This window comes from Enterobacter sp. SES19 (assembly GCF_011765665.1).
Classification (GTDB): Bacteria; Pseudomonadota; Gammaproteobacteria; order Enterobacterales; family Enterobacteriaceae; genus Enterobacter; species Enterobacter pseudoroggenkampii.
In genome coordinates this window covers 4241137-4298589 of the sequence record NZ_CP050320.1, presented here as the reverse complement: position 1 = coordinate 4298589, position 57453 = coordinate 4241137, and the positions used below count along the sequence as shown (strand labels likewise).

Annotated in this window: 52 protein-coding genes (2 of these 52 cut by a window edge); 25 read left to right on the top strand and 27 right to left on the bottom strand. The window is 55.9% G+C overall.

Annotated features, from left to right (window positions below):
• The 6 genes from mreC to tldD form a co-directional block, all read left to right on the top strand.
• Window positions 1-329, top strand: the 3' end of a protein-coding gene (gene mreC / locus GXP72_RS20505; RefSeq protein ID WP_032650442.1) for a rod shape-determining protein MreC. It extends 688 nt beyond the left edge of the window; the window shows 329 of its 1017 coding nt (coding positions 689-1017); its start codon lies off the left edge, out of view; it ends in the stop codon at window positions 327-329.
• Window positions 329-817 (top strand): rod shape-determining protein MreD, encoded by a 489-nt coding sequence (gene mreD / locus GXP72_RS20500; protein ID WP_023309399.1) that lies wholly within the window; start codon window positions 329-331, stop codon window positions 815-817. The genes mreC and mreD overlap by 1 nt, the downstream gene beginning before the upstream one ends.
• Window positions 818-826: 9 nt before the next feature.
• Complete coding sequence (locus tag GXP72_RS20495) at window positions 827-1420, top strand: nucleoside triphosphate pyrophosphatase (RefSeq protein ID WP_024906325.1); 594 nt, start codon at window positions 827-829, stop codon at window positions 1418-1420.
• The gene (gene rng, locus GXP72_RS20490) at window positions 1410-2879 is read left to right on the top strand and encodes a ribonuclease G (RefSeq protein WP_208763303.1); all 1470 of its coding nucleotides are present in this window, start codon (window positions 1410-1412) and stop codon (window positions 2877-2879) included. Before GXP72_RS20495 ends, rng begins: the two co-directional genes overlap by 11 nt.
• A 41-nt stretch (window positions 2880-2920) precedes the next feature.
• On the top strand, window positions 2921-6724 hold the full coding sequence (yhdP, locus tag GXP72_RS20485) for an AsmA2 domain-containing protein YhdP (RefSeq protein ID WP_090418902.1): 3804 nt from the start codon (window positions 2921-2923) through the stop codon (window positions 6722-6724).
• An 84-nt stretch (window positions 6725-6808) separates the two neighbouring features.
• Window positions 6809-8254 (top strand): metalloprotease TldD, encoded by a 1446-nt coding sequence (gene tldD, locus GXP72_RS20480; RefSeq protein ID WP_024906327.1) that lies wholly within the window; start codon window positions 6809-6811, stop codon window positions 8252-8254.
• A 46-nt stretch (window positions 8255-8300) separates the two neighbouring features.
• On the opposite strand, the gene GXP72_RS20475 is transcribed toward tldD, so the two are convergent.
• Both GXP72_RS20475 and aaeR read right to left on the bottom strand, forming a co-directional pair.
• Window positions 8301-8915, bottom strand: coding sequence for a YagU family protein (locus GXP72_RS20475; RefSeq protein WP_024906328.1), 615 nt, complete (start codon window positions 8913-8915; stop codon window positions 8301-8303).
• A 219-nt stretch (window positions 8916-9134) separates the two neighbouring features.
• Window positions 9135-10061: an HTH-type transcriptional activator AaeR gene (aaeR, locus tag GXP72_RS20470; protein WP_023309395.1), complete on the bottom strand. Its 927-nt coding sequence runs from the start codon at window positions 10059-10061 to the stop codon at window positions 9135-9137.
• Between the two features lie 179 nt (window positions 10062-10240).
• Between aaeR and aaeX the strand changes: the two genes are divergently transcribed.
• The 5 genes from aaeX (at window position 10241) to GXP72_RS20445 (ending at window position 15220) form a co-directional block, all read left to right on the top strand.
• Entirely contained in the window at window positions 10241-10444 is a 204-nt protein-coding gene (gene aaeX / locus GXP72_RS20465; protein WP_003860416.1) for a p-hydroxybenzoic acid efflux pump operon protein AaeX, read from the top strand.
• A gap of 7 nt (window positions 10445-10451) precedes the next feature.
• A complete protein-coding gene (gene aaeA / locus GXP72_RS20460; protein WP_032650427.1) occupies window positions 10452-11384 on the top strand; it encodes a p-hydroxybenzoic acid efflux pump subunit AaeA in 933 nt (310 codons plus the stop codon).
• Between the two features lie 5 nt (window positions 11385-11389).
• Window positions 11390-13357, top strand: coding sequence for a p-hydroxybenzoic acid efflux pump subunit AaeB (aaeB, locus tag GXP72_RS20455; RefSeq protein ID WP_090418899.1), 1968 nt, complete (start codon window positions 11390-11392; stop codon window positions 13355-13357).
• A 90-nt stretch (window positions 13358-13447) separates the two neighbouring features.
• Window positions 13448-14902 carry an NAD-dependent succinate-semialdehyde dehydrogenase gene (locus tag GXP72_RS20450; RefSeq protein ID WP_208763302.1) on the top strand — a complete coding sequence of 485 codons (1455 nt, stop codon included), beginning with the start codon at window positions 13448-13450 and terminating at the stop codon, window positions 14900-14902.
• Window positions 14903-14947: 45 nt separating this feature from the next.
• Window positions 14948-15220 carry a barstar family protein gene (locus GXP72_RS20445; protein WP_090418892.1) on the top strand — a complete coding sequence of 91 codons (273 nt, stop codon included), beginning with the start codon at window positions 14948-14950 and terminating at the stop codon, window positions 15218-15220.
• Window positions 15221-15282: 62 nt separating this feature from the next.
• Here GXP72_RS20445 and yhcN (GXP72_RS20440) read toward each other — a convergent pair whose 3' ends face one another.
• The 3 genes from yhcN (GXP72_RS20440) to argR all read right to left on the bottom strand — a co-directional run bounded on the left by yhcN (GXP72_RS20440) (window position 15283) and on the right by argR (window position 16770).
• Entirely contained in the window at window positions 15283-15549 is a 267-nt protein-coding gene (gene yhcN, locus GXP72_RS20440) for a peroxide/acid stress response protein YhcN (protein ID WP_014885424.1), read from the bottom strand.
• A gap of 111 nt (window positions 15550-15660) precedes the next feature.
• Complete coding sequence (yhcN, locus tag GXP72_RS20435; protein ID WP_024906333.1) at window positions 15661-15924, bottom strand: peroxide/acid stress response protein YhcN; 264 nt, start codon at window positions 15922-15924, stop codon at window positions 15661-15663.
• A 375-nt stretch (window positions 15925-16299) separates the two neighbouring features.
• Window positions 16300-16770, bottom strand: coding sequence for a transcriptional regulator ArgR (gene argR / locus GXP72_RS20430; protein WP_023309388.1), 471 nt, complete (start codon window positions 16768-16770; stop codon window positions 16300-16302).
• Between the two features lie 397 nt (window positions 16771-17167).
• On the opposite strand from argR, the gene mdh reads away from it, so the two are divergent.
• Complete coding sequence (gene mdh, locus GXP72_RS20425) at window positions 17168-18106, top strand: malate dehydrogenase (RefSeq protein ID WP_208763301.1); 939 nt, start codon at window positions 17168-17170, stop codon at window positions 18104-18106.
• A 57-nt stretch (window positions 18107-18163) separates the two neighbouring features.
• On the opposite strand, the gene degS is transcribed toward mdh, so the two are convergent.
• From degS to zapG, 3 genes are all read right to left on the bottom strand, one after another.
• A complete protein-coding gene (degS, locus tag GXP72_RS20420; protein ID WP_024906334.1) occupies window positions 18164-19231 on the bottom strand; it encodes an outer membrane-stress sensor serine endopeptidase DegS in 1068 nt (355 codons plus the stop codon).
• 91 nt (window positions 19232-19322) lie between these two features.
• Window positions 19323-20690 carry a serine endoprotease DegQ gene (gene degQ / locus GXP72_RS20415; RefSeq protein WP_208763300.1) on the bottom strand — a complete coding sequence of 456 codons (1368 nt, stop codon included), beginning with the start codon at window positions 20688-20690 and terminating at the stop codon, window positions 19323-19325.
• A gap of 171 nt (window positions 20691-20861) precedes the next feature.
• Window positions 20862-21260, bottom strand: a complete 399-nt coding sequence (gene zapG / locus GXP72_RS20410; protein ID WP_008502832.1) for a Z-ring associated protein ZapG — start codon at window positions 21258-21260, stop codon at window positions 20862-20864.
• Window positions 21261-21449: 189 nt separating this feature from the next.
• On the opposite strand from zapG, the gene zapE reads away from it, so the two are divergent.
• The 5 genes from zapE to sspB all read left to right on the top strand — a co-directional run bounded on the left by zapE (window position 21450) and on the right by sspB (window position 25209).
• Window positions 21450-22574, top strand: coding sequence for a cell division protein ZapE (gene zapE, locus GXP72_RS20405; RefSeq protein ID WP_208763299.1), 1125 nt, complete (start codon window positions 21450-21452; stop codon window positions 22572-22574).
• Between the two features lie 348 nt (window positions 22575-22922).
• Window positions 22923-23351, top strand: coding sequence for a 50S ribosomal protein L13 (gene rplM, locus GXP72_RS20400; RefSeq protein WP_006178824.1), 429 nt, complete (start codon window positions 22923-22925; stop codon window positions 23349-23351).
• Between the two features lie 15 nt (window positions 23352-23366).
• A complete protein-coding gene (gene rpsI, locus GXP72_RS20395; RefSeq protein WP_003860436.1) occupies window positions 23367-23759 on the top strand; it encodes a 30S ribosomal protein S9 in 393 nt (130 codons plus the stop codon).
• Window positions 23760-24067: 308 nt separating this feature from the next.
• Window positions 24068-24706 (top strand): stringent starvation protein SspA, encoded by a 639-nt coding sequence (sspA, locus tag GXP72_RS20390; RefSeq protein ID WP_023333624.1) that lies wholly within the window; start codon window positions 24068-24070, stop codon window positions 24704-24706.
• 5 nt (window positions 24707-24711) lie between these two features.
• Complete coding sequence (sspB, locus tag GXP72_RS20385; RefSeq protein WP_024906337.1) at window positions 24712-25209, top strand: ClpXP protease specificity-enhancing factor; 498 nt, start codon at window positions 24712-24714, stop codon at window positions 25207-25209.
• A gap of 29 nt (window positions 25210-25238) precedes the next feature.
• Here sspB and gltD read toward each other — a convergent pair whose 3' ends face one another.
• Together gltD and gltB are read right to left on the bottom strand one after the other, a co-directional pair.
• Complete coding sequence (gltD, locus tag GXP72_RS20380; protein ID WP_023309377.1) at window positions 25239-26657, bottom strand: glutamate synthase subunit GltD; 1419 nt, start codon at window positions 26655-26657, stop codon at window positions 25239-25241.
• A gap of 9 nt (window positions 26658-26666) precedes the next feature.
• Entirely contained in the window at window positions 26667-31127 is a 4461-nt protein-coding gene (gene gltB / locus GXP72_RS20375) for a glutamate synthase large subunit (RefSeq protein WP_032650412.1), read from the bottom strand.
• A 687-nt stretch (window positions 31128-31814) separates the two neighbouring features.
• Between gltB and GXP72_RS20370 the strand changes: the two genes are divergently transcribed.
• A complete protein-coding gene (locus GXP72_RS20370; RefSeq protein ID WP_139210906.1) occupies window positions 31815-32756 on the top strand; it encodes a TIGR01212 family radical SAM protein in 942 nt (313 codons plus the stop codon).
• On the opposite strand, the gene GXP72_RS20365 is transcribed toward GXP72_RS20370, so the two are convergent.
• Window positions 32736-34238: a helicase HerA-like C-terminal domain-containing protein gene (locus GXP72_RS20365; protein ID WP_023309371.1), complete on the bottom strand. Its 1503-nt coding sequence runs from the start codon at window positions 34236-34238 to the stop codon at window positions 32736-32738. The two genes, GXP72_RS20370 and GXP72_RS20365, sit on opposite strands and share 21 nt — an antisense overlap.
• Before the next feature lie 137 nt (window positions 34239-34375).
• On the opposite strand from GXP72_RS20365, the gene GXP72_RS20360 reads away from it, so the two are divergent.
• Window positions 34376-36010 (top strand): dihydroxyacetone kinase subunit DhaK, encoded by a 1635-nt coding sequence (locus GXP72_RS20360; RefSeq protein WP_090418881.1) that lies wholly within the window; start codon window positions 34376-34378, stop codon window positions 36008-36010.
• Window positions 36011-36059: 49 nt separating this feature from the next.
• Here GXP72_RS20360 and GXP72_RS20355 read toward each other — a convergent pair whose 3' ends face one another.
• The 5 genes from GXP72_RS20355 to pepA form a co-directional block, all read right to left on the bottom strand.
• Complete coding sequence (locus GXP72_RS20355; protein ID WP_032650403.1) at window positions 36060-37079, bottom strand: NAD(P)-dependent alcohol dehydrogenase; 1020 nt, start codon at window positions 37077-37079, stop codon at window positions 36060-36062.
• A gap of 83 nt (window positions 37080-37162) precedes the next feature.
• Window positions 37163-37666 (bottom strand): GNAT family N-acetyltransferase, encoded by a 504-nt coding sequence (locus GXP72_RS20350; RefSeq protein WP_024906342.1) that lies wholly within the window; start codon window positions 37664-37666, stop codon window positions 37163-37165.
• A gap of 123 nt (window positions 37667-37789) precedes the next feature.
• The gene (locus GXP72_RS20345; protein WP_032650401.1) at window positions 37790-40645 is read right to left on the bottom strand and encodes a valine--tRNA ligase; all 2856 of its coding nucleotides are present in this window, start codon (window positions 40643-40645) and stop codon (window positions 37790-37792) included.
• Complete coding sequence (gene holC, locus GXP72_RS20340; RefSeq protein WP_008502815.1) at window positions 40645-41088, bottom strand: DNA polymerase III subunit chi; 444 nt, start codon at window positions 41086-41088, stop codon at window positions 40645-40647. Before holC ends, GXP72_RS20345 begins: the two co-directional genes overlap by 1 nt.
• A 118-nt stretch (window positions 41089-41206) precedes the next feature.
• On the bottom strand, window positions 41207-42718 hold the full coding sequence (gene pepA / locus GXP72_RS20335) for a leucyl aminopeptidase (protein ID WP_024906344.1): 1512 nt from the start codon (window positions 42716-42718) through the stop codon (window positions 41207-41209).
• Between the two features lie 266 nt (window positions 42719-42984).
• Between pepA and lptF the strand changes: the two genes are divergently transcribed.
• The 5 genes from lptF to mtgA all read left to right on the top strand — a co-directional run bounded on the left by lptF (window position 42985) and on the right by mtgA (window position 49244).
• Complete coding sequence (gene lptF, locus GXP72_RS20330; RefSeq protein ID WP_024906345.1) at window positions 42985-44085, top strand: LPS export ABC transporter permease LptF; 1101 nt, start codon at window positions 42985-42987, stop codon at window positions 44083-44085.
• On the top strand, window positions 44085-45167 hold the full coding sequence (gene lptG, locus GXP72_RS20325; RefSeq protein WP_208763298.1) for an LPS export ABC transporter permease LptG: 1083 nt from the start codon (window positions 44085-44087) through the stop codon (window positions 45165-45167). Before lptF ends, lptG begins: the two co-directional genes overlap by 1 nt.
• A 135-nt stretch (window positions 45168-45302) precedes the next feature.
• Window positions 45303-47636, top strand: coding sequence for an aerobic respiration two-component sensor histidine kinase ArcB (gene arcB, locus GXP72_RS20320; RefSeq protein ID WP_024906347.1), 2334 nt, complete (start codon window positions 45303-45305; stop codon window positions 47634-47636).
• Window positions 47637-47868: 232 nt separating this feature from the next.
• Window positions 47869-48522, top strand: coding sequence for an isoprenoid biosynthesis glyoxalase ElbB (gene elbB, locus GXP72_RS20315; protein WP_090418875.1), 654 nt, complete (start codon window positions 47869-47871; stop codon window positions 48520-48522).
• Window positions 48519-49244, top strand: coding sequence for a monofunctional biosynthetic peptidoglycan transglycosylase (mtgA, locus tag GXP72_RS20310; protein ID WP_024906349.1), 726 nt, complete (start codon window positions 48519-48521; stop codon window positions 49242-49244). Before elbB ends, mtgA begins: the two co-directional genes overlap by 4 nt.
• A gap of 39 nt (window positions 49245-49283) precedes the next feature.
• Here mtgA and npr read toward each other — a convergent pair whose 3' ends face one another.
• The 11 genes from npr to GXP72_RS20255 all read right to left on the bottom strand — a co-directional run bounded on the left by npr (window position 49284) and on the right by GXP72_RS20255 (window position 57202).
• On the bottom strand, window positions 49284-49556 hold the full coding sequence (gene npr, locus GXP72_RS20305; protein WP_003861872.1) for a PTS phosphocarrier protein NPr: 273 nt from the start codon (window positions 49554-49556) through the stop codon (window positions 49284-49286).
• Window positions 49553-50407, bottom strand: coding sequence for an RNase adapter RapZ (gene rapZ / locus GXP72_RS20300; RefSeq protein WP_014885397.1), 855 nt, complete (start codon window positions 50405-50407; stop codon window positions 49553-49555). The genes npr and rapZ overlap by 4 nt, the downstream gene beginning before the upstream one ends.
• Before the next feature lie 45 nt (window positions 50408-50452).
• Window positions 50453-50944: a PTS IIA-like nitrogen regulatory protein PtsN gene (gene ptsN, locus GXP72_RS20295; RefSeq protein ID WP_008501443.1), complete on the bottom strand. Its 492-nt coding sequence runs from the start codon at window positions 50942-50944 to the stop codon at window positions 50453-50455.
• Between the two features lie 82 nt (window positions 50945-51026).
• Window positions 51027-51314, bottom strand: a complete 288-nt coding sequence (gene hpf, locus GXP72_RS20290) for a ribosome hibernation promoting factor (RefSeq protein WP_008501444.1) — start codon at window positions 51312-51314, stop codon at window positions 51027-51029.
• Between the two features lie 22 nt (window positions 51315-51336).
• A complete protein-coding gene (rpoN, locus tag GXP72_RS20285) occupies window positions 51337-52770 on the bottom strand; it encodes an RNA polymerase factor sigma-54 (protein WP_090418872.1) in 1434 nt (477 codons plus the stop codon).
• Between the two features lie 47 nt (window positions 52771-52817).
• A complete protein-coding gene (lptB, locus tag GXP72_RS20280) occupies window positions 52818-53543 on the bottom strand; it encodes an LPS export ABC transporter ATP-binding protein (RefSeq protein WP_025756692.1) in 726 nt (241 codons plus the stop codon).
• 6 nt (window positions 53544-53549) lie between these two features.
• Complete coding sequence (gene lptA, locus GXP72_RS20275) at window positions 53550-54104, bottom strand: lipopolysaccharide ABC transporter substrate-binding protein LptA (RefSeq protein WP_024906352.1); 555 nt, start codon at window positions 54102-54104, stop codon at window positions 53550-53552.
• Window positions 54073-54648, bottom strand: a complete 576-nt coding sequence (gene lptC / locus GXP72_RS20270; protein ID WP_024906353.1) for an LPS export ABC transporter periplasmic protein LptC — start codon at window positions 54646-54648, stop codon at window positions 54073-54075. Before lptC ends, lptA begins: the two co-directional genes overlap by 32 nt.
• Entirely contained in the window at window positions 54645-55211 is a 567-nt protein-coding gene (kdsC, locus tag GXP72_RS20265; protein WP_023309356.1) for a 3-deoxy-manno-octulosonate-8-phosphatase KdsC, read from the bottom strand. Before kdsC ends, lptC begins: the two co-directional genes overlap by 4 nt.
• A gap of 14 nt (window positions 55212-55225) precedes the next feature.
• The gene (gene kdsD, locus GXP72_RS20260) at window positions 55226-56212 is read right to left on the bottom strand and encodes an arabinose-5-phosphate isomerase KdsD (protein WP_008501450.1); all 987 of its coding nucleotides are present in this window, start codon (window positions 56210-56212) and stop codon (window positions 55226-55228) included.
• A gap of 12 nt (window positions 56213-56224) precedes the next feature.
• Window positions 56225-57202 carry a calcium/sodium antiporter gene (locus GXP72_RS20255; RefSeq protein WP_023309354.1) on the bottom strand — a complete coding sequence of 326 codons (978 nt, stop codon included), beginning with the start codon at window positions 57200-57202 and terminating at the stop codon, window positions 56225-56227.
• A gap of 227 nt (window positions 57203-57429) precedes the next feature.
• Between GXP72_RS20255 and mlaF the strand changes: the two genes are divergently transcribed.
• A protein-coding gene (gene mlaF / locus GXP72_RS20250; protein WP_024906354.1) for a phospholipid ABC transporter ATP-binding protein MlaF crosses the window boundary here: on the top strand, window positions 57430-57453 show its start. Its footprint extends 789 nt past the window's final position; the window shows 24 of its 813 coding nt (coding positions 1-24); the start codon lies at window positions 57430-57432; the stop codon falls past the right edge of the window.

Here is a 57453-nt window from a genome sequence, read left to right as displayed (position 1 = left end):
CTGAGGGCTATCCGGTTGCGGTGGTTTCTTCAGTGAAGCTGGATACGCAGCGTGCCTATACCGTAATTCAGGCGCGTCCAACCGCCGGTTTGCAGCGTCTGCGCTATCTGCTGCTGCTGTGGGGCGCCGATCGTAACGGTGCTAACCCGATGACGCCTGAAGAGGTGCATCGCGTGGCAAATGAGCGCCTAATGCAGATGATGCCGCAGGTTCTCCCGCCTGCGGATTCCATGGGGCCACCTGCGCCAGTCCCGGCGCCGGCAACCGGGTTAACGCAGCCGCTGCCGGATGCGCCGCCACCGCCTAAACTCTCTTCGGGAGGGCAGTAGTGGCAAGCTATCGTAGCCAGGGACGCTGGGTCATCTGGCTCTCGTTTCTCATTGCACTGTTGCTGCAAGTGATGCCCTGGCCGGATGACATTCTCGTTTTCCGGCCAAACTGGGTATTGCTCATTTTGCTCTACTGGATCCTTGCCCTGCCGCATCGCGTAAATGTCGGCACAGGTTTCGTGATGGGTGCCATACTGGATCTCATTAGCGGCTCTACGCTTGGCGTGCGCGCCTTGTCCATGAGCATTATTGCGTACCTCGTCGCACTCAAATTCCAGCTCTTCCGTAACCTTGCGCTCTGGCAACAGGCCCTGGTGGTGATGCTATTGTCGCTCGCTGCGGATATCGTTGTTTTCTGGGCAGAGTTTTTAGTGATCAACGTCTCTTTCCGACCGGAAGTGTTCTGGAGTAGTGTAGTAAACGGTGTGCTCTGGCCATGGTTATTCCTGCTGATGCGTAAGGTTCGCCAGCAGTTTGCTGTGCAATAAAAGGTTTCTATGACGTCTTTGTATCTCGCTTCCGGCTCCCCGCGCCGTCAGGAACTCCTGACGCAGCTAGGGGTCTCTTTTGAACGCATCGTGACCGGCATTGAAGAAAGACGTGCTGAGGGCGAAAGCGCCCAGCAGTACGTGTCTCGCCTGGCGCGTGAGAAAGCGCAGGCGGGCGTGGCCAGTGTGCCATGCGATCTCCCCGTGCTGGGAGCAGATACCATCGTTATTCTGAACGGTGAAGTGCTTGAGAAACCGCGCGACGCCGATCATGCGGCGCGCATGCTGCGCAAACTGTCCGGACATACGCATCAGGTGATGACGGCCGTCGCGTTGGCTGACAGCCAGCACGTGCTGGATTGCCTGGTGGTGACAGAAGTGACGTTCAGAGTGCTTACCGACGACGACATCGCCGCTTATATTGCCAGCGGTGAACCAATGGATAAGGCAGGTGCATACGGTATTCAGGGGCTGGGTGGCTGTTTTGTCAGGAAGATTCATGGCAGCTATCACGCCGTAGTCGGCTTACCGCTGGTGGAAACGTATGAGTTGCTGAGCAATTTTAACTCACTGCGTGAGGGAAGGGATAATTATGACGGCTGAATTGTTGGTAAACGTAACGCCATCGGAAACCCGTGTGGCCTATATTGATGGTGGCATTCTTCAGGAAATTCATATTGAGCGTGAAGCGCGGCGCGGAATAGTAGGCAATATCTACAAAGGTCGTGTCAGTCGTGTACTACCGGGTATGCAGGCGGCTTTTGTAGATATTGGACTGGATAAGGCGGCATTTTTACATGCCTCCGATATCATGCCGCACACCGAGTGCGTCGCGGGCGAAGAGCAAAAGCAGTTTGCCGTGCGCGACATTTCCGAACTGGTGCGTCAGGGACAGGATCTGATGGTGCAGGTGGTGAAAGATCCCCTCGGTACCAAAGGCGCCCGTCTGACCACCGACATCACCTTACCTTCCCGCTATCTGGTCTTTATGCCCGGCGCGTCGCACGTGGGCGTTTCGCAGCGTATTGAGAGCGAAACCGAGCGCGAGCGTCTGAAGAAAGTGGTGAGTACCTACTGCGATGAGCAGGGCGGGTTTATCATCCGTACCGCCGCAGAGGGGATCAGCGAGGAAGACCTGGCGTCGGATGCGGCTTACCTGAAGCGCGTCTGGACCAAAGTGATGGAGCGTAAAAAACGCAACCAGACCCGCTACCAGCTCTACGGTGAACTGGCGCTTGCACAACGCGTTCTGCGTGACTTTGCTGATGCGCAGCTCGACCGCATTCGCGTGGACTCGCGCCTGACCTATGAAGCGTTGCTGGAATTTACCGCCGAATATATCCCCGAGATGCCTGGCCTGCTGGAGCATTATTCAGGGCGTCAGCCGATCTTCGATCTCTATGATGTTGAAAACGAGATCCAGCGTGCGCTGGAGCGTAAGGTTGAACTGAAGTCAGGCGGCTATCTGATCATCGATCAGACCGAAGCGATGACCACCGTCGATATTAACACCGGCGCGTTTGTCGGCCATCGCAACCTGGATGACACCATCTTCAACACCAACATCGAAGCCACACAGGCGATTGCGCGCCAGCTTCGTCTGCGCAATCTGGGCGGCATTATCATCATCGACTTCATCGATATGAGTAATGAAGACCATCGTCGCCGCGTGCTGCACTCGCTTGAGCAGGCGTTGAGTAAAGATCGCGTGAAAACCAGCATCAACGGCTTCTCACAGCTGGGACTGGTGGAAATGACGCGTAAGCGTACCCGCGAGAGCGTGGAGCATGTGCTGTGTAATGAATGCCCGACCTGCCATGGACGCGGAACGGTAAAGACGGTTGAGACCGTCTGCTACGAAATTATGCGTGAAATTGTGCGTGTGCATCATGCCTACGACTCCGACCGTTTTCTGGTCTATGCTTCCCCTGCGGTGGCTGAAGCGCTGAAAGGCGAAGAGTCACACGCGCTGGCGGAAGTGGAAATCTTTGTCGGCAAACAGGTAAAAGTACAAATTGAACCGCTCTATAACCAGGAGCAGTTTGACGTCGTAATGATGTAAACGCAGTACGCTGCGTGACGAATGCTGACAAGGAGAGATGCGTGAGGCGATTGCCGGGGATTTTATTGCTTACAGGGGCAACGCTGGTCGTGATTGTCGCGTTGCTCGTGAGCGGGCTACGCCTCGTATTGCCGCATCTGGACAGCTGGCGTCCGCAGCTGCTGGCGAAAATCGAATCCACCACCGGCGTGCCGGTGAACGTCAGTCAGGTCAGCGCTAACTGGCAAAATTTTGGCCCGACGCTCGATGTCCGGGATATCAACGCCCGCCTGAAAGATGGCGGCTACCTGAAAATCAAACGCGTGACCCTGGCGCTGGACGTCTGGCAAAGCCTGCTGCATCTGCGCTGGCAGTTTCGCGATCTCACCTTTTATCAGCTCCAGTTCCTTACCAATACGCCGCTGTCCGGTAGCGATAGCGGTCAGGGGCTTGAAGCCAACCGCTTCAGCGATCTTTTCCTCCGCCAGTTCGATCATTTCGATCTGCGCGACAGCGAAGTGAGCTTTATTACTCTTTCCGGCCAGCGCGCCGAGCTGGCGATCCCGCAGCTGACCTGGCTCAACGGTAAGGATCGGCATCGCGCCGAGGGACAGGTCAATCTCTCAAGCCTGAACGGCCAGCACGGCGTGATGCAGGTGCGCATGGATCTGCGCGACGATGACGGCCTGTTAAATAACGGCAAAGTCTGGCTGCAGGCCGATGATGTGGACGTCAAGCCGTGGCTGGGCGACTGGCTCCAGCAAAATATGCAGCTGGAAACGGCCCGCTTCAGTCTTGAAGGCTGGCTGACCCTGACGAAAGGCGAATTTGCCAGCGGTGATATCTGGCTCAAGCAGGGAGGCGCAAGCTGGAAAGGCGAAAAACAACAGCATCAGCTTTCCGTCGATAACCTCACCGCACACGTAACGCAGGAGAAAGAGGGCTGGCAGTTTGCCATTCCCGATACGCGCATCACCATGGACGGCAAGCCGTGGCCGCGCGGTGCGCTGACGCTGGCCTGGATGCCGGAGCAGGACGTTGGTGGTGCGGCCAGTAAACGCAGCGACGAGCTGCGCATCCGTGCCAGCAACCTGGATTTGGCTGCCATTGAAGGGCTGCGCTCGATGGCGGCAAAGCTCTCTCCCGATCTCGGCGAGATCTGGCTGGCAACGCAGCCGAGCGGGAAGATAGACGCTCTGGCGCTGGATATCCCGCTCCAGGCGACGGAAAAAACCCGCTTCCAGGCAACGTGGAAAGATCTTGCCTGGAAGCAGTGGAAGCTGCTGCCGGGTGCAGAGCACTTTAGCGGCAAGCTGGAAGGCAGCGTGGAAAACGGCAGGCTGACGGTTGATATGCACGACGCCAAAATGCCTTACGAGACGGTCTTCCGCGCGCCGCTGGAAATCAAACAGGGCAGTGCGGTGCTTAACTGGCTCCGTAACGACAAGGGTTTCCAGCTTGATGGCCGCCATATCGATGTGAAAGCCAAAGCGGTGCATGCGCGCGGCGATTTCCGCTATCTGCAGCCTGAAGGGGATGAGCCGTGGCTGGGTATTCTCGCCGGGATCAGCACCGATGACGGCTCTCAGGCCTGGCGCTACTTCCCGGAAAACCTGATGGGAAAAGCGCTGGTAGACTATCTCAGCGGGGCGATTCAGGGCGGTCAGGCGGACAATGCCACGCTGGTCTACGGCGGAAATCCGCATCTTTTCCCGTACAAACATAATGAAGGCCAGTTCCAGGTGCTGGTGCCGCTGCATAACGCCACCTTCGCGTTCCAGCCGGACTGGCCCGCGCTGAAAAACCTGGATATCGAACTTAATTTCCTCAATGACGGCCTGTGGATGAAGTCCGACAGCGTGGCGCTGGGCGGCGTGACGGCCAGTAACCTGACGGCCAACATTCCGGACTACTCAAAAGAGAAGCTGCTGATTGATGCCGACATCAACGGTCCCGGCAAGGCGGTCGGACCGTACTTTGAGGAGACGCCTCTGAAAGAGTCGCTGGCCGCGACGCTTCAACAGCTGCAGCTTGATGGCGATGTGAATGCTCGCTTACATCTTGATATCCCGCTGGACGGCAAGATGACCACCGCCAAAGGCGACGTCCGTCTGAAGAACAACAGCCTGTTCATCAAACCCCTTGAGAGCACGCTGAAAAATCTCAGCGGGCAGTTCAGCTTTGAGAACGGTAACCTGAAGAGCGAGCCGCTTACGGCCAGCTGGTTTAATCAGCCCGTTAATATTGACTTCACGACGACCGAGGGTGAAAAGGCCTATCAGGTAGCCGTCAATCTTGACGGTAACTGGCAACCATCACGTATGGACGTCCTGCCGAAGCCCATTGAGGCGTCAGTGGAGGGGGCGGTTGCCTGGCAGGGTAAAGTGGCAATCGACCTGCCTTATCACGCGGGTGCCCAGTATAAGGTCGACATCACGGGCGATCTGAAAAACCTTCAGAGCCAGCTGCCTGCGCCGCTGGATAAACAGGCCGGACAGCCGCTGCCGGTAAAGCTGAACGTCGATGGCAACCTGAACAGCTTCGCGCTGACCGGCAGCGCGGGTGGGACAAACCACTTCAACAGCCGCTGGCTGCTTAACCGCAAGCTCACCCTCGACAAAGCCATCTGGACAACGGATAGCCGCTCCACGCCGCCGCTGCCGGAGCAGACGGGCATTGAGTTGAATCTCCCGTCGATGGACGGTGCTGAGTGGCTGGCGTTGTTCCAGAAAGGCGTTGGGCAAAACGTTGATGAAACCGCCCAGTTCCCGCAAACCATTACCGTACGTACGCCGTCGCTGATGCTGGGCGGGCAGCAGTGGAACAACCTGAGCATTGTCTCGCAGCCTGGCGCTAACGGCACGAAGGTGGAGGCCCAGGGCAGAGAGATCAACGGTACGCTGACCATGCGCAATCACGCGCCGTGGCAGGCGGCGATCCGCTACCTCTACTACAACCCGGCAAGCGCCGCGAGCGGGAAAGACAAACCGGCAGAGACGTCGCCGCTGAGTCATACCTCCCGCGTCGATTTTAGCGGCTGGCCCGATCTCCAGCTGCGCTGTGCGGAGTGCTGGCTGTGGGGGCAGAAATATGGCCGCATCGACGGTGATTTTGCCATCCAGGGAAACACGCTTACGCTCTCCGGCGGCCTGGTTGATACCGGATTTGGCCGCATGACGGCCGCAGGGGAATGGGTGAATAACCCGGGCGAGCAGCGGACGTCCCTGAAGGGCGATATTAAAGGCAACAAACTGGATGCGGCAGCCAGTTTCTTTGGTATCAGCACGCCGCTGCGCGGCTCGTCATTTGACGTCGATTACGATCTTCACTGGCGCGACGCACCGTGGAAGCCGGATGAGGCCTCGCTTAACGGCATTCTGAAAACCCACTTCGGCAAAGGTGAGATCGCCGACGTGAGTACGGGGCGTGCCGGACAGATCCTGCGCCTGCTGAGTTTTGACGCGCTGCTGCGCAAGCTGCGCTTCGATTTCAGTGATACCTTCAACGAAGGTTTCTACTACGATTCCATCCGCAGTACGGCGTGGATCAAGGACGGCGTTCTGCACACGGACGACACGCTGGTGGATGGCCTTGAAGCGGATATCGCCATGAAAGGCTCCGTTAACCTCGTGCGTCGCGAACTGGATATGGAAGCCGTCGTGGCACCGGAAATTTCCGCGAGCGTGGGTGTGGCGGCAGCTTTCGTGGTGAACCCGATTGTTGGTGCGGCGGTGTTTGCCGCCAGTAAAGTGCTGGGGCCACTCTGGAGCAAGGTCTCCATTCTGCGCTACCGCATTACCGGTCCGGTAGATAAACCGCAGATTAACGAGGTGCTGCGCCAGCCGCGCAAAGATGCACAGCAATGATTTGACGTGGGCAGGTAATTGCCTCACTCTCAATAAATACGATCTTTATACCGCCACGGGCGGCAACGAACGAGTAGCAATACGATGAGTCTGAACCTGGTAAGTGAACATTTGCTCGCAGCGAACGGCCTGAGCCATCAGGACCTGTTCTCCATTCTTGGTCAACTGACCGAACGCCGTCTCGACTACGGCGACCTTTATTTCCAGTCGAGCTATCACGAATCCTGGGTTTTAGAAGACAGCATCATCAAAGATGGCTCCTACAACATCGACCAGGGCGTCGGCGTCCGTGCCGTCAGCGGCGAGAAAACCGGTTTTGCCTATGCCGATCAGATTAGCCTCACCGCACTTGAGCAGAGCGCGCAGGCCGCGCGTACCATTGTGCGTGATACCGGCGATGGTCGCGTGAAAACCCTCGGAGAAGTGCAGCACTCTGCGCTCTATACCAGCATCGATCCGCTGCAGAGCATGAGCCGTGAAGAGAAGCTGGATATCCTGCGTCGCGTGGACAAAGTCGCCCGCGCGGCGGACAAACGCGTGCAGGAAGTTTCAGCCAGCCTGAGCGGTGTGTATGAACTGATTCTGGTGGCGGCAACGGACGGCACCCTGGCGGCAGATGTTCGCCCGCTGGTGCGTCTCTCCATCAGCGTGCAGGTTGATGAGGACGGCAAACGCGAGCGCGGCTCAAGCGGCGGCGGCGGTCGTTTCGGCTATGACTGGTTCCTGGGCGACGTTGACGGTGAAGCGCGCGCTGACGCGTGGGCAAAAGAAGCCGTCCGTATGGCGCTGGTGAATCTGAATGCCGTCGCGGCGCCGGCGGGCTCATTCCCGGTGGTGCTGGGTGCCGGCTGGCCGGGCGTATTGTTGCATGAGGCGGTAGGCCATGGCCTGGAAGGCGACTTTAACCGTCGCGGGACGTCCGTGTTCAGCGGTCAGATCGGGCAGCTTGTCTCCTCTGAGCTGTGCACCGTGGTGGATGACGGCACCATGCGCGATCGCCGTGGCTCGGTGGCTATCGACGATGAAGGTACGCCAGGCCAGTACAATGTGCTGATCGAAAACGGCGTGCTGAAAGGCTACATGCAGGACAAACTCAACGCGCGCCTGATGGGTGTTGCGCCGACGGGCAACGGACGCCGTGAATCTTACGCGCATCTGCCGATGCCGCGCATGACCAACACTTACATGCTGCCGGGCAAATCCACGCCGCAGGAGATTATCGAATCCGTTGATTACGGTATCTTTGCGCCAAACTTTGGCGGCGGCCAGGTGGACATCACCTCCGGTAAGTTTGTCTTCTCTACTTCAGAAGCGTACCTGATCGAGAAGGGCAAAGTGACCAAAGCGGTGAAAGGTGCAACGCTGATTGGCTCCGGTATTGAAGCCATGCAGCAGATCTCGATGGTTGGTAACGATCTGAAGCTGGATAACGGCGTGGGCGTCTGCGGTAAAGAGGGCCAGAGCCTGCCGGTTGGCGTGGGCCAGCCAACGCTGAAAGTGGACAACCTGACGGTGGGCGGCACAGCCTGACCTGACTCCTTCATAAAAAAGGCGCTACATCAGTAGCGCCTTTCTTTTAGCGTAAGTGACCCAGCGGTATCTCCGGATCCGGCTCGTGCGTGATGCGGTTACGTAAATCACGACGAATGATTTCTATCGACCAGAACCAGACCAGATGGCCCACGATCTCTGACACGTGTTCATACCACGGCAGCTCAAACAGCGGTGGCGTCAGCCCCATCAGCGGGAAGGAGATCATATGCACAAAGAGCTGAGCTAACGCACCCGCCAGCAAACCCTGCCAGAGTTTAATTTTCGGGAAGACTTCAGCAACGACACAATACCCGACAGCGAAGACGATTGAGAAAATAATATGCGTCACGCCGACCCAGTTAAATATATGTCCGGCAAATGTATAAACCGCTGCGTTAGGATCAACAACACCCAGCCAGTCACGTAAAAATACATAGGGAGGGTTTAAAAAATTACGTGAACAGTCAATCTGGCTTGCGGCTCTTATTAATTGCTCAGGCCCGCATGCGCCGGTAAATAAATCGGTGGGACTGCGTGGCGGAAGCGGCACTTCGGCTCCCCATTTGACAAACGCGGAGACAATCCCTGCAATTAAACCGACGAATGCGGCGAGCCCATAGCGCCTGCGTGAAGGCGGTGTTTGTTCAAATAGATTCATTTCTTTTCCTTGTTTAATGTCATCCTGCGGAATACATTTTATTATTCATATCAGCAACAAATTAATAACAGTCTGAACAGCAGAGTGTTTATAAAGTAAAGGGCGGGCGGCGGCAGTGTCAATTAGCTATTCCTGATAGTGGCGAAGGAATATTCCAGAATGCAGAGGGGTTTTATCCTGGAAATATTCATCGCTCATATACTTTCAGGGATAAATCGATTATTCTTTCCTTCTTCCCCGCATCCCCTGAAACAGCTCCGCCACGTCCACAAAATACTCGGTCAGATAGTTAATACACACCTGTACCTTGAGCGGGAGTTTGTCTTTTTCGGTATACAGGGCGTACACCGGGCGCGGATCGGACTGGTAGCGTGGGAAGAGGATCTCCAGCACGCCGCTGTTGATCTCGTTGATCACCCACATCAGCGGCACGTAGGCGATCCCGGCGCCGGCCACCAGCCAGCGCGAAATGGTCATCGGATCGTTAGTGACAAAACGCCCTTCCGGCAGCAGTCGGGTGGAGATCCCTTCCGGGGCGATCAGCTCAAATTCATTGTCGGGCCGCACACTGTACTCCAGCCATGAGTGGTTAGTGAGGTCGGCGGGTTTCTCCGGCACACCGTACTGCGCCAGATAGCTTTTCGATGCACAGACCACCATCGGCATGCTGCCCAGCCGACGCGAGAACAGGCTGGAATCCTGCAGCGCGCCGACGCGGATCACCACGTCCAGCCCGTCGGCAATCAGATCCGGCGCCGGGATACCCGTCACCAGATTGACGGTAAGCCCGGGGTACTCTTTCAGCATATCCGCGGTCATGGCAGCGAGAACATTTTGTGCCATAGTTGAAGAACACCCGATGCGCAGCGTGCCGATGGGGGTGTTGTTGAAGGCATAAAGCTGTTCGTGAACATCCTGCACTTCAAGCAGCATGCGGCGACAGCCCTGATAGTAAATTTTACCCGCTTCCGTCAGCCCAATGCTGCGGGTGCTGCGGTTGAGCAGCTTGACCTGAAGCTCATCTTCCAGTTTGGACACCGTCTGGCTGATGGATGAGACGCTCATCTGAAGCTGGCGTGCAGCGGCGGTAAAGGAGCCCAGTTCAACCACTTTGGCGAAGACCGACATGCGTTTTAAACGTTCCATTGTTCACTCTGGCTTAAAAGTGATTTAGATCACATATTATAGATAACAGCATAACAGTTACGTTAATATATTATTTATTACATAACGGCTGCGCCATTCTCGCCCGGCGTTCCTTGCTCTCCTGCGATGGCGTGCGCTAAAAAATTCTGAAGCCTGCACTCTCTCTAATCAAGGTCAACATGAGTCTGTTTCCCGTTATCGTGGTGTTCGGTCTGTCGTTCCCACCGATATTTTTCGAGCTTCTTTTATCACTGGCGATCTTCTGGCTGGTGCGCAAGGTGCTGGTCCCTACCGGGATCTACGATTTCGTCTGGCACCCTGCATTGTTCAATACCGCGCTGTATTGCTGCCTGTTCTACCTGATATCGCGCATGTTTGTCTGAGGTTGATGTGAAAACGCTAACAAGAAAAATCTCCCGCACTGCCATCACTACGGCGCTGGTTATCCTCGCCTTCATCGCTATTTTCCGCGCCTGGGTCTATTACACCGAATCACCGTGGACGCGTGATGCACGCTTCAGCGCCGATGTGGTGGCCATCGCCCCTGACGTGGCCGGTCTTATCACGGCGGTCAACGTCCACGACAACCAGCTGGTGAAAAAAGATCAGGTTCTGTTCACCATCGACCAGCCTCGTTACCAGAAAGCGCTGGAAGAGGCGGAAGCGGACGTGGCCTATTACCAGGCGCTGGCTGCGGAGAAACGTCGCGAAGCTGGCCGCCGTAACCAGCTTGGCGTTCAGGCAATGTCCCGTGAAGAGATTGACCAGTCCAACAACGTGCTGCAGACCGTGCTCCACCAGCTGGCGAAAGCGCAGGCAACGCGCGATCTGGCGAAGCTCGATCTGGAGCGCACCGTGATCCGTGCGCCGTCTGATGGCTGGGTGACCAACCTGAACGTCTACGCCGGGGAATTCATTACCCGCGGCTCAACCGCCGTGGCGCTGGTTAAACAGAACTCCTTCTACGTGCTCGCCTATATGGAAGAGACCAAGCTGGAGGGCGTACGTCCAGGGTATCGCGCGGAGATCACGCCGCTGGGCAGCAATCGCGTCTTTAAAGGCACCGTCGACAGCGTTGCCGCAGGGGTGACTAACTCCAGCAGCTCTAACGATGCTAAAGGGATGGCGACGGTAGATTCCAACCTCGAGTGGGTGCGTCTGGCCCAGCGCGTGCCGGTGCGCATCCACCTGGATGAGCAGCAGGGAAATCTGTGGCCTGCGGGTACCACGGCGACGGTGGTGATTACCGGTGAAAAAGACCGGGATGCCAGCCAGGATTCATTCTTCCGTAAAATTGCCCACCGCCTGCGCGAGTTTGGTTAATCGACATGGGTATCTTTTCCATCGCCAGCCAGCACATTCGCTTCGCCGTGAAGCTGGCGTGCGCCATCGTGCTGGCGCTGTTTGTCGGCTTCCACTTCCAGCTTGAAACCCCTCGCTGGGCGGTGCTGACGGCTGCGATTGTCGCGGCGGGTCCGGCCTTCGCCGCGGGCGGGGAGCCCTATTCTGGCGCGATCCGCTATCGCGGGATGCTGCGTATCATCGGGACGTTTATCGGCTGCTTCGCGGCGCTGACCATTATTATTCTGATGATCCGCACCCCGCTGCTGATGCTGATGGTCTGCTGTATCTGGGCAGGTTTCTGCACCTGGATCTCGTCTCTGGTGAAAGTGGAGAACTCCTACGCCTGGGGGCTGGCGGGCTATACCGCGCTGATTATTGTCATCACCATTCAGTCTGAACCGCTGCTTGCTCCACAGTTTGCGGTTGAGCGCTGCAGCGAGATTGTCATTGGTATTGTCAGTGCAATCGTCGCTGACCTGCTGTTCTCCCCGCGCTCCATCAAGCAGGAAGTCGACCTTGAGCTTGACGCGCTGATGGTTGCCCAGTACCAACTGATGCAGCTCTGCATTAAGCACGGCGACAGCGAAGAGGTGGATAGAGCCTGGAGCGGGCTGGTACGTCGTACGCAGGCGCTGGAAGGGATGCGCAGCAACCTTAATATGGAGTCCTCGCGCTGGGCTCGCGCGAATCGTCGCCTGAAAGCCCTCAACACCGTCTCTCTGACGCTGATTACCCAGGCATGTGAAACCTATTTGATTCAGAACACCCGGCCGGAAGCGGTCACCGATACGTTCCGCGAACTGTTTGCCGAGCCGGTGGAAACCGTGCAGGACGTGCACAAGCAGCTTAAGCGCATGCGTCGGGTGATTGCCTGGACAGGGGAGCGCGACACGCCGGTGACGATCTACACCTGGGTCGGTGCCGCGACGCGCTATCTGCTGCTGAAGCGCGGCGTGATCGGGAACACCAAAATCAGCGCGGCGGAAGAAGAGGTGCTGCAGGGCGAAGTGGTGATCAAGGCGGAATCCGCCGAGCGTCATCACGCCATGGTCAACTTCTGGCGTACCACGCTGGCCTGTATGCTCGGCACGCTGTTCTGGCTGTGGACGGGCTGGACGTCCGGCAGCGGCGCGATGGTGATGATTGCCGTCGTGACCGCACTGGCGATGCGTCTGCCTAACCCGCGAATGGTCGCCATTGATTTCCTCTACGGCACCATTGCCGCCCTGCCGATAGGCGCGCTCTATTTTCTGGTCATCATCCCGTCGACGCAGCAGAGCATGCTGCTGCTCTGTATTAGTCTGGCGGTAATGGCGTTCTTTATCGGCATTGAAGTACAAAAGCGGCGCCTGGGATCGCTGGGGGCGCTGGCAAGTACGATTAACATCATCGTGCTCGATAACCCGATGACCTTCCATTTCAGCCAGTTCCTCGACAGCGCATTAGGTCAGCTGGTGGGCTGTTTCCTGGCCATGATGGTGATACTGCTGGTACGGGATAACTCGCAGGCAAGAACGGGCCGCGTGCTGCTGAACCAGTTCGTGTCGGCTGCCGTGTCGTCGATGACAACCAATACCGCGCGCCGTAAAGAGAACCACCTGCCCGCGCTCTACCAGCAGCTGTTTTTACTGCTGAACAAGTTCCCTGGCGATATCGCGAAGTTCCGCCTGGCGTTAACCATGATCATCGCGCACCAGCGTCTGCGTAACGCGCCGGTGCCGATCAACGACGATCTGTCGGCCTGGCACCGCCAGCTGCGTCGTACCGCCGATCACGTGCTTTCCGCCAGCAGCGATGACAAACGGCGTCGTTACTTTACGCAGCTGCTTGAAGAGCTCGATATCTACCAGGAGAAGCTAAAGCACTGGGAAGCACCGCCTCAGGTGACCGAGCCGGTAGGACGGCTGGTGTTTATGCTGCATCGCTACCAGAATGCCCTCACGGATAACTGACTGAAGTAAAAAAACCGACGCCAAAAGCGTCGGTTTTTTTGTGGCTATACTTATTCCAGCACGTTCTTACATTTCAGGAAGGGAGGACACATGACGACCCAGGCGCTTCAGGATCACATCCTTTTTCAGACCGGTTATCTGGTCAACGGAATCTGGAAGACGCTGGACACGACCTTCGATGTGCTTAACCCCGCTACCGGGGAAGTCATCGCGAAAGTCGCCAAAGCGGGTAAAGCACAAACCGAAGAGGCTATCGCAGCGGCCACCAAAGCCTTCCCGGCCTGGCGTGCCAAAACTGCAAAAGAGCGTTCGGCGATTCTCTACCGCTGGTACGAACTGATTATTGAGAATAAAAGCTGGCTCGGGCGGTTAATGACCACCGAACAGGGCAAACCCCTGAAAGAAGCGGAGGGAGAAGTCGAGTACGCCGCCAGCTTTATCCAGTGGTTTGCCGAAGAGGCCAAACGCGCTAATGGTGAAATTATTCCGCCGATCAAACCCGGCTCACGCATTCTGGCGACCCGTGAACCCATTGGTGTGGTCGCGGCGATTACGCCGTGGAACTTCCCGATGGCCATGCTCACCCGCAAGTTAGGCCCGGCGCTGGCAGCAGGATGTACCGGGGTGATCAAACCGGCCAATAACACACCGCTCAGTGCCTTTGCGCTGCTTACCCTGGCAAAACAGGCCGGCGTACCCGACGGCGTGCTCAACGCCGTGGCCGGGAATACGCATGAAATCAGCGATGCGATTATGGCAAGCCGGGACGTGCGTAAAATCTCCTTTACGGGTTCAACCTCCGTCGGCAAAACGCTGGTGCGTAACGCCGCAGAAACCATGAAGAAAGTCTCGATGGAGCTGGGGGGAAATGCTCCTTATATCGTTTTTGAGGATGCGGATATCGACGCAGCGGTTAAGGGGGCGATCGCCAACAAGTTCCGCAATGCCGGGCAGGTCTGCGTCAGCGTGAACCGTTTTTATATTCAGGAAACCGTCTACGACAAATTTGTGAATAAACTTGCCGATGCGGTGAATGGGCTGAAGGTGGGGAATGGTCTTGACGAAGGGGTGGTCGTCGGGCCGCTGATTGAACCTTCTGCGGTCAACAAGGTGCGTGAGCATGTCGACGATGCCGTTGCCCGGGGCGCAACCGTACTGGCTGGGGGTAAGCCCCATCCGCTTGGTGGGAATTTCTTGATGCCAACCGTACTGGGCGACTGCCATGAAGGCATGAAGCTGGCAGAAGAAGAGACGTTTGGCCCGGTGGCAGCGTGCTTCCGTTTCACCTCGGAAGATGAAGTTATCCAGCGCGCCAACAACACGCCCTATGGGCTGGCGGCTTACTTCTATACCCAGAATCTCTCACGGGTCTTCCGCGTTTCACAGGCAATCGAGAGCGGGATGATTGGCATTAACGAGTGTGCCGTCTCCACGGAGCTCGGGCCCTTTGGCGGCGTAAAAGAGTCAGGTCTTGGACGAGAGGGCTCCGTGCTGGGGCTGGAAGAGTATCTGGAAGTTAAAACCCTGCATATTGGGGGATTATAATAGACAGGGCGGCATCTGCCGCTCGCCTGGACTGGGTGGCTGGCAATGAAAACCTATACGTTTGATTTTGACGAGATCGACAGTCAGGAAGACTTCTACCGTGAATTTATCCGGATGTTTGATCTTGAACGGGAAAGCGTGACGAATCTGGATACGCTGTGGGACGTGGTGACCGGCAGTCTGCTGCCGCTACCGCTGGAAATTGAGTTCATCCATTTGCCCGATAAGCTTCGCAGACGTTTTGGCGCGCTGATATTGCTTTTCGATGAAGCGGAAGAAGAGCTTGAAGGGCAGCTGCGCTTTAACGCGCGGCATTGAATCAAAAAAAGCCCCTGACCATGAGGCCAGGGGCAAGTCGTATGATGAGATACGACGAGGGTTTATTTATACAGTTCAGCCGTTGCATGCCAGTGGTCACCCTGATTCAGTTCGGTGACGCGATAGCTGCTGGCGCCTGCTTTTTCAGCTTTGGCGGCCAGTTCCTGACGAATATCCATTGGGGAACCGGTGACTGACGTCACGGACACGCTGCCCATACGCTGTAGATTTTGTGCCTGGTCAGCATTCACCTGCTGTACGGCTGCGCTTGCGCCGAAAGAGAGAACGGATGCCAGACCGAGGGTTGCGATGATCAATTTGGTTTTCATAGTCTTTACTCCTGAATAGGGTTTTTTACTCAACGGCGAGAAGGGTTGAACTGCTATTTTTATGCCTGGTGCCGTTGAGGGGAGATTTACGTTTTCAGTTATTACTAAAACTTATTTGTACAGCTCAGCGGTGGCGTGCCAGTGGTCACCAGAACGCGCTTCGATGATGCGATAGGATGACGCACCCTGTTCTTCCGCTTTTTTGTTCAGCATCTCACGCATGTCCATTGGCGATGTGCCGACCGCGCCGACAGAAACCGTACCGATGGCCTGGCGGGATTGCGCCTGGTCAGCATTGATAGAGTCGGCAGCGAAAGCACCGAATGACAGGACAGACAGGACGCTCAGCGCCGCTACAGTTGATTTGATTTTCATGATTCTTACCTCGTCGAATTTTTTAGTGGGGTCTTGTTTCGTGACCCTCATCACAAAATCAAGTATACACTAATAACGGTAAAAATTAATACCAGACTAATGGTTTCTATTGTTATTACGTGTTAACCAGACTATTTTTTATAACCAAATTGCATAATATTGGGTGTTTTTTGTTCGATTGTGGTGGTTATATCTAATTAAATCATATGGATAGTAGCTTTTGATTTTTTGTGCGATTTTTTGATTTAGCATTCACCAGATGAATGTTAATGGGTGGTAAAAAGCACTATTTGTCAAAGTGAAGGGCAGTAGAAAAGAGGGGGAAACGCAGCGTAAGCAGAACGATCCCCGTAGCGACGCTACGGGGAGAGGGGATTAGAGTTCCTGTTCGAACAGAACCAGAATCGCTTCGTGGAGATCTTTCACGGAGAAACCGCTGGCTGGTGTGGTAAAGATGGTGTCATCGCCGGCGATAGTCCCGAGGATACCCTCCGTTTTACCCAGCGAGTCCAGCATGCGGGCAATCAGCTGTGCGGCCCCAGGGCTTGTGTGGATCACCACTACGGCGTCGTTATGATCGATATCCAGAACCAGATTTTTGAGCGGGCTGGAGGTGGTCGGCACGCCAAGTTCTGCCGGCAGGCAATAGACCATCTCCATCTTGGCGTTACGGGTACGCACCGCGCCAAATTTCGTTAACATGCGGGAGACTTTCGACTGATTGATGTTATCGAAGCCTTGTTCCTGCAGCGCCTGAACAATTTCTCCCTGAGAACTGAATTTCTCTTCTTTGAGTAGCGCCTTAAACGCCTTTACTAATTCTTCTTGCTTAGACGAGCTTCGCATAAGTCACCCGGAATATGACGATAGAAACAACATTATTATGCATGTGGATGAATTTTTATGCAAATTATCTACCCAGCGCCAGGCTGAAATAATGTTATGAAAGGGAGTGATTTTATCAGATTTCGTTATCAGAAAACATGCCTGGGTCACGCCGCGCAAATAAGCTTAAAAGTAAATTAAATGTTATCAAAATGATGTTGTTTTGGTGGCGGGGCAGGGTGTATTGTAACCACCTCTTAATGCGTTGCCATTTGTCGTCAGATAGTCTTCTGATGAGAGATAAAGTCGCGTGACCTCAAATTCTTTAGCTACGAAAATTGTAATTATTTACTTGCTGAATTATGGTCGCCGCAACGGATTTACAGATACTTAAGTTAACCATAATAAGGAGTTTAGGATGAAAGTCGCAGTCCTCGGCGCTGCTGGTGGTATCGGCCAGGCGCTTGCCCTACTACTGAAAACCCAACTGCCTTCAGGCTCAGAACTCTCCCTGTACGATATTGCTCCGGTAACCCCAGGTGTGGCGGTTGACCTGAGCCACATCCCGACCGCTGTAAAAATCAAAGGCTTCTCCGGTGAAGATGCACGTCCTGCACTGCAGGGTGCTGACGTGGTGCTGATTTCTGCAGGCGTGGCGCGTAAGCCAGGCATGGATCGTTCAGACCTGTTCAACGTCAACGCGGGCATCGTGAAAAACCTGGTGCAGCAGATTGCAGAAATCTGCCCGAAAGCATGCATCGGTATCATCACTAACCCGGTGAACACTACCGTGGCTATCGCGGCAGAAGTGCTGAAGAAAGCGGGTGTTTACGACAAAAACAAACTGTTCGGCGTGACCACGCTGGATATCATCCGTTCCAACACCTTTGTTGCTGAGCTGAAAGGCAAACAGCCAACAGAAGTGGAAGTGCCGGTCATTGGCGGTCACTCTGGCGTCACCATCCTGCCTCTGCTGTCGCAGATCCCAGGCGTGAGCTTCACCGAGCAGGAAGTGGCTGACCTGACTAAACGCATCCAGAACGCGGGCACCGAAGTGGTGGAAGCGAAGGCGGGTGGCGGTTCTGCAACCCTGTCTATGGGCCAGGCAGCTGCGCGTTTTGGTCAGTCACTGGTTCGCGCTCTGCAGGGCGAGAAAGGCGTTGTTGAATGCGCTTACGTTGAAGGCGATGGCGAACACGCTCGCTTCTTCTCTCAACCGCTGCTGCTGGGTAAAAACGGTATCGAAGAGCGTAAATCCATTGGTACGCTGAGCGCGTTTGAACAACACGCGATGGAAGGTATGCTGGATACGCTGAAGAAAGATATCACCCTGGGTGAAGAGTTCGTTAACAAGTAAAACGAACCGTCTTCCGGCAAAAAAAACGGAGCTTATCGCTCCGTTTTTTTATGCCTGTCAGTTAGTGGCCGGATATTCCTGAATTGTCACATGCAGCGTCAGTTTCTTATCGTTGCGCATGACTTCAACAGGGATGATAGAGCCCGGACGAATCTCTGCCACCTGGTCCATCGTCTCCAGCGCAGAGACCGCTGGCGTGCCGTTGACCGACACAATGACGTCATTTACCTGAATACCCGCATTAGCGGCCGGGCCACCAGGCGACACTTCATTCACCACAATCCCCTGAATCTGATCGATACCGCCGCCCTGGGTATGCATCGGTGCAATTTCGCGCCCGCCGATACCGATATAGCCGCGGATCACGCGTCCGTCGCGGATCAGCTTATCCATGATCTTGGTCGCCAGCTGGAATGGAATAGCAAAGCCGATCCCTTCCGGCGTCTCGCCGTCGTTACTCTTATCGAACGAGAGGGTGTTGATGCCCATCAGTTCACCCAGCGAGTTGACCAGCGCCCCGCCGGAGTTACCGTGGTTGATGGAGGCATCGGTTTGCAGGAAGTTCTGCCGCCCGGAGGGGTTGAGGCCAATACGACCGGTCGCACTAATAATCCCCTGGGTGATGGTCTGACCCAGGTTGTAAGGGTTACCAATCGCCAGGACGACGTCACCAATATGCGGGGTACGTTTACGGTTGATCGGGATGACCGGCAAACCGCCCGTGGCGTTAATTTTCAGCACGGCCAGATCGGTCAGGCTGTCAGAACCAACGAGTAACGCCTCAAATACGCGGCCATCCTGCAGGGCGACGATGATCTGGTCGGCATCGTTAATCACGTGCTTGTTGGTAATAATGTAGCCGCGCTCGTCCATGATTACGCCGGAGCCGAGAGTACGGATCTCCAGCTGGTTGTGGGCTGAGGTGTTCAGACCACGGTTATAGACGTTAACCACGGCAGGTGCGGCACGGCGGACGGCCTGGTTATAGGTGGCTGGCGTTTCATCCGTGCTATCGAACTGGGGAGCCGACAGTTTATTGAACTGACGTATAGACGGCAGCGCCAGCAGCAGCAGGCCAGCGACAATCAAACCGATGACAATAGAACGTAAGAGCTTTAAAAGCATGATGCGCGTGTCGTTAAAAAAGGAACGATTTGCAGCATAACATGAGTTATCCGGACATCACACGCAGCGGTGATGTCCGGGTCACAAATGCTTAGCGCAACAGTATATAGATGGACTCATTGCCACGCATGACCTGCAGGGCAATAACCGCCGGTTTACTTTCCAGCAACTTGCGCAGTTCGGCAATGGACTGCACGCGATTGCGGTTTACGCTAATGATCACGTCATCCTGATGCAATCCGGCCTGTGCGGCAGGGCTGCTCTTCTCGACGGTGTCGATGCGAATGCCTTTCGTACCGTCTTTCAGCTGCCCATCGCTCAACGTAGCCCCTTGCAGGGCCGGGGCGATAAGCTCCGCACTGGCAGAGGAAGAGGTGCTCTTATCCAGCGTGACTTCAACGTCCAGCGGCTTACCGTCACGTATCAGGCCCAGCTTCACTTTGGCACCGGGTTCGGTGGTGGCAATCCGCGAGCGCAGTTCGGCAAAGCTGCTCAGCGGCTTGTCGTTCAGGCTGACGATCACATCACCCGATTTCACGCCCGCTTTTGCCGAGCCGGAGTTTGGCAGCACTTCACTGACAAACGCCCCGCGCTGTACGTTGATGTTGAACGCTTTTGCAATATCCGCGCTCATCTCCATACCTTTAATACCCAGCAGCCCGCGTTTGACTTCGCCAAACTGAATGAGCTGTTGAGAGAGGGTTTTGGCCATATTGCTGGGGATAGCAAAACCGATCCCGATGCTGCCGCCGCCCGGGGCCAGAATCGCCGTGTTAATCCCTATTAGCTCGCCGTTAAGGTTGAGCAATGCCCCGCCGGAGTTCCCACGGTTGATGGAGGCATCGGTCTGGATAAAGTTTTCCAGCCCTTCCAGATTGAGGCCGCTGCGTCCCAGCGCGGAGACGATCCCGGAAGTCGCGGTCTGCCCTAAACCAAAGGGGTTGCCCACGGCGACGGCAAAATCGCCGACGCGCAGTTTGTCGGAGTCCGCGATGGCAATCTGGGTCAGGTTGCTCGGGTTTTGCACCTGCAACAGCGCGATGTCGCTCTGGTCATCTCCGCCGATCAGTTTGGCATCGAATTCGCGGCCATCGTTCAGCTGGACGCTGATTTTATCGGCCTGGCTGATGACATGGTTGTTGGTCAGAATATAGCCTTTTGCCGCATCAATAATGACGCCAGAGCCCAGGCCTTCAAAAGGCTGCGCCTGCTGGTCGGGAGACTCATCGCCAAAATATTTTTTCAGTTCTTCAGGGACGCGTTGGTTTTGTACTGCGGTACCTTCAACCTGAACGCTGACGACCGCAGGCAACACTTTTTCCAGCATGGGTGCGAGGCTTGGAATGGCCGCCTGGCCAGGCACCTGGGTGGGGATGGCGGCGAATACAGGGACGGACGCCGAGAGAGATAACCCGACACTTAACGCGATAGCGCTCAACAGCTGGTTTTTTTTCTTCATCGATGTTGACTCTCGTAACCTGGAATAAAGGAAAAACGGCCCCAAAAACACTTTGATGTTATTGAATTTTAAACCGCTGAACAATGAGGTGTTTAACTAAATGATAGCTGGGGTCATCAAGAAAGGACGGGCGCAATCGCTGCGCCCGTAAAATAAATTCAGGTTGTGCGATTAATCGCGTTTTACACCGCCGCGCAGCAGGCCGGACGCGCCATCGGAATAGTCGCGAGGCATCTGAACGGGCGCCTGATCGTTACCGGCTTCAGAGTCAGCCAGACGGTTGCGGAACGGGTTGGTTTCCGCGGTCATTTCCGGCAGCAGGCTGCTGGAGCTTTTGGCCATATGTTGATACAGCTGACGATAGTCGGTCGCCATGTTGTCCAGCAGCTCGGCGCTACGGGCAAAATGGCTGACCAGCTCTTCACGATACTCTTCCAGCTCGGCTTTGTTCTTTTCCAGTTCGTACTGCAGTGACTGCTGCTGACGCAATTTGCGATTACCGAAACGCATGGCCACAGCACCGATAACGATGCCGACGACTAAACCGATTAGCGCATATTCCCAGGTCATGAACTTCTCCCGTTGTCTTGTTGTTCCGTAGGGTGTTGGCTCGGCTCCTGCCTGTGCCTGATAATGCCACTATAACCGCTATTTCCGTAGAAGTGGAATCCTGACGTATCATCGCGTAGTGTAGAACGGCCTTTTTTTCATCAGTCGCGTCTGCTGGTGAGCGTTAATTGAAGGAATAACAATAAGATTATGCAAAACCTGTCCCCTGCATCGCGATATCAACTGGCCCTAAACGAGGGCACTCATCAGCCGGATGACGTTCAACGTGAGGCGGTAAACCGTCTGGAGATGATTTATCAGGAGCTCACGGCAAAACCCGCTGAAGTCGAACAGAACGGTGGCCTAAAGGCGGCGTTTGGGCGGTTGCTCGGTAAAAAAGCGCCGCAGGCTCATGCGCCGGTGCGCGGTTTATATATGTGGGGCGGGGTCGGTCGCGGAAAAACCTGGCTGATGGACCTGTTCTATCTGAGCCTGCCGGGCGCACGCAAACAGCGCCTGCACTTCCATCGTTTTATGCTGCGGGTGCATGAAGAGCTGACCGCACTGCAGGGTAAAAGCGATCCGCTGGAGATTGTGGCCGACAGGTTCAAGGCGGAAACCGACGTGCTCTGCTTCGATGAGTTTTTTGTGTCTGACATCACCGATGCCATGCTGTTAGGTGGCCTGATGAAAGCGCTATTTGCCCGCGGAATCACGCTGGTGGCCACGTCGAATATCCCGCCGGATGAGCTCTATCGTAACGGCCTGCAGCGGGCACGCTTCCTGCCTGCCATCGACGCCCTCAAGCAGCACTGCGACATCATGAACGTCGATGCCGGTGTCGATTATCGTCTGCGAACCCTGACACAGGCGCACCTCTGGCTTTCGCCGTTAAATGCAGAGACCACCCGCGAGATGGATAAGCTTTGGCTGGCGCTGGCGGGGGCAAAACGCGATCACGCCCCGGAACTCGAGATTAACCATCGCCCGCTGCCCACCCTTGGCGTCGAAAACCAAACGCTGGCGGTCTCCTTTACGACGCTCTGCGTGGATGCCCGCAGCCAGCACGACTACATTGCGCTTTCGCGTCTGTTCCACACCGTGATGGTGCTGGATGTACCGGTGATGACGCGGCTGATGGAGAGCGAAGCACGGCGCTTCATTGCGCTGGTGGACGAGTTTTATGAGCGCCACGTCAAGCTGGTGGTCAGCGCCGAGGTACCTTTATATGAGATTTACCAGGGCGAGCGGCTGAAGTTTGAATTCCAGCGCTGCCTGTCGCGCCTGCAGGAGATGCAGAGCGAGGAATACCTGAAGCTGGAGCATATGCCGTAACAAACGTCACCCTCTCCCTGTGGGAGAGGGACTGGGGGGAGGGCACCAGACGTTAATAAATGCCACCCTCTCCCTGTGGGAGAGGGGCCGGGGGTGAGGGCACCAGACCGTACAATACTTAACCCCGAAAAACCCATTCCAAATCACATTTAAGGGTCGATCTTTGACCTCAACTTCTCTATAATCTTGCGACCCCACGTTACGAGAAGGTTTTTTTCCCGAAACTTTCTATGTGTCGGCATTAGCTATTCGAAGGGGTAGGTTTGCCGGACTTTGTCGTGTGAACCTCAACTGACTAAACGTTTGGGTGTTCACCAACGTGTAACTTATTATTTGGGTAAGCTTTTAATGAAAACTTTTACAGCTAAACCAGAAACCGTACAGCGCGACTGGTATGTTGTTGACGCGACCGGTAAAACTCTGGGCCGTCTGGCTACTGAACTGGCTCGTCGCCTGCGCGGTAAGCACAAAGCGGAATACACTCCGCACGTTGATACCGGTGATTACATCATCGTTCTGAACGCTGATAAAGTTGCTGTAACCGGCAACAAGCGTACTGACAAAGTGTACTATCACCACACCGGCCACATCGGTGGTATCAAAGAAGCGACCTTTGAAGAGATGATTGCTCGCCGTCCTGAGCGTGTGATTGAAATCGCGGTTAAAGGCATGCTGCCAAAAGGCCCGCTGGGTCGTGCTATGTTCCGTAAACTGAAAGTTTACGCAGGCAACGAGCACAACCACGCGGCACAGCAACCGCAAGTTCTTGACATCTAATCGGGATTATAGGCAATGGCTGAAAATCAATACTACGGCACTGGTCGCCGCAAAAGTTCCGCAGCTCGCGTTTTCATCAAACCGGGCAGTGGTAAAATCGTAATCAACCAGCGTTCTCTGGAACAATACTTCGGTCGCGAAACTGCCCGCATGGTAGTTCGCCAGCCGCTGGAACTGGTTGACATGGTAGAAAAACTGGATCTGTACATCACCGTTAAAGGTGGTGGTATCTCCGGTCAGGCAGGTGCGATCCGTCACGGTATCACCCGCGCTCTGATGGAGTACGACGAATCCCTGCGTTCTGAACTGCGTAAAGCTGGCTTCGTTACTCGTGACGCGCGTCAGGTTGAACGTAAGAAAGTGGGTCTGCGTAAAGCACGTCGTCGTCCACAGTTCTCCAAACGTTAATCCATTCTGCTTACGCAGAACGATTGGCGAAAAACCCGCTTCGGCGGGTTTTTTTATGGATAATGCGCAGGTTATCCACAATCTCCATGCATATATCTTCTCTTTTTCCACATTTCCAGAATCCCCTCACCACAAAGCCATCAAAATCTGGTAAACTATCATCCAATTTTCTGCCCAAATATCGGTGAATACTCGATTTTTGTTCGTTTCTTGAACAATGTGTTTTCTCTGGGATGGGCGATACAACATCTGGCTGGCCCCTGTTGGGCTGGTAGCAGTAAAAATTCTGAATATACCTGGAGGTTTTCATGGCTGTCGCTGCCAACAAACGTTCGGTAATGACGCTGTTTTCTGGTCCTACTGACATTTATAGCCATCAGGTTCGTATCGTGCTGGCCGAGAAGGGTGTCAGTTTTGAGATCGAGCATGTGGAAAAGGATAACCCGCCTCAGGATCTGATCGATCTCAACCCGAGCCAAAGCGTACCGACGCTGGTGGATCGCGAGCTGACCCTGTGGGAATCCCGTATCATTATGGAATATCTGGATGAGCGTTTCCCGCATCCGCCACTGATGCCTGTTTACCCTGTCGCGCGTGGTGAAAGCCGCCTGTACATGCAGCGTATTGAAAAAGACTGGTACTCGCTGATGAACGTTATCGTCAGCGGTTCCGCTTCTGAAGCTGACGCTGCACGTAAGCAGCTGCGTGAAGAGCTGCTGGCAATCGCGCCTGTGTTTGGTCAGAAACCGTTCTTCCTGAGCGATGAGTTCAGCCTGGTGGACTGCTACCTGGCACCGCTGCTGTGGCGTCTGCCAACCCTGGGCGTAGAGTTCAGCGGTCCTGGCGCGAAAGAGCTGAAAGGCTATATGACTCGCGTATTTGAACGCGACTCTTTCCTGGCATCTTTAACTGAACCGGAACGTGAAATGCGTCTCGGCCGAGGCTAATGACTGTGGAAATGTCACAACTTACCCCACGCCGTCCGTATCTGCTGCGCGCCTTCTATGAATGGCTGCTGGATAACCAGCTCACGCCGCACCTGGTTGTGGATGTGACGTTGCCGGGCGTGCTGGTTCCAATGGAATACGCGCGTGACGGACAGATCGTACTGAACATTGCGCCGCGTGCGGTGGGTAACCTGGAGCTGGCAAACGATGAAGTGCGCTTCAACGCGCGTTTCGGCGGCGTGCCGCGTCAGGTTTCCGTACCTCTGGCAGCCGTGCTGGCTATCTACGCGCGTGAAAACGGTGCGGGTACCATGTTCGAGCCGGAAGCGGCGTATGATGAAGATGTTGCCAGCCTGAATGATGACAACGCATCCGATGAGCGCGAAAGCGACACGGTGATGTCACTTATTGATGGCGATAAACCCGATCATCACGACGACAATGACCCTGATGACGATCCGCCTCCGCGCGGTGGTCGTCCGGCTCTTCGCGTCGTGAAATAAAAAAACAGGCCCAATCGGGCCTGTTGTTTTTACACTTCCAGGTAGTTCAGTATACCGTCAGCCGCCTTGCGGCCTTCGGCAATCGCCGTTACCACCAGGTCAGAACCGCGAACGATATCGCCACCGGCGAAGATTTTCGGGTTGCTGGTCTGGAATGCGTTATCGCTGCCTTCTGGCGCAATCACGCGGCCCTGTGAATCCAGTTCGACGCTGTGTTTCGCCAGCCACTCCATGCTGTGAGGACGGAAACCGAACGCCATCACCACGGCATCGGCCGGGATCACGTGTTCAGAACCGGCGACGATTTCCGCACGACGACGGCCTTTCGCATCCGGTGCCCCCATCTCCGTGCGCGCCATCTTCACGCCGCTCACTTTACCGTTGGCATTCACTTCAATACCCAGAGGCTGGATGTTGAACTGGAACTCCACGCCCTCTTCACGCGCGTTTTTCACTTCGCGTTTAGAACCCGGCATGTTCTCTTCGTCACGACGGTAGGCGCAGATCACGTGTGCCGCATTCTGACGAATGGAGGTACGCACGCAGTCCATCGCGGTATCACCGCCGCCCAGCACCACCACGCGTTTGCCTTCCATGCTGACGAATGGCTCATCCGCCGTTTCACCATAGCCCATAATCTGCTTGGTGTTGGCAATCAGGAACGGCAGCGCGTCGTACACGCCCGGCGCGTCTTCGTTCTCCAGACCGCCGCGCATGGACTGATAGGTGCCCACGCCCAGGAACACGGCGTCGTAATCCTTCAGCAGGTCGTCGAGCTGCACGTCGCGGCCCACTTCCACGTTAAGTTTGAACTCAATGCCCATGCCGGTGAAGATTTCACGGCGACGGGTCATGACCTCTTTTTCCAGCTTGAAGGCCGGGATACCGAAGGTCAGCAGGCCGCCGATCTCCGGATGACGGTCAAAGACCACCGCCTTCACGCCGTTGCGGGTCAGCACGTCCGCACAGGCCAGGCCCGCCGGGCCCGCACCGATGATCGCCACGCGCTTGTCGGTTTGCTTCACGCCGGTCATATCCGGACGCCAGCCCATCTCGAACGCTTTATCGTTGATATAGCGCTCGATGTTGCCGATGGTCACCGCGCCGAACTCGTCGTTCAGCGTACAGGAACCTTCGCACAGACGGTCCTGAGGACACACGCGGCCGCACACTTCCGGCAGGGTGTTGGTCTGGTGAGACAGCTCGGCGGCTTCAAAAATACGTCCTTCGTTGGCCAGCTTCAGCCAGTTCGGGATGTAGTTATGTACCGGGCATTTCCATTCGCAGTAAGGGTTACCGCAGGACAGGCAGCGGTCTGCCTGCGCTTTGGCCTGGCCCTCTGAAAACGGCTCGTAGATTTCAACAAATTCAATTTTGCGGATCTTCAGCGGTTTCTTTGGCGGATCAACACGCTGCAGGTCGATAAACTGGTATACGTTCTGGCTCATCTGAATTCCTTACTGCGCCTGCACGCGCAGCTCTGCTGCGCTACGACTACGGTGACCCAACAGGGCTTTAACATCGCTGGACTTCGGCTTAACCAGCGCGAATTTCGCAGAGAACGCTGGCCAGTTCGCCAGGATCTCTTCGCCGCGCGAAGAACCGGTATGCTGCACGTGTTCGGTGATCAAACCGCGCAGATGTTCTTCGTGGATAGCCAGCGTATCAACGTCCAGCACTTCCACCAGCTCCGGGTTCACGCGTTTGCGGAACTCACCGTCTTCATCCAGGACGTAGGCAAAACCACCCGTCATGCCCGCGCCAAAGTTCACGCCGGTTTTACCCAGAACGCAAACAATCCCGCCCGTCATGTATTCACAACCGTTATCGCCAATGCCTTCCACCACGGTGATGGCACCGGAGTTACGCACCGCAAAACGCTCGCCCGCACGGCCTGCTGCGAACAGACGACCGCCGGTCGCGCCGTACAGGCAGGTGTTACCGATGATGCTGGCTTCATGGCTGCGGAAAGCTGAGCCGACCGGAGGACGCACCGCCAGCAGACCGCCCGCCATGCCTTTGCCGACGTAGTCGTTGGCATCGCCGGTCAGGTAAAGCTCAACGCCGCCTGCGTTCCACACGCCGAAGCTCTGACCCGCAGTACCGCTGAAGTGCGCGGTAATCGGATCCGCCGCCAGCCCCTGGTCACCGTGCGTTTGCGCGATATAACCGGAAAGGGAGGCGCCCACGGAGCGGTCGGTGTTGCGGATATCAAACCAGAACGTTTTGCTCTGCTTGTCGTCCACGTACGGCTTCGCCTGCTGCAGCAGCTGTGCGTTCAGCACGCCGTTATCGAACGGCGGGTTGTTCTCGGTGCAGTAGACCGCTTTGCCAGGGTGCGGCTGCGCGGTTTCCAGCAGCTTAGACAGCTCCAGCTTCTGCTGCTTCGCCGTGAAGCCTTCCAGCTCTTTCAGCAGGTCGGTACGACCAATCAGATCCACCAGACGTTTAACGCCCAGCTGCGCCATCAGCTCGCGGGTTTCGCGGGCGATGAAGTCAAAGTAGTTGGTTACTTTGAACGGCAGACCGTGATAGTGATTCTTACGCAGCTTCTCGTCCTGGGTTGCCACGCCGGTTGCGCAGTTGTTCAGGTGGCAAATACGCAGGTATTTACAGCCAAGCGCAACCATTGGGCCGGTACCGAAGCCGAAGCTTTCCGCGCCGAGGATCGCCGCCTTGATGATGTCGAGGCCGGTTTTCAGACCACCGTCCACCTGCAGGCGGATCTTATGACGCAGACCGTTAGCCACCAGCGCCTGCTGGGTTTCCACCAGGCCAAGCTCCCACGGACAGCCCGCATATTTCACGGAGGAGAGCGGGCTTGCACCGGTACCGCCGTCGTAGCCGGCGATGGTGATGAGGTCCGCATAGGCTTTCGCCACGCCGGTGGCGATGGTGCCGACCCCCGGTTCGGAAACCAGCTTCACGGAGATCATCGCCTTCGGGTTGACCTGCTTCAGGTCGAAAATCAGCTGCGCTAAGTCCTCGATAGAGTAGATATCGTGGTGCGGCGGCGGGGAGATCAGCGTCACGCCCGGTACCGAGTAGCGCAGTTTGGCGATGTACGGGGTAACTTTATCACCCGGCAGCTGGCCGCCTTCGCCCGGTTTCGCACCCTGAGCGACTTTAATCTGAATCACGTCGGCGTTGACCAGGTACGCTGGCGTTACGCCAAAGCGACCGGATGCCACCTGCTTGATACGGGACACCTTGTTGGTGCCGTAACGGGCCGGATCTTCACCGCCTTCGCCGGAGTTAGAGTTGCCGCCGATACTGTTCATGGCTTCCGCCAGCGCTTCGTGGGCTTCCGGGCTCAGCGCGCCGATGGACATCGCCGCGGTGTCGAAGCGTTTGAACAGTTCGGATGCCGGTTCAACGTCGTCAATGCTGACCGCTTCATCACCCGGATTCAGGGCAATGAGGTCGCGCAGCGTTGCCGCCGGACGGTTGTTCACCAGCTCAGCGTACTGCTGATAATCACGGTATTCGCCGCTCTGAACCGCCTGCTGCAGCGTGCGTACCACGTCCGGGTTGTAGGCGTGGTATTCGCCGCCGTGAACGTATTTCAGCAGACCGCCCTGATCCAGCGGCTTACGTGCCAGCCAGGCGCGTTTGGACAGGTTCACCAGATCCTGCTGGAAGTCAGCAAAACCGGCGCCGCCGATGCGGCTGACCACGCCCTGGAAGCAGAGGTTGGCGACCTCGTCATGCAGGCCGACCGCTTCAAACAGCTTCGAGCAGCGGTAGGAGGCAATGGTCGAGATGCCCATTTTGGACATGATCTTGTACAGACCTTTGTTGATGCCGTTACGGTAGTTCAGCATCACCGCGCGGTAATCTTTGTCGATCGCGCGGGTATCCACCAGACGGGCCAGCGTTTCGTAGGCCAGGTACGGGTAGATCGCCGTCGCACCGAAGCCTAACAGCACGGCAAAGTGGTGCGGATCGCGCGCGCTTGCGGTTTCCACAATGATGTTGGCGTCGCATCGCAGGCTCTTATCGACCAGACGCGTCTGGATAGCGCCCACCGCCATCGGGGCCGGTACCGGCAGACGGTTTTTCGCGATGTTGCGGTCGGACAGCACCAGCAGCACGGTACCGTTACGCACCATCTGTTCGGCTTTGTCACACAGCGCATTCACCGTCTCTTCGAGGCTCGCTTCGTTCACGTCGAAGGTAATGTCGAGCGTGTCGGCGCGGTAGTGCTCCTCTTTCATGGTGGTGAGCTGTTTGAAATCGGAGTACAGCAGGATCGGCGATTTAAAGGTCAGACGGTGTGCCTGGCCTTCGGCCTCGCAGAAGACGTTCATCTCGCGACCGATGCTGGTGGCCAGCGACATCACGTGCGCTTCACGCAGCGGGTCGATCGGCGGGTTGGTGACCTGCGCGAACTGCTGACGGAAGTAATCGTAAATGATGCGCGGCTGGCTGGAGAGCACGGCAAACGGGGTATCGTCACCCATCGAGCCGACCGCTTCCTGGCCGTTCTCACCGAGCACGCGGATGACGGAGTCCAGCTCTTCTGCGCTGTAGTTAAACTGCTTCTGGTAGCTTGCGAGGGTATCGTCGTCCAGCTCGCGGCTGCCCACTTCTTCGTCCGACAGATCTTCGAACGGCACCAGACGACGCACGTTCTTCTCCATCCACTCTTTGTACGGATGGCGGCTTTTCAGATCGTTGTCGGTTTCGGCGGAGTGCAGGATGCGCCCACCGCGGGTGTCGATTACCATCAGCTCGCCCGGACCGACGCGGCCTTTCTCGACCACTTCGTCAGGCTGGTAATCCCAGATACCGACTTCAGAGGCGCAGGTGATGAGCTTGTCTTTGGTGATGACGTAGCGCGCCGGACGCAGACCGTTACGGTCCAGGTTACAGGCGGCAAAACGGCCGTCGGACATGACGATGCCCGCCGGGCCGTCCCACGGCTCCATGTGCATGGAGTTAAAGTCGAAGAACGCGCGCAGCTCAGGATCCATATCCGGGTTGTTCTGCCAGGCCGGCGGCACGAGCAGACGCATAGCACGCACGATGTCCATCCCGCCCGCCAGCAGCAGTTCCAGCATGTTATCCATCGAGCTGGAGTCAGAGCCGGTTTCGTTCACGAACGGTGCGGCATCGTGCAGATCGGGGATCAGTGGCGTCTGGAACTTATAGGTACGGGCGCGGGCCCACTGGCGGTTACCGGTGATGGTGTTGATCTCGCCGTTGTGCGCCAGGTAGCGGAACGGCTGAGCCAGCGGCCAGCGTGGAACGGTGTTGGTGGAGAAGCGCTGGTGGAACAGGCAAATGGCCGATTCCAGACGCAGGTCCGCCAGGTCCAGGTAGAAGCGCGGCAGGTCAGCCGGCATACACAGACCTTTATAAATGTTCACCAGGTTAGAGAGGCTACAGACGTAGAACTCTTTATCGTCCTGGAGACGTTTTTCAATACGGCGGCGGGCAATAAACAGACGGCGTTCCATATCACGCGGACGCCAGCCCGCAGGCGCGTTGACGAAAATCTGTTCAATACGAGGCAGCGAGGAGAGGGCGATTTCACCGAGTACCCCTTCGTTGGTTGGCACATTGCGCCAGCCGACAATCGACAGGGTTTCACGCTGAAGTTCTTCTTCGACGATGCGGCGTGAGGCGGCAGCCTTTTCAGGATCCTGATTCAGGAACAGCATGCCGACAGCGTAGTTTTTGGCTAAACGCCAGCCGCGCTCTTCCGCCACGATGCGGAAGAAACGATCCGGTTTTTGCAGCAGCAGGCCGCAACCGTCGCCGGTTTTACCATCGGCAAGGATGGCGCCACGGTGCTGCATACGGGCCAGTGCGTGAATAGCAGTACGCACTACCTTGTGGCTAGGTTCGCCTTCTATGTGGGCGATCAGGCCGAAACCACAGTTATCCTTCTCAAGGGATTTATCGTACAACATATCAGTGAACCTCCCCAGGCTCGTCGGGCTTCCCACTGAACTTTACCGTGGCGCACAGGCACAGAAAGAGCATGGCGACGGGGTTTGCGTTTCATACGCGGACCTCGCATTCGCCCTCTTTTTCATCCTTTCGCGCAGGTAAACAAGTTTGAGGACTTGCTTCAGAGGGAATCTCAATTACTGCATAAATATGATGAGCAGGCCGCTCATCCAGAAAGCTTCCAGCGGATTTCCAACTTATCGGGAATTGGTACACAGGTCAAATGGCATTCTTATTTATACAAAAATGTGCTAAAGAGAGTTTATCTAATTGTAATTAAACGATATTTAACTATATTTACATTGATTGTATGCCCTGACAGGACGTAGCGGAGTGTGATCTGACTCACTATATGTAAGCGGTATTATCAATGTAGCGTGCTGAATAGCGGTTTTATAGCAGAATAATAATCTGGCATTGTCTTCAAACCCGCATAAAGTTACTGTTTTTCAGTGGCGGCGCTATAAATGAAAAAAACAATCAGAACATAAGGAAAAGTAATCACGAGTGGCGTGAATGAAATTGCAGTAATCCTGAGTATTTATTCATATAGATAAAGGCCGTCCAGGGCGATTGATCCAGGTCATCGCCGACAGAGGCTAAAAGTGGCAGGCTTGTCCCCTTTCTTCGGGACGGTCTATCAGATTATGCAGTTACAGAAATTAGTCAATATGTTTGGTGGGGATCTTTTGCAGCGGTACGGGCAAAAGGTTCACAAGCTGACGCTGCACGGCGGGTTTAGCTGCCCGAATCGTGATGGCACCATCGGGCGCGGCGGCTGCACCTTCTGTAACGTTGCGTCCTTTGCTGACGAAGCCCAGCAGCATAAATCTATCGCGGAACAGCTTGCCCATCAGGCCAGCCTGGTGAACCGCGCGAAGCAATATCTGGCCTATTTCCAGGCCTACACCAGCACGTGGGCGGAGGTGCAGGTGCTGCGCTCTATGTATCAGCAGGCCGTCAGCCAGGCTAACATCGTTGGGCTGTGCGTGGGCACGCGCCCGGACTGCGTGCCGGACGCGGTGCTGGACCTGCTCAGCGAGTACAAAGAACAAGGCTACGAGATCTGGCTGGAGCTGGGCCTGCAAACCGCGCACGACAAAACCCTGCACCGTATTAACCGTGGCCATGATTTCGCCTGCTACCAGCGCACCACGCGCCTGGCCCGCGAGCGCGGGCTGAAGGTCTGTTCGCACCTGATTGTTGGGTTACCCGGTGAAGGTCAACCGCATGGTCTTGAAACGCTGGAAAAGGTGGTTGAGACCGGCGTGGACGGCATTAAGCTGCACCCGCTGCATATCGTTACGGGAAGCATTATGGCGAAAGCCTGGGAAGCGGGGCGGTTAAGCGGTATTGCGCTTGAGGACTATTCAGTGACGGCGGGGGAGATGATTCGCCACACGCCGCCGGAAATTGTCTACCACCGTATTTCGGCCAGCGCCCGCCGTCCAACGCTTCTGGCACCGCTATGGTGTGAGAACCGCTGGACGGGGATGGTGGAAATCGACCGCTATCTGCAGGAGAACGGTGTACAGGGTTCGGCGCTGGGCCGCCCGTGGATTCCCCGTCTACCGGCGACGGCCGCCTAACAGACTCCCCAGCATGCCGCGCACGATCTGATTGGTGACCTGTCGCGCCGCGCTTTTCGCCATGGTCTGTACCACGCCGTCGCGCTTGCCGCCACGCGGCCCGGTGCTGCCGAACAGGATGTCTTTGAGCCCTCCGAGAATACCGTCATCCACGGCGACAGACTGTCCTTTAGCGGCGGGCGCATCCTGCGATTCGGTGGTCGCCTGTACCCCTTTTTGCAGCATCTCAAAAGCGGACTCGCGATCCACCTCGTCTTCGTACTTCCCGTAAACCGGAGAGTGGTTAATCAGGCCGTTACGTTCATCGTCGGTAACCGGCCCCATGCGCGAGCAGGGGGCAATCACCATGGCGCGTTCCACCACGGACGGGCTGCCCTTCGCATCCAGGAAAGAGATCAGCGCTTCACCAGTGCCTAACGCCTGAATCGCCGCTTCAGTATCAAAGGCAGGATTGGCGCGCATGGTTTGCGCGGCGGCTTTCACCGCTTTCTGATCTTTCGGCGTAAAGGCGCGCAGGGCGTGCTGCACGCGGTTACCGAGCTGACCGAGCACGTTATCCGGGATATCCGACGGGTTTTGCGAGACAAACCAGACGCCGACGCCTTTGGAGCGGATCAGGCGAATGACCTGTTCAATTTTATCCAGCAATACCTGCGGCGCGTCGTTAAACAGCAGATGCGCCTCGTCAAAGAAGAACACCAGCTTCGGTTTTTCCAGATCGCCCGCTTCCGGTAGCTGTTCATACAGTTCGGAGAGCATCCACAGTAGGCTGGCGGCGTAGAGCTTTGGCATCTGGTAGAGTTTTTCCGAACTCAGAATGTTGATGATGCCTTTGCCGCTGCTGTCGGTGCGCATCCAGTCTTTGATATCCAGCATTGGCTCGCCAAAGAAGTGTTCGGCACCCTGTTGCTCCAGGGTCAGTAGCCCACGCTGAATGGCGCCCACCGAGGCGCTGCTGATGTTGCCGTACTGGTTCTGGAAGGATTTAGCGTTATCGCCGATGTATTGGGTAATGGCGCGCAGATCTTTAAAATCAAGCAGCAACAGCCCCTGATCGTCGGCAATGCGGAAGATAATATTCAGCACGCCGGACTGCACGTCATTGAGGTTAAGCAGACGGGCCAGCAGCAGCGGGCCGAGATCGGAGACGGTGGCGCGCACCGGATGGCCTTTCTCACCAAAGATATCCCACACCACTACCGGATTGTTATGCGGCGTCCAGTCCGTGATGCCTATATTCTTCAGCCGTTCGAGCAGTTTTTCAGAGGCCGTCCCTTCCTGAGCGACACCGGTTAAATCGCCTTTCACGTCAGCCATAAAGACCGGCACGCCAATCTCCGAAAGCGACTCCGCCAGCTTTTGCAGGGTGACGGTTTTCCCCGTCCCGGTCGCGCCGGTGATCAAACCGTGGCGGTTCGCCATCGCGGGCAGTAAATACAGCTCTTTTTCCAGCGTCCGGGCAATTAACAATGGTGTACTCATGATGCGCTTCCTCTCTTAGTCCTGGGTGGAGTATAGGCAACCTGATAGCAATTTGGTTGAGTAAATTCCTGACTTTGCGGCGCATTATCCAGCGCGGACTATGCTTTTGCATACGGTTCACAAAATAGTGGGAAACTATGTCCAGATTCTTCTTTAACGATCGCAAACAGCTGGTCAACGATGCCATTGAAGGCATACTGCTTTCTGCGCCACATGCCAATCTCGTCAAGCTTGATATCGATCCGGCCATCAGGATCGTCGCACGCGGCGACTGGGACAAAAGCCGCGTGGCAGTGATCTCCGGCGGAGGCTCAGGCCACGAACCCGCACACGCCGGGTTTGTCGGCAAAGGGATGCTGACGGCGGCGGTATGTGGCGATCTGTTTGCCTCGCCGAGCGTGGATGCGGTGCTGAATGCCATTGTGGCGGTCACGGGCGATCGCGGCTGTCTGCTGATCGTCAAAAACTACACCGGCGATCGCCTGAACTTTGGTCTGGCGGCAGAAAAGGCCAAACGCTACGGTCTTAAGGTGGAGATGGTGATCGTGGCGGACGATATCGCGCTGCCGGACAACAAGCAGCCGCGCGGTATTGCCGGTACGGCACTGGTGCATAAGATTGCGGGCTATGCGGCGGAACAGGGGAAATCGTTGAGCGAGGTGCGGGAGATTGCGCAACAGGCCTGCGACAACCTCTGGAGCCTGGGCGTGGCGATGCAAACCTGTAACCTGCCGGGCAGCGACGATGAAGAGGGGCGCATTAAGCAAGGCCACGTCGAGCTGGGTCTGGGCATTCACGGCGAGCCCGGCGCTTCCGTCGTAGATACGCAGAACAGCAAAGCGATTATCGACACGCTGGTGACGCCGCTACGCGCGCAGGCGGGAGAGGGGCGCTTTGCGGTATTGATTAACAATCTTGGCGGCGTATCGGCGCTGGAGATGGCGCTGCTGACCAAAGAGCTGGCGCATTCGGCGCTGAAAGAGGAGATCGCGTATCTGATAGGCCCCGCGCCGCTGGTGAGCGCGCTGGACATGAAGGGCTTTTCGCTCACGCTGCTGAAGCTCAACGATTTCTTCGAAAAGGCGATTCACGCCGAGGTTGAAACGCTGGGCTGGCAGAAGCCCGTGGCGTTTGCGCCGCTGCGCACCGTGGCGCATAGCGCCATTCATGACCGTGTGGAGTATACCCCCTCTGACAATCCGCAGGTGCGTGCATTTGTCTCCTCCGTGTCGACAACGCTGATCCAGCTGGAAAACCGCCTGAACGCGCTGGATGCCAAAGTGGGCGACGGTGATACCGGCTCCACCTTTGCGCAAGGGGCGCGGGATATTGCGCAGCGTCTGGAGCAGAACACGCTCCCGCTTAATGACGTGCCTAAGCTGCTGCTGCTGGTTGGCGAGCGGCTTGCAACGGTGATGGGCGGATCGAGCGGCGTATTGATGTCGATCTTCTTTACGGCGGCCGGACAAAAGCTGCATGACGGACACGCCCTGCCGGATGCGCTGTTGAGCGGACTGGCGCAGATGAAGCAGTACGGCGGAGCGGATCTTGGCGATCGCACGCTGATCGATGCGCTGCAACCGGCGCTGGAGGCGTTACAGAAAGGCAATATTCAGGCGGCAGCGCAGGCCGCGCTGCAGGGCGCAGAAGCAACGTCGAAAATGGCGAAAGCCGGCGCGGGACGCTCGTCGTATGTCAATAAAGAGAACCTGGATGGGGTGATGGATCCGGGAGCGGTCGCGGTAGCGGAAGTATTTAACGAATTGGCGTAGCAGTGAAAGTAGGCCGGGTAAGGCGAAGCCGCCACCCGGCAAACTCACATCAGAAATCCGCTTTCAACACCACGCGGTAGCGGGCTTTGCCGTCACGCACGTGCTGGATTGCTTCGTTGATTTTCGACATCGGATAGAGTTCGGTGGTCGGGGCCACTTTGGTGCGTCCGGCAAACTTCATCAGCTTGCGCAACTCAAACGGCGTACCGGTCGCGGAGCCTGACACGCTGCGATCGCCGCCGATCAGGGTAAACGCCGGAACCGGCAGCGGCTTCATCACGGCACCTACGGTATGGAAGTTACCGCCATAGGCCAGCGCTTCAAAGTACGGCTGCCAGTTGAGATCGACGTTAACGGTGTTGATGATCAGGTCAAACTGACCCGCCAGCGCGTTCAGTGCTTCAGGATCGCGGCTGTTCACGACTTTATCCGCACCCATCGCCAGCACTTCTTTCTCTTTCGCCGGGTTCGAGCTGAACGCCGTGACTTCGCAGCCCATCGCGTGCAGCAGCTTGATGGCGATATGCCCAAGGCCACCAATACCGATGACGCCCACGCGGCTGGTGGCGGTGATATGGTGCATCAGCAGGGGTTTGAAGACGGTGATACCGCCGCACAGCAGCGGACCGGCGGATTCGATATCAATGCTGTCCGGCAGCGGGATGACCCATTGCCAGTCGGCGCGCAGCTTGTCGGCGAAACCGCCTTTGTTCAGAATGGTGGGAACGGCGCCTTCGAGGCAGTTGATCTGATTACCGCTGATACAGGCATCGCAGTGACCACAGCTGCGCGCTGTCCAGCCAATGCCTACGCGCTGGCCCACTTTCAGCCCTTTGTCCTGCGCGGCGCTACCGAGCGCCACGACGCGGCCAATGACCTCGTGCCCGGCAATCAGTGGATAGCTTGAAAAGCCCCATTCGTTGTCGATCATCGAGAGATCCGAGTGGCAGATCCCGCAGTAATCAACCTGTACTTCGACGTCTTCTGCTTTTAGTTCGCCCGCGTCGTACTCGTACAGCTCAAGTTCTGCACCCGCCTGCGGTGCGGCGTAGCTTTTTATCTTTGACATCGTGTTTCCCCCGTTGTGGTGTGAACTGAGAGTGTAGAGTATTCAGTTCAGCGCCGCTTAACAGAAGGGGGCAGCAAAGATATTTACAGACTTTTCAGCATCCTGACTTCGCAATCAACATGGCCGGTACAGCCCAGCGGCGCATCGATATGCTCAAAGCCCAGATGTTCATACAGGCCGATGGCCTCTTTGAGGAAGGCGGTCGTTTCCAGGTAGCACCGGGTAAAGCCCTGCTTGCGCGCGTGGTCCAGCGCCATCAGCGCCAGCTTTTTTGCCAGTCCTTGTCCGCGCGCCGCTGGCAGGAAATACATTTTCTGCAGCTCGCAGATGTCCGGCTCGCTGCAGCTGAGGGGCGCCACGCCGCCACCGCCCACCACCTGGCCATTCTGCTCGATTACCCAGTAGGCATGCCCTGGCTGGCTGTAGAGCTGGAAAAGCGCGTCCAGGTTCGGGTCCGCAACCGTGTAGCCTTTGTCAGCCGTCAGGCCATATTCGGCAGAAACGGTGCGAATAACGGCGGCGATAGCCGGGTTATCCTGCTCAGTGATCCGACGCATCGTCGTCGCGACGGGGGTAATCACGCTCATAGCATTACTCATTACAAAAATTGACACATAACTGCTGTTAATAGCACCGCAGAAGGGGGAGTGCAAGCGAGGAGTTTTCAGGAAGGTTACCCCTTACGCCCTGAAGCGTAAGGGGTAAAAGCATTACAGCGCGGCGATAACCGCCTGCTGCTCAATCAGCTTGGTCTTCGCATCGGCGAAGGCAACCAGACGCTCACGCTCTTTCGCGATGACCGCTTCCGGCGCGCGGGCGACAAAGCCTTCGTTCGCCAGCTTGCCTTCGATTTTGCCAATTTCCACGTCGACTTTCGCCACTTCTTTCGCCAGACGAGCCAGCTCAGCGTCTTTGTCGATCAGACCTGCCATTGGGATCAGCAGCTCGGCGCCGTCGATGATTTTGGTCACGGAAACCGGACCTTTGTCATCCGCAGGCAGCACGGTGATGCTTTCCAGACGCGCCATGGTCTTCAGGAAAGTGTTGTTCTCGGTGACGCGACGAACAGCCGCTTCGCTGCAGCCGCGCAGCAGCAATTCCAGCGGTTTGCCCGGGGCGATGTTCATTTCAGCACGAATGTTACGCACCGCCACGATCGCCTGTTTCAGCCACTCGGTATCCGCGGACGCCGCTTCATCAACCTTAGCCGCATCGAATTCCGGGAACGGCTGCAGCATGATGGTGTCAGCGTTGATGCCTGCAATCACCTTCACGCGCTGCCAGATGGTTTCGGTGATAAATGGAATGACCGGATGCGCCAGGCGCAGCAGACCTTCCAGAACGGTAATCAGCGTGTTGCGCGTGCCGCGCAGTTCCGCCTCAGTACCGCCGTTCATCACCGGCTTCGCCAGCTCCAGATACCAGTCGCAGAACTGGTTCCAGGTGAATTCATACAGGATGCCCGCCGCGATATCGAAGCGGTAGCTGTCCAGCGCCTCGCGGAACGCTTTCACCGTCTGGTTGAATTCCGCCAGGATCCAGCGGTCCGCCAGAGACAGGGTCATTTCTCCGCCGTTGAAGCCGCAATCCTGATCTTCGGTGTTCATCAGCACGAAGCGGCTGGCGTTCCACAGCTTGTTACAGAAGTTACGGTAACCTTCCAGACGCTTCATGTCCCAGTTGATGTCACGGCCGGTAGAGGCCAGTGCCGCCAGGGTGAAGCGCAGGGCGTCGGTACCGTGAGACTCGATCCCGTTCGGGAACTGCTTCTCGGTGCGCTTGCGGATTTTCTCCGCCAGCTGCGGCTGCATCATGTTACCGGTACGTTTTTCCAGCAGCTCTTCCAGAGAGATACCGTCAACCATGTCCAGCGGGTCAATCACGTTACCCTTGGACTTGGACATCTTCTGGCCTTCGTCGTCGCGGATCAGACCAGTCATGTAGACGGTATGGAACGGAACCTGCGGCTTGCCGTCTTCGTCTTTGATGAAGTGCATGGTCATCATGATCATGCGGGCAATCCAGAAGAAGATAATGTCGAAGCCGGACACCATCACGCTGGTCGGGTGGAACTGACGCAGCGCGTCGGTGTTTTCTGGCCAGCCGAGGGTGGAGAAGGTCCACAGCGCGGAGGAGAACCAGGTATCCAGCACGTCTTCGTCCTGACGCAGGGCAACGTCCGCGCTCAGGTTGTTTTCCTGACGCACTTCGTCTTCGGTGCGGCCAACGTAGACGTTGCCGTCGTTGTCGTACCATGCCGGGATACGGTGACCCCACCACAGCTGACGGGAGATACACCAGTCCTGAATATCGCGCATCCAGGAGAAGTACATGTTTTCGTACTGCTTCGGCACGAACTGAATGCTGCCGTTCTCAACCGCTTCAACAGCCGGTTTCGCCAGCACGTCGGCACGCACGTACCACTGGTCGGTCAGCATTGGCTCGATCACCACGCCGCCACGGTCGCCGTACGGCACGGTCAGATCATGAGGTTTGATCTCTTCCAGCAGGCCGAGTGCGTCGACGGCAGCCACGATCGCTTTACGCGCGGCAAAGCGTTCCAGCTTCTGGAACTCCGCCGGGATGTCGCTGGAGTAAACGTCAGACTCTTCGCCTTTGGTGTCATACACTTCTGCGCTTTCACGGATATCACCGTCAAAGGTCAGGATGTTGATCATTGGCAGGGCGTGACGACGACCGACTTCATAGTCGTTAAAGTCGTGCGCAGGGGTGATTTTTACGCAGCCGGTGCCTTTTTCCATGTCGGCGTGTTCGTCGCCCACAATCGGAATACGGCGGTTTACCAGCGGCAGCACCACGAATTTGCCGATCAGATCTTTATAACGTGGATCTTCCGGGTTAACGGCCACGCCGGTATCGCCCAGCAGGGTTTCCGGACGGGTGGTTGCGACCACCAGGTAATCTTTACCGTCGGCGGTTTTTGCGCCATCGGCCAGCGGATAGCGGATGTGCCACATGGAGCCTTTAGACTCGCGGTTTTCCACTTCCAGGTCAGAGATGGCGGTGCGCAGTTTCGGATCCCAGTTTACCAGGCGCTTGCCACGGTAAATCAGATCTTCTTTATACAGGCGCACGAAGACTTCTTTCACGGCGTTGGACAGGCCTTCGTCCATGGTGAAGCGCTCGCGCTCCCAGTCCACGGAGTTGCCGAGACGGCGCATCTGACGGGTAATGGTGCCGCCGGATTCCGCTTTCCACTGCCAGATTTTGTCGATGAACGCGTCGCGACCGTAGTCGTGGCGGGTTTTTCCTTCTTCAGCGGCAATTTTACGCTCAACCACCATCTGGGTCGCGATACCCGCGTGGTCAGTCCCCGCCTGCCACAAGGTGTTTTTACCCTGCATGCGCTGGTAGCGGATCATGGTGTCCATGATGGTCTGCTGGAAAGCATGACCCATATGCAAACTGCCGGTGACGTTCGGCGGCGGGATCATGATGCAGAAGGACTCTTTGCTTTCGTCGCCGTTAGGCTTGAAATAGCCCTGCTGTTCCCAGTGCTCGTAAAGCGGCTGTTCGATATCGCGTGGGTTATATGTCTTTTCCATTATTTCCAGGTTGCCGTATTCAGGTTAAAACCAGCCAGGCGGTACGCTTTATAGCGTTCGCGCGCCAGTTGTTTCAAAGATTCTTCGTAAGGGACAAAGTCTACCACTTCTGTGAAAGCGGTGGCAAAATCTGCAAAATCTATCCGCAGGCTAATCAGAATATCGCGCGCGCTGCTGTTGCGCTTTTGCGGCCAGGCAATTTCAACCGGTGCTCCACCGCGCGGGCCTTCGCCCGACAGGTTATGCGGGACAAAACTCTCCGGCGGACGCGCCCACAGCGCCTCATCAAGGCGAATGGCCTGCTGTTCATCTTCACAGGCAATCAGAACGCGTTTACCTGCGCGCCAACGTTCTGCGGCAATTTCACACACCAGCTGTTCGACGGCGCTGAGGCCATCCTGATGGGTGTCGTTGTCCAGAAGGTAGAACGTTGCATTCTTCATATATGGGGCTTCTTGTCGTGGATTTAAATGCAAAGCCGGGTGGCGCTACGCTTACCCGGCCTACGGTTGAGTGACGCTGTAGGCCGGGTAAGGCGAAGCCGCCACCCGGCGTTTTACATCACTCGTCGCCGTTAAAACCCGCACGATTGAGCAGGAACTGCGACAGCAGCGCCACTGGACGACCGGTTGCGCCTTTGGCTTTGCCGGAGCGCCATGCGGTGCCCGCGATATCCAGGTGCGCCCAGTTGTACTTGCGGGTGAAGCGTGCCAGGAAGCAGCCCGCGGTGATCGCCCCGCCAGGACGTCCACCGATGTTTGCCATATCCGCGAAGTTAGACTCCAGCTGCTCCTGATATTCGTCACCCAACGGCAGACGCCATGCGCGGTCACCGGCCTGTTCCGAGGCGCCGATAAGCTCGTGCGCCAGCGGATTGTGGTTCGACATCAGGCCGGTGATGTGGTGACCCAGCGCAATCACGCAGGCACCGGTGAGGGTGGCGACGTCAATTACCGCTTCAGGCTCGAAGCGCTCAACGTAGGTCAGCACGTCACACAGCACCAGACGGCCTTCGGCGTCGGTGTTCAGCACTTCAACGGTCTGGCCGGACATGGTGGTCAGCACGTCACCCGGACGATAAGCACGCCCGCCAGGCATGTTTTCGCAGCCCGCCAGTACGCCGATAACGTTAATCGGCAGCTGAAGTTCAGCGACCATGCGCATCACGCCGTAAACCGCCGCCGCGCCGCACATATCGTATTTCATCTCGTCCATGCCTTCGGCAGGCTTGATGGAGATACCGCCGGAATCGAAGGTCAGGCCTTTACCGACCAGCACGACAGGGCGCGCGTCTTCGGCCGGGTTGCCCTTGTACTCGATGACGGACATCAGGGATTCATTCTGCGAGCCGTTACCGACCGCCAGGTAAGAGTGCATCCCGAGCTCTTTCATCTGCTGTTCGCCGATGACGCGGGTAATGACGTTTTTGCTGTAGGCGTCGGCCAGCTGACGCGCCTGAGAGGCCAGGTACGCCGCGTTACAGATGTTAGGCGGCATGTTGCCGAGATCTTTGGCCGCTTTAATGCCGGCTGCGATCGCCAGACCGTGCTGGATCGCGCGTTCGCCGCTGGTCAGTTCGCGACGGGTTGGCACGTTAAAGACCATTTTACGCAGCGGACGACGCGGCTCGCTTTTATTGGTCTTCAACTGATCGAAGCTGTAGAGGCTCTCTTTTGCCGTTTCGACCGCCTGACGCACTTTCCAGTAGGTGTTACGCCCTTTGACGTGCAATTCAGTCAGGAAGCAGACAGCTTCCATTGAGCCGGTATCATTCAGCGTATTGATTGTTTTCTGAATCACCTGCTTATACTGACGTTCATCCAGCTCGCGTTCTTTGCCGCAGCCAATCAGCAGAATACGCTCTGACAGTACGTTCGGAACATGGTGCAGTAACAGCGTCTGCCCAGGTTTGCCTTCCAGTTCGCCACGGCGCAGCAGGGCGCTAATATAGCCGTCACTGATTTTATCGAGTTGCTCGGCGATCGGGGAGAGTCGGCGTGGTTCAAAGACGCCCACAACGATGCAGGCACTCCGCTGTTTCTCCGGGCTACCGCTTTTTACACTGAACTCCATGCACTACGCTCCTGAATCTTAAAGACAACGGCGGCTGCTACGGATAGAATTGAAACCTTTCGTAACTCATGTCCGCTGTTGTGGTGACTTCGTGTTAATCTTACGTTACTACGGTTTCGACACGTCAGAAAAAGTCCTGAAGCGTGAATCCGCTGGATGTTTTAATCTTAGCGATGATTTCGACGACTCAAGAGAATAAATGACGTTTAAGCCATGAAACAAGCGAAATTCCTGCAAAGAGACGGGTTTTTACGGGCGTATTTAAAGTGATAATCATAAGATATCTGGTGCGGGAGACGCTCAAAAGCCAACTGGCGATCCTCTTCATCCTGCTGCTGATTTTTTTCTGTCAGAAGCTGGTTAAGATCCTCGGTGCGGCCGTTGACGGCGAAATTCCAACAAATCTGGTGCTTTCCCTGCTTGGTTTAGGGATCCCGGAAATGGCGCAGCTCATCCTGCCGCTAAGTCTTTTCCTTGGCCTGCTCATGACGCTTGGGAAACTCTACACCGAGAGTGAAATCACGGTGATGCATGCCTGTGGCCTGAGCAAAGCGGTACTGGTGAAAGCGGCCATGATACTGGCGCTGTTCACGGGTATTGTTGCCGCGGTGAATGTGATGTGGGCGGGCCCCATGTCTTCCCGTCATCAGGACGAAGTGCTGGCCGAAGCGAAAGCCAACCCCGGCATGGCGGCGTTAGCCCAGGGGCAGTTCCAGCAGGCGACCGACGGCAACTCCGTGCTGTTTATTGAGAGCGTTGACGGCAGTAAATTCAACGACGTCTTCCTGGCGCAGTTACGTCCCAAAGGTAACGCGCGTCCTTCCGTGGTGGTTGCAGATTCCGGTCAGCTTGCTCAGCGCAAAGATGGTTCTCAGATCGTGACGCTGAATAAAGGCACCCGTTTCGAAGGCACCGCGATGCTGCGCGACTTCCGTATCACGGATTTCCAGAACTATCAGGCCATTATCGGCCATCAGGCGGTGGCGCTCGATCCAACGGATACCGAGCAAATGGACATGCGGACCCTCTGGAATACCGATACCGACAGAGCGCGCGCTGAGTTCCACTGGCGTATTACGCTCGTCTTCACCGTGTTTATGATGGCGCTGATTGTCGTTCCGCTGAGCGTGGTGAACCCTCGCCAGGGACGCGTGCTCTCTATGCTGCCGGCGATGCTGCTTTACCTGATCTATTTCCTGCTGCAAACCTCGATTCGTTCTAACGGCGCGAAGGGTAAGCTGGACCCTATGGTCTGGACATGGTTCGTCAACAGCCTGTACATCTTACTGGCGCTAGGGTTAAACCTGTGGGATACGGTGCCTGTGCGCCGCATACGTGCCCGATTCTCGCGTAAAGGAGCCATCTAATGCAGGCGTTTGGCGTTCTTGATCGCTATATCGGTAAAACCATTTTTACCACCATCATGATGACCTTGTTCATGCTGGTGTCGCTCTCCGGCATTATCAAATTTGTCGATCAGCTGAAAAAAGCCGGGCAGGGGAGCTATGACGCGATGGGCGCGGGGATGTATACCCTGCTCAGTGTGCCGAAAGATGTGCAGATCTTCTTCCCGATGGCGGCCCTGCTGGGCGCGCTGCTGGGGCTGGGAATGCTGGCGCAGCGTAGTGAGCTGGTCGTTATGCAGGCCTCAGGCTTTACCCGCTTGCAGGTTGCGCTGTCGGTAATGAAAACCGCGATCCCACTGGTGCTGTTGACCATGGCGATCGGCGAGTGGGTCGCGCCGCAGGGCGAACAGATGGCGCGTAACTACCGTGCGCAGGCAATGTACGGTGGCTCACTGCTCTCGACTCAACAAGGTTTATGGGCGAAAGACGGTAAAAACTTCGTCTACATCGAGCGGGTAAAGGGGAATGACGAACTGGGTGGGGTGAGCATCTACGCTTTCGATGACAAGCGCCGTCTGGAGTCCGTTCGCCACGCCTCTTCGGCGAAATTTGACGCCGAACATAAGCAGTGGCGGTTGTCCCAGGTTGATGAATCTAACCTGACCGATCCGAAACAGATTACGGGTTCTCAGACGGTAACCGGGACGTGGAAGACCAACCTGACGCCCGATAAGCTCGGGGTCGTGGCGCTGGATCCAGACGCGCTCTCCATCAGCGGTTTACACAACTATGTGAAATACCTGAAGTCGAGCGGGCAGGATGCGGGACGTTATCAGCTCAACATGTGGAGCAAAATCTTCCAGCCGATGTCCGTGGCGGTGATGATGCTGATGGCGCTGTCGTTTATCTTCGGCCCGTTACGCAGCGTGCCGATGGGCGTGCGCGTCGTGACCGGTATCAGTTTCGGCTTTGTGTTCTACGTGCTCGACCAGATCTTCGGTCCGCTGACGCTGGTTTATGGCATTCCGCCGATAATTGGTGCGCTGCTGCCAAGCGCCAGTTTCCTCCTGATCAGCCTCTGGCTGTTGTTGAAACGCTCCTGATTGACCTCTCCTCGCTTCCGGTTCACCGGGAGCGAGGCTAATCTCCTGTTTCACCCCGCACTTTTTCTCACAACCTTCAACGCCTCGCCCTGAATTTGAGTATTATTGAGCGATAAAGTCGTGAAGGGATCCTCTATGAAGCAAATTCGAATGCTTGCCCAGTATTACGTCGACCTGATGATGAAGCTTGGGCTGGTGCGTTTCTCTATGCTGCTTGCGCTGGCACTGGTCGTTCTGGCCATTGTCGTGCAAATGGCCGTCACCATGGTTCTGCATGGTCAGGTCGAGAGTATCGACGTCATCCGCTCCATCTTCTTTGGCTTGCTTATTACCCCCTGGGCGGTCTATTTCCTTTCCGTGGTGGTTGAACAGCTGGAAGAGTCCCGTCAGCGTTTGTCTAAGCTGGTCGATAAACTGGAAGAGATGCGCGAGCGCGACCTGAAGCTCAACGTCCAGCTTAAAGACAACATTGCGCAGCTGAACCAGGAGATTTCAGATCGTGAGAAGGCGGAGGCCGAGCGCCAGGCCACGCTGGAGCAGCTGAAAATCGAAATGAAAGAGCGCGAGGTCACGCAGATCCAGCTTGAGCAGCAATCCTCTTTCCTGCGGTCGTTCCTCGATGCTTCGCCGGATCTGGTGTTTTACCGTAATGAAGATAAAGAGTTTTCCGGCTGTAACCGGGCGATGGAGTTGCTCACCGGGAAAAGCGAGAAGCAGCTGATTAACCTGAAACCGCAGGACGTTTACTCTGAAGAGGCGGCGGCCAAGGTCATGGAGACCGACGAAAAAGTCTTCCGTCATAACGTCTCGCTGACCTATGAACAGTGGCTGGATTACCCGGACGGACGCAAAGCCTGCTTTGAGATCCGTAAGGTGCCCTACTATGACCGCGTGGGGAAACGCCATGGCCTGATGGGCTTTGGCCGCGACATTACCGAGCGTAAGCGCTATCAGGATGCCCTTGAGCGTGCCAGCCGCGACAAGACCACCTTTATCTCCACCATCAGCCACGAGCTGCGTACGCCGCTTAACGGCATCGTCGGGCTGAGCCGTATTCTGCTGGATACCGACCTGACCGCAGAGCAGGAAAAATACCTCAAGACTATCCATGTTTCGGCGGTCACGCTGGGTAATATCTTCAACGATATTATTGATATGGATAAGATGGAGCGCCGTAAAGTTCAGCTTGATAATCAGCCTGTTGATTTCACCAGCTTCCTTGCCGATCTGGAAAACCTGTCCGGCCTGCAGGCGCAGCAGAAGGGGCTAAGTTTTGTCATGGAGCCAACCTTGCCGCTGCCGCATAAAGTGGTGACTGACGGTACGCGTTTGCGCCAGATCCTGTGGAACCTTATCAGCAACGCGGTGAAATTTACCCAGAAGGGGCAGGTTGCGGTGCGCATCCGCTTTGACGAAGGCGACATGCTGCACTTTGAGGTAGAGGACTCCGGGATGGGTATTCCGCAGGAGGAGCAGGACAAAATCTTCGCCATGTACTACCAGGTGAAGGACAGCAACGGCGGAAAACCAGCTACCGGAACGGGCATTGGCCTGGCGGTCTCTAAACGACTGGCGAAGAGCATGGGGGGCGATATCACCGTTGCCAGCCAGCCGGGCAAAGGGTCAACCTTCACGCTGACGGTCCATGCGCCGGCGGTGGCGGAAGAGGTAGAAGATACCTTTGAAAATGACGATATGCCGCTGCCTGCGCTGCACGTCCTGCTGGTGGAAGACATTGAGCTGAACGTGATCGTGGCGCGCTCCGTGCTGGAAAAACTGGGCAACAGCGTGGATGTCGCGATGACCGGCAAAGCCGCGCTGGAGATGTTTAAACCCGGCGAATACGATCTTGTTCTGCTGGATATTCAGTTACCGGATATGACCGGGCTGGATATCTCGCGCGAGCTGACGCGTCAGTACGCGGCCGACGAACTGCCGCCGCTGGTTGCTCTGACGGCGAACGTACTGAAAGATAAAAAAGAGTATCTCGATGCCGGTATGGACGATGTACTCAGCAAGCCGCTGGCGGTGCCTGCTCTGACCGCCATGATTAAGAAGTTCTGGGATACCCGTGATGAAGAGGAGAGCACCATGACGTCTGTTGATAGCGCAAAAGCCCAAACGATACTCGATACCGCGATGCTGGAGCAGTACATCGATCTGGTCGGCCCGAAACTGATTACCGATGGTCTGGCGGTGTTCGAAAAAATGATGCCGGGCTATCTGAGCGTGCTGGAATCCAACCTGACGGCGCGTGATCAGAAGGGCATCGTGGAAGAAGGACATAAAATTAAAGGTGCCGCCGGCTCGGTTGGCCTACGCCACCTGCAGCAGCTGGGTCAACAGATTCAGTCGCCTGATTTACCTGCATGGGAAGATAACGTGGGTGATTGGGTTGAAGAGATGAAGCAAGAGTGGCAAAACGATGTTGCGGTGCTTAAAGCCTGGGTTGACGCCAGAAAAAAATGACCCCGGATTAACCGGGGTGCGCGAATACTGCGCCAACACCAGGGAAATCGTGGCTGCGCCTGTTTTTAAACGTTATTTTCGAAAGGGCGCCGCCTGAAAAATTTAGGCCGCACGCAGATAAGATAGCAAATCTTAAATGGTTTGTTACATGAATCAGTGAAATGTGTGAAGCATAGCGTTTTAATCAAAATTATTAATGTGCTTCAGCAAGTTGCAGAAAAGGATTGTCATGATGAAAAAGATTGGTGTCGTGCTGAGCGGATGCGGTGTTTACGATGGTTCTGAAATACACGAAGCCGTCATTACGCTGCTAGCCCTGGCTAAGCAGGGAGCAGAGGTTATTTGTTTTGCGCCAGACAAAAATCAGGCGGATGTGATTAACCATCTGACCGGTGAGCCGATGGCGGAAACCCGTAATGTACTGATTGAAGCCGCGCGTATTGCGCGAGGTGATATCCATCCTCTTATCCAGGCAGCCCCTACAGAGCTTGATGCGCTCATTGTGCCGGGTGGGTTTGGCGCGGCCAAAAATCTCAGTACCTTTGCTGCGCAGGGCGCGGAGTGTCAGATCGATCCTCATCTGAAAGCGCTGTCGCAGGCTATGCATGCGGCAGGAAAACCGCTGGGCTTTATCTGTATCGCACCGGCGATGTTGCCTAAGATTTTTGATTTCCCGCTGCGCCTGACCATCGGGACGGATATCGATACCGCAGAGATCGTCGAGGAAATGGGGGGCGAACACGTTCCGTGCCCGGTAGATGACATTGTGGTTGATGAAGATAACAAAATTGTCACCACGCCTGCGTATATGCTGGCGAAGAATATTGCAGAAGCGGCTATGGGGATCGAAAAGCTGGTCGCCCGCGTGCTGGTGTTGGCTGAATGAGTCGTCAATCCGGTGCCGGCGCGTGGGTAAAACGTACCCTGTTGCGCATCGTTCTGGTGCTGGCGGTGTTTTGGGGCGGTGGACTCGCCCTGTTCAGCATTATGCCAGTCCCGTTCTCTGCCGTGATGGTTGAGCGCCAGCTCGGCGCGTGGCTCAGCGGCGATTTCAGCTATGTTGCCCACTCTGACTGGGTAAGCATGGACGAGATCTCGCCGTTCATGGGTCTGGCGGTCATCGCGGCGGAGGACCAGAAATTCCCGGAGCACTGGGGGTTCGACGTGGCGGCCATCGAGAAGGCGCTGGCCCATAACGAACGCCATGAAAACCGCGTGCGCGGTGCCTCAACCTTGTCGCAGCAGACGGCCAAAAATCTGTTTCTGTGGGACGGCCGCAGCTGGGTGCGAAAGGGGCTGGAAGCGGGGTTGACCCTGGGGATGGAAACGGTCTGGAGCAAAAAGCGCATTCTGACCGTCTATCTCAACGTCGCTGAATTTGGCGACGGTATTTTTGGCGTGGAAGCTGCCGCGCAGCGTTATTTCAATAAGCCAGCCAGCCGTCTGAGCATGTCAGAAGCAGCACTATTGGCCGCTGTCTTACCGAATCCCATCCGCTTTAAAGCCAGCGCCCCATCAGGGTACGTGCGAAGCCGTCAGGCGTGGATCCTACGCCAGATGAATCAGCTGGGTGGAGAGGGTTTTATGCAGCGTAACAATCTTAAGTAGGGCGGGTAAGCGCAGCGCCACCCGCCGAAGGGGCGAACGTTAGTCTTCGTCAAATCCGGCGTTAAACAGGGCAATCACCGCCGCCAGCGCTTCCTCTTCCTGAGGTCCTGTGGCTTCGACTTCAATCTGACGCCCTTTGGCGGAATCCAGCATTAGCAGGGCTATCACGCTGTTCGCTTCCGCTTCGGTACCTTCGTCATTCCGCAGCAGAACCTCTGCATCGAAACCCTGCATCAGCTCAAACAGTTTCATCGCCGGGCGTGCATGCATACCCAGCTTATTGGTGATCTCAACGGTTTGTTTTACGGTCATGTTTTACGTTTTTCCAGCGTGCGATGACGGGACTGAACGTTCTTCCCGCGCGAGCGGAAATAGTCGGCCAGCTGTTCGGCGATATAAACCGAACGATGTTTACCGCCGGTACAGCCAATCGCCACCGTCAGGTAGCTACGATTGTTTGTCTCCAGCATAGGTAACCATAGCTCAAGGTAGCTTCGCGTCTGGTAGATAAAATTGTGAACTTCTGTGTGCCGGTCGAGGAAGGCCGCGACGGGTTTATCCAGACCTGTCATTGGGCGCAGCTTCGGATCCCAGTGCGGGTTCGGCAGGAAGCGCACGTCGAAAACGTAATCCGCATCAATCGGAATACCGTGCTTAAAGCCGAAGGATTCGAACACCATCGTCAGTTCGCGCTCGCGCTTGCCCAACAGTCGGGTACGCAGCATTTCCGCCAGCTCGTGAACGGACATCTCAGAAGTGTCGACAATCAGGTCGGCACGAGAGCGCAGCGGCTCCAGCAGATCGCTCTCTTCATCGATCGCGCTCTCCAGTGAGAGGTTCTTACTGGAAAGCGGGTGCAAGCGACGGGTATCGCTGTAGCGACGGATCAGCGTATTGCGGTCTGCATCAAGGAAAAGCAGCTGAGGCGAGAACGCATCAGGCAGGTTGCTCATGGCCTGCTCGAAGATCTCTGGCGATTCAGGCATGTTACGGACGTCGATGCTGACGGCGGCAGAGGTTTGCCTCTCCGCAAGCGTACGGGCCAGGTCAGGCAATAACACGACCGGCAGGTTATCGACGCAGTAAAAACCCATGTCTTCCAGCGCGCGCAGAGCAACGGATTTCCCCGACCCTGAACGGCCACTGACAATCATCAGCACCATGTTCCGTTTCTCCTCAGGACAACAGATGTGAAGGCCATCTCCTGGTTATGCATCATCCTGATTGCCTTCTGCTTCAGTGATAATCTGATAGAGCTCTTCATCACTTTGGGCCGAACGCAGTCGACGGCAAATGGTTTTATCGGCCAGACGTTTTGCGACCAGCGACAGCGTATGCAGATGGGTTTTAGTCTGATCGGCAGGCACCAGCAGCGCGAAGAGGAGATCGACGGGCTGGTTATCAATGGCATCGAAGGCGATGGGTGTTTCAAGCTGCACAAACACACCAACGGCACGCAGGGTATCCTCTTCCAGTTTGCCGTGCGGGATCGCGATGCCGTTGCCGATACCAGTACTGCCCATTTTTTCACGGGTCAGAATCGCTTCGAATACCACCTGCGGCGGCAGGCCCAGCTGTTTTGCAGCCAGTTCACTGATGATCTCCAGCGCACGTTTTTTGCTCTGGCAGTGAACCGCACTGCGGGTACATTCCTGGTTAAGGACATTGCTCAGTTGAAGAGCGGAATCGTTGTTCATCATAATTTCACCTAAGCGCTAACTGTACAAATGGCCTGTTGTGTTTCACAACAGGCCGTCCTGCACCCGTTAACTGCCCGGACAATTAGTGTTGTTTCAGTTTATCTTTATGTTTATTGAGCTGTCGTGCAAGCTTATCAATCAAGCCGTCGATAGCAGCGTACATGTCTTGCCCTTCCGCACTGGCATGCAGTTCACCCCCGTTAACATGCAGGGTGGCATCCGAGATATGAGTCACTTTCTCCACTTTCAACACAATATAGACCTGATTGATCCTTTCGAAATACTGCTCGAGTTTTGCAAACTTCGCGTTCACAAAGTCGCGTAAAGCCTCAGTAATTTCGACGTTTTGTCCAGTGATGTTGAGCTGCATAGTGTCTTCCTTATCGGTTGTGTCAGACCAGCTGTTTACGCTGGTTGGACGGCGGAATGGATAAAGACTCTCGATACTTCGCAACAGTACGACGTGCCACCATAATACCCTGATCGGACAGCATGGTGGTTAACTTACTGTCGCTTAGTGGCTTCGCGGGATTCTCCGCGGCGATCAACTTCTTCACCAGGGCACGAATGGCCGTTGACGACGCTTCGCCGCCGCCCTCGGTATTCACATGGCTGGAGAAGAAATACTTAAGCTCAAAAATACCGCGTGGACTGTGCAGATACTTCTGCGTGGTGACACGGGAAATGGTTGATTCATGCATTTCGACGGCCTGGGCGATATCCGCCAGTACCATCGGTTTCATATACTCTTCGCCCTGCTCAAAGAACGCCTGCTGCTGTTCGACAATACAGCGGCTGACGCGAAGCAGCGTATCATTTCGGCTCTCCAGACTTTTGATCAGCCATCGCGCTTCCTGCAAATTGCTACGAATATATTGATTGTCGGAGTCGTTACGCACGCTGGTGCACATGGAGGCATACTGCTGGTTGATTTGCAGACGAGGGATGCTGTCTGAATTCAGTTCAACGACCCAGCGGTCATTGTGTTTTCTGACCAGTACATCCGGGATGACGTACTCGGGCTCGCTGGTCTGGATCGACTGTCCCGGGCGCGGATCGAGCGACTGGATCAGATTCACCGCTTCTTTCAGCACTTCTTCCTTCAGGCGCGTGACGCGCATCAGGGAGCGGAAATCGTGGTTCGCCAGCAGATCCAGATGATCGCTGATGATTAAGCGCGCCTCGTCGAGCCACGGCGTCTCTTTGCTGAATTGAGAAAGCTGGATCAGCAGGCAGTCGCGCAGATCTTTTGCGGCCACGCCTACCGGATCGAAACGCTGGATGCGCTTCAGAACGGCTTCAACTTCCTCAAGCTCTATCTCGTCGTCGCCCATGCTTTCCAGAATATCGTCCAGCGTGACGGTCAAATAGCCAGTGTCGTCAACGGCATCGACAATTGAGGTGGCAATCGCGCGGTCGGTATCGGAGAAGGGAGTAAGTTCCACCTGCCACATCAGGTAATCCTGCAGTGACTGGGTGGTTTCGCCCTGGTAGACCGGTAGCTCATCATCCTGGTAGTCTGCACGCGTACCGGAAGGGGTTCCGGCGGTGTAGATTTCATCCCAGCTGGCATCCAGCGGAAGCTCGTCCGGCATCTCTTTTTGTTCGAGTGCATCCGCGGTGTCGAGCGCTTCTGTATCCTGCGATTGCTGGGTATCTACCTCGTCATGAAGATCGGTTTGTTCCAGCAGGGGGTTGCTGTCCAGCGCCTGCTGGAGCTCCTGCTGAAGTTCTAACGTGGACAGTTGCAACAGGCGAATTGCCTGCTGTAGCTGCGGCGTCATCGCCAGTTGTTGGCTGAGCCTTAATTGCAAACCTTGCTTCATGTTCAGAGCATTTTTCTCCGGTTCGGCGTTACGTTACCTCTACCCTATCAGAGTCTGAAGTCTTCCCCAAGATAGACGCGCTTAACATGATCGTCTTCGAGGATCTGCTGCGGCGTACCGTGGGCGATCAGATTGCCCTGGCTCACAATATACGCGCGTTCACACACGGCCAGCGTTTCACGGACGTTGTGGTCGGTGATCAGTACGCCAAGCCCGCTGTCACGCAGGTGTTCAATGATACGTTTAATGTCGATAACCGAGATCGGGTCAACGCCCGCAAACGGTTCATCCAGAAGAATAAACTTCGGGTTTGCGGCCAGCGCACGGGCAATCTCAACACGACGGCGTTCGCCCCCGGAGAGAGCCTGACCGAGGCTGTCGCGCAGATGCTCAATGTGGAACTCTTCCATCAGCTCGTTGGCACGATCCTGACGCTGTTCGCTGGTCAGATCGTTACGAATTTGCAGGACCGCCATCAGGTTATCGTAAACGCTAAGACGACGGAAAATGGAGGCTTCCTGCGGCAGGTAGCCGATCCCGCGACGCGCGCGCGCGTGCAGCGGCAGAAGACTGATGTCTTCATCGTCAATGACAATGTTGCCGGCATCGCGCGGCACAATGCCAACGACCATGTAGAAAGTGGTGGTTTTACCCGCACCGTTAGGGCCAAGCAGCCCTACAATTTCGCCGGAGTTGACGGTCAGACTGACATCTTCTACGACACGGCGGCCCTTATAGGCCTTTGCGAGATTTTTTGCAGTTAATGTTGCCATAACGAATTAGTTACTCTTCTTCTGTGCCGGGGCCTGGCCTTTGCCTTTGTCCTGCAGCTGCGACGGAACCAGTACGGTGGTGACGCGTTTGCCTTTCTCGCTGGAGGCCTGCATTTTTTGCTCTTTTACCAGATAGGTAATCTGGTCGCCGGTAATGTTGCTGTCCAGCTGTTCCAGGTACGCATTACCGGTCAGGATGACCAGGTCCTTCGCCAGCTCATAGTGCATGTGCGTAGCGTGACCTTTCACCGGCTTGCCATTGTCCTGCATCTGGTAGAAGGTGGCCGGGTTACCGTAACCATCAATGATCTCTTTGCCCTGCTCGCCACCCGGACGGGTCACGACCACTTTGTCGGCGTTAATTTTGATGGTGCCCTGAGTCATGACGACGTTACCCGTGAAGGTGACGACATTGCCCTGCATATCGAGAGACTGGGTATCGGACTCGATATGGATCGGTTGGTCGGTATCGCCCGTTACAGCAAGCGCGGGGAGACTGGTCGCCAGCATCGCGCTGGCGATAATTACTTTAAGGCTGAGTTTGTTTGTTTTGAATTTCATAGGAGGTTCTAACCTTTTCAATCAGCTCGGCGTTTTTGCTGCGTAAGTTCCCGCGCATTCTCAAACCGCTGGAATTAAATGTTGTGCCATACAGTGTGACCAGATCCTGCGACGTCACGTCCTGGGTTACCAGGTTGATCTGGGCATTATCCGTCGTAATTTTTCGTAGCTGCGAGTCAGCGGTCAGGGCGTTGACTTCAACGTGGCCATACAGATAAAGCATACGGTCATTTGTCAGTTTTGCCCGATCTGACTTAATTGACCACGTCGGCACTTTGTCCTTATCAAATGTGGTCATGACAGGTTGGGTAAACCACGAAATACCGTCATCTGAAAAATATTCAACATGCTGGGCAATCAGGCGATAGTTCAGCGCGCCTTCAGGGCTGTAGACCACGGTGTCGCTGTGATCGCTTTTATAGGTTGGATCGTTATTGTTGATCACTTCCGTTTGCGTATCGTCGCGATCGGCAAGGTTCACGCCAATCAATACCAGTGCGACAAGCGAAAGCAAAATGATAATCCAACGTCTGGTTTTACTCATATCGATTGCCCTTTGGCCTCATCAAGCTTGCCCTGCGCCAGCAGGAGCAGATCGCAGACTTCACGTACGGCACCGCGGCCCCCGTTGATGTGGGTAACGTAGTCAGCGCGCGGGATCAGCAGCGGATGCGCATCGGCAACGGCGATGCTAAGCCCAACTTCAGCCATCACGGGCCAGTCAATCAGATCGTCCCCGACGTAGGCCACGTTTTCCGGTGCGATAGCCAGTTTACCCAGTAAATCCTTAAACGCCGCCATCTTATCGGATTGCCCCTGATACAGATGGGTAATGCCTAAGGTTTCACAGCGGTCTTCTACCAGTTTAGCTTTTCGCCCGGTGATGATAGCCACCTCAATACCTGAGGTGAGCGCACAGCGGATACCGTAGCCGTCGCGAACGTTAAACGCTTTCAGCTCTTCACCATTATTGCCCATGTAAATCAGGCCGTCGGAGAGTACCCCATCCACATCCAGGATGAGCAGACGAATGTTTTCCGCCTTTGCCATCATCTGGGTACTGACCGGACCATAACAGGTTGCAAGGGATGCACCCGCATTACTCATTGTCTTATCCTTCATTACACTACGCCTGCGCGCAGCAGATCATGCATATGTACCACACCCAGCAACTGGTCGCCATCGGCAACCATAACGGAGGTGATATGGCGGGACTGCATCAGGTTCAGCACATCCACGGCCAGCGTACCCGGACGCACGCGGATACCGCCTGGCGTCATCACGTCGGCAATGCCGAGCGTGCGGACATCGACACCCATGTCGAACACGCGACGCAGGTCGCCATCGGTGAAGATCCCCTGAATTTTCATCAGATCGTCGCACACGACCGTCATCCCCAGATTCTTGCGGGTGATTTCCAGCAGCGCATCACGCAGGGAGGCTTCTTTACTGACGTGAGGGATCTCATCCCCGGTGTGCATAATATCGTTTACCCGAAGCAGCAGCTTGCGCCCCAGCGCACCGCCCGGGTGGGAAAGCGCGAAATCTTCCGGCGTAAAACCACGGGCTTCGAGCAGCGCGACGGCAAGCGCATCACCCATGACCAGCGCGGCGGTGGTGCTGGACGTCGGCGCCAGGCCGAGCGGACAGGCCTCCTTGGGCACTTTCACGCACAGGTGAATGTCTGCCGCCCGCGCCATGCTGCTTTCCGGACGGCTGGTCATGCAAATAAGCGGCACCTGCAGGCGCTTCAGTACCGGAATCAACGCCAGGATCTCATTGGACTCACCGGAGTTGGACAGCGCGATGACGATATCCTGCGGCGTGACCATACCCAGATCGCCGTGCGCGGCTTCCCCCGGGTGCACAAAGAAGGACGAGGTGCCGGTACTGGCAAACGTTGCCGCCATTTTGCGTCCAATGTGGCCGGACTTACCCATCCCCATCACCACGACTTTGCCGGCACAGTAGAATATCTTCTCACATGCCAGACTAAAATCCTGATTAATGTACTGATCTAACTGCGCCAGACCTTCACGTTCAATCTCCAGAACGTCTTTGCCTGCTTTCTGAAAGTCAAAACCCGGCTGCAATTCTATTTGCGACATAATGCGTTTCCGTTACCCAGAGAGAAGAGGCGAGAGCCAGTACAGCATCGCCATCCATACGATAAATCCACCCGTCAGCAGCGCGCCTGCGCCTTTGCCGATCTGTCGTTGCCGCCGCCAGCAGAGCAGGGCAAATATCACGCTGACCAATAACATCACGCCGTAGTCGCGTGAGAACGCCAGGGGATTAAAGGGCCCTGGCGTAATCAGGGCCGGCAGCCCCATCACAATGGCGATATTAAATATGTTGGAACCGATGATATTACCAATGGCAATGTCATCCTCACCTTTGCGTGCCCCCGCAATGGCCGTAGCCAGCTCCGGCAGGCTGGTACCGATGGCAATCACCGTCAGGCCAATGGTCAGTTCACTGATGGCGAAATAGTTCGCCAGCACCGTCGCGTTATCCACGACCATACGCGTTGCCATCGGCATGATGATCAGCGCAACGCCAAGCCACAGCAGGGCAACAGGCAGCGTGCCTTCTCGCGGAAGTTCGGCGACCTGCTCACGCGTGAGGCTATCCTGGCCCTGCTTTTCAGCCAGACGGGCGATTTTAACACTATAGAGCAGCCAAATAACGGCCAGCGCCAGCAAGAAAATGCCGTCGCTGTAGCTCAGTACACCATCGTAAAATACGCACCCTGCCAGCAGACTTACGATTAACATTAGCGGCAATTCACGGCGCAGAACATCAGAATGCACGCGAAATGGATGGAGCAGTGCCGCCAGGCCTAAAATCAAGAGTATATTGACGATGTTAGAGCCAATCGCAGTGCCGACTGCCAGGTCTAACTGGCCATGCAGCGATGCCGAGACAGAGACGATGATTTCAGGAAGTGACGTTCCAACACTGACCACGGTCATCCCGATGACGACAGGCGGTACGCCCGTCAGGCGACACAGGATAGATGCAGCAAACACTAAACGGTCAGCACTGTAGACCACCAAAAGTAAACCAATTATTAACAGTGCTGTTGCTAAAAGCATCAAAAGTCCTTTCTTCAGGTATACTCGTCGGTCCATCGCGCGGAAATGGCTGGACTGCATACAGTCTGAGGCGTAACGAATTCCTAATTTTGACTTTATGCGCCGGAAAAGTAAAACAAATGCCAGCTTTCGCTAACCTCAACGGCTATTATTCTGTAAAAATGCGGAGTTGAGGGCTGATTCAGGCAGCATGCCTTAATGTGAGCAGGGTAATAAAGGAACCATAAATGAGCCAAACGATGGCGAATTTA

Excerpts from the sequence above, each read along its gene's own strand:
- mtgA (WP_024906349.1), top strand. The coding sequence starts at position 48,519 with ATGAGTCGTCAATCCGGTGCCGGCGCGTGGGTAAAACGTACCCTGTTG.
- lptB (WP_025756692.1), bottom strand. The coding sequence starts at position 53,543 with ATGGCAACATTAACTGCAAAAAATCTCGCAAAGGCCTATAAGGGCCGC.
- GXP72_RS20370 (WP_139210906.1), top strand. The coding sequence starts at position 31,815 with ATGCAGTTACAGAAATTAGTCAATATGTTTGGTGGGGATCTTTTGCAG.
- rng (WP_208763303.1), top strand. The coding sequence starts at position 1,410 with ATGACGGCTGAATTGTTGGTAAACGTAACGCCATCGGAAACCCGTGTG.
- pepA (WP_024906344.1), bottom strand. The coding sequence starts at position 42,718 with ATGGAGTTCAGTGTAAAAAGCGGTAGCCCGGAGAAACAGCGGAGTGCC.
- ptsN (WP_008501443.1), bottom strand. The coding sequence starts at position 50,944 with ATGATGAACAACGATTCCGCTCTTCAACTGAGCAATGTCCTTAACCAG.
- npr (WP_003861872.1), bottom strand. The coding sequence starts at position 49,556 with ATGACCGTAAAACAAACCGTTGAGATCACCAATAAGCTGGGTATGCAT.
- sspA (WP_023333624.1), top strand. The coding sequence starts at position 24,068 with ATGGCTGTCGCTGCCAACAAACGTTCGGTAATGACGCTGTTTTCTGGT.
- GXP72_RS20255 (WP_023309354.1), bottom strand. The coding sequence starts at position 57,202 with ATGCTTTTAGCAACAGCACTGTTAATAATTGGTTTACTTTTGGTGGTC.
- mdh (WP_208763301.1), top strand. The coding sequence starts at position 17,168 with ATGAAAGTCGCAGTCCTCGGCGCTGCTGGTGGTATCGGCCAGGCGCTT.
- GXP72_RS20450 (WP_208763302.1), top strand. The coding sequence starts at position 13,448 with ATGACGACCCAGGCGCTTCAGGATCACATCCTTTTTCAGACCGGTTAT.
- degS (WP_024906334.1), bottom strand. The coding sequence starts at position 19,231 with ATGCTTTTAAAGCTCTTACGTTCTATTGTCATCGGTTTGATTGTCGCT.
- kdsD (WP_008501450.1), bottom strand. The coding sequence starts at position 56,212 with ATGTCGCAAATAGAATTGCAGCCGGGTTTTGACTTTCAGAAAGCAGGC.
- rapZ (WP_014885397.1), bottom strand. The coding sequence starts at position 50,407 with ATGGTGCTGATGATTGTCAGTGGCCGTTCAGGGTCGGGGAAATCCGTT.
- degQ (WP_208763300.1), bottom strand. The coding sequence starts at position 20,690 with ATGAAGAAAAAAAACCAGCTGTTGAGCGCTATCGCGTTAAGTGTCGGG.
- zapG (WP_008502832.1), bottom strand. The coding sequence starts at position 21,260 with ATGACCTGGGAATATGCGCTAATCGGTTTAGTCGTCGGCATCGTTATC.
- rpsI (WP_003860436.1), top strand. The coding sequence starts at position 23,367 with ATGGCTGAAAATCAATACTACGGCACTGGTCGCCGCAAAAGTTCCGCA.
- kdsC (WP_023309356.1), bottom strand. The coding sequence starts at position 55,211 with ATGAGTAATGCGGGTGCATCCCTTGCAACCTGTTATGGTCCGGTCAGT.
- rplM (WP_006178824.1), top strand. The coding sequence starts at position 22,923 with ATGAAAACTTTTACAGCTAAACCAGAAACCGTACAGCGCGACTGGTAT.
- lptC (WP_024906353.1), bottom strand. The coding sequence starts at position 54,648 with ATGAGTAAAACCAGACGTTGGATTATCATTTTGCTTTCGCTTGTCGCA.
- GXP72_RS20475 (WP_024906328.1), bottom strand. The coding sequence starts at position 8,915 with ATGAATCTATTTGAACAAACACCGCCTTCACGCAGGCGCTATGGGCTC.
- arcB (WP_024906347.1), top strand. The coding sequence starts at position 45,303 with ATGAAGCAAATTCGAATGCTTGCCCAGTATTACGTCGACCTGATGATG.
- GXP72_RS20350 (WP_024906342.1), bottom strand. The coding sequence starts at position 37,666 with ATGAGCGTGATTACCCCCGTCGCGACGACGATGCGTCGGATCACTGAG.
- GXP72_RS20360 (WP_090418881.1), top strand. The coding sequence starts at position 34,376 with ATGTCCAGATTCTTCTTTAACGATCGCAAACAGCTGGTCAACGATGCC.
- holC (WP_008502815.1), bottom strand. The coding sequence starts at position 41,088 with ATGAAGAATGCAACGTTCTACCTTCTGGACAACGACACCCATCAGGAT.
- zapE (WP_208763299.1), top strand. The coding sequence starts at position 21,450 with ATGCAAAACCTGTCCCCTGCATCGCGATATCAACTGGCCCTAAACGAG.
- elbB (WP_090418875.1), top strand. The coding sequence starts at position 47,869 with ATGAAAAAGATTGGTGTCGTGCTGAGCGGATGCGGTGTTTACGATGGT.
- GXP72_RS20345 (WP_032650401.1), bottom strand. The coding sequence starts at position 40,645 with ATGGAAAAGACATATAACCCACGCGATATCGAACAGCCGCTTTACGAG.
- yhcN (WP_024906333.1), bottom strand. The coding sequence starts at position 15,924 with ATGAAAATCAAATCAACTGTAGCGGCGCTGAGCGTCCTGTCTGTCCTG.
- lptG (WP_208763298.1), top strand. The coding sequence starts at position 44,085 with ATGCAGGCGTTTGGCGTTCTTGATCGCTATATCGGTAAAACCATTTTT.
- gltB (WP_032650412.1), bottom strand. The coding sequence starts at position 31,127 with ATGTTGTACGATAAATCCCTTGAGAAGGATAACTGTGGTTTCGGCCTG.
- argR (WP_023309388.1), bottom strand. The coding sequence starts at position 16,770 with ATGCGAAGCTCGTCTAAGCAAGAAGAATTAGTAAAGGCGTTTAAGGCG.
- hpf (WP_008501444.1), bottom strand. The coding sequence starts at position 51,314 with ATGCAGCTCAACATCACTGGACAAAACGTCGAAATTACTGAGGCTTTA.
- gltD (WP_023309377.1), bottom strand. The coding sequence starts at position 26,657 with ATGAGCCAGAACGTATACCAGTTTATCGACCTGCAGCGTGTTGATCCG.
- rpoN (WP_090418872.1), bottom strand. The coding sequence starts at position 52,770 with ATGAAGCAAGGTTTGCAATTAAGGCTCAGCCAACAACTGGCGATGACG.
- aaeB (WP_090418899.1), top strand. The coding sequence starts at position 11,390 with ATGGGTATCTTTTCCATCGCCAGCCAGCACATTCGCTTCGCCGTGAAG.
- GXP72_RS20365 (WP_023309371.1), bottom strand. The coding sequence starts at position 34,238 with ATGAGTACACCATTGTTAATTGCCCGGACGCTGGAAAAAGAGCTGTAT.
- tldD (WP_024906327.1), top strand. The coding sequence starts at position 6,809 with ATGAGTCTGAACCTGGTAAGTGAACATTTGCTCGCAGCGAACGGCCTG.
- GXP72_RS20495 (WP_024906325.1), top strand. The coding sequence starts at position 827 with ATGACGTCTTTGTATCTCGCTTCCGGCTCCCCGCGCCGTCAGGAACTC.
- aaeX (WP_003860416.1), top strand. The coding sequence starts at position 10,241 with ATGAGTCTGTTTCCCGTTATCGTGGTGTTCGGTCTGTCGTTCCCACCG.
- aaeR (WP_023309395.1), bottom strand. The coding sequence starts at position 10,061 with ATGGAACGTTTAAAACGCATGTCGGTCTTCGCCAAAGTGGTTGAACTG.
- GXP72_RS20355 (WP_032650403.1), bottom strand. The coding sequence starts at position 37,079 with ATGTCAAAGATAAAAAGCTACGCCGCACCGCAGGCGGGTGCAGAACTT.
- lptA (WP_024906352.1), bottom strand. The coding sequence starts at position 54,104 with ATGAAATTCAAAACAAACAAACTCAGCCTTAAAGTAATTATCGCCAGC.
- yhcN (WP_014885424.1), bottom strand. The coding sequence starts at position 15,549 with ATGAAAACCAAATTGATCATCGCAACCCTCGGTCTGGCATCCGTTCTC.
- GXP72_RS20445 (WP_090418892.1), top strand. The coding sequence starts at position 14,948 with ATGAAAACCTATACGTTTGATTTTGACGAGATCGACAGTCAGGAAGAC.